Source organism: Actinoplanes sp. URMC 104, from assembly GCF_051386375.1.
Taxonomy (GTDB): domain Bacteria; phylum Actinomycetota; class Actinomycetes; order Mycobacteriales; family Micromonosporaceae; genus Actinoplanes.
In genome coordinates, this window is record NZ_JBPQTO010000012.1 from 165,296 (window position 1) to 222,966 (window position 57,671).

Consider the following 57,671-nt stretch of genomic DNA (forward strand, 5'->3'; position numbering starts at 1 on the left):
GCTGACCCACCACGGCGCGGTCCGCGCGCACCTGCTCGCCGGCCAGCTGGTCAACGCGCTGTCCGCGCCCTACCTGGCCGGCGGCACGGTCGCGCACCTGTCGGCGTGGGCCGGGCTGGCCGACGTGACGGGCGACACCGACGAGGTCGTCCGCCGGGCCGCGCTGGCGCTGCGCTCGGTGCGCTCCGGGCCGCCCGGCGGCGTGGAGTGGTACGAGGCCGAGATGGAGACCCGCCTGCTGCGCCGCTCCACGCTGGAGCAGGACCTGCCCGGGGCCGTCGACCGCGGCGACATCGACCTGCGCTACCAGCCGATCGTCGAGCTGGACGGGCGGCGCCCGGTGGGCATCGAAGCGCTGCCCGAGTGGCGTCACCCCACGCTGGGCCCGGTGCCGGCCGCCGAGCTGCTGCCGCTGGCCGAGGACCTGGGCCTGCTGGCCCGCATCGAGCACCAGGTGCTGCACCGCTCGTGCCGGCTGCTGCGCGACTGGCGGCGCATGCACCCGTCGCTGTGGCTGGCGGTCGACGTGCGCCCGCGCGAGCTGGTCGACCCGCAGTTCCAGGCGAGCCTGCACACCGCCCTGGAGGATCACGACCTGCCGCACGCGGCGCTGGTCATCGAGATCGCCGAGCGACACCTCTCCGACGGACGGGATGAGGCGCACCAGCCGGCGACGGCCGACGTGGCCGCGCAGCTCGGCCGCCTGCGGGCCCAGGGCGTACGCACGGCGGTGGACAACTTCGGCACCGGGCCCACCTCGCTGGGCCGGCTGCGGATCCTCCCCATCGACCTGTTGAAGATCGACCGTGAGGTGTTCGAGCAGCCCGCGGTCGTCGACATCGCGGTGGCGCTGGGCCGGCGGCTCGGGCTCGAGGTGATCGCGCACGGGCTCGAGGACGCCGCCGACCTGGACGCCGCCCGTACCGCCGGGTACCGTCTCGGCCAGGGCGACCTGCTCGGCGCCGCGGTGCCCGCGGAGCGTCTCGAGGCGCTGCTCGAGCAGCATCAGGGCACGCCGCGGGGCCGCGCCGGAGAAGCATAGGGATGTGATACTTCCGACTTCGCGGTCGTCGCCTCCTCGCCGACGGCTAATGTTGCGTACGCAAATAGTCTGTCTGGCGAGGAAAGGGAGCCGCGTCGTGAGCGAGCCGAACCTGCTGGTGATCATCGGCAGCACGAGGCCGGGCCGGATCGGGCCGACGATCGCCGAGTGGTTCGTCGACGCGGCCAAGGCGCACGGCGGGTTCCAGGTGACCGTCGCGGACCTGGCCGAGCTGAACCTGCCGCTGTTCGACGAGCCGCACCACCCGCGGCTGCGCAACTACCAGCACGAGCACACCAAGCGCTGGAGCGAGCTGGTCGACGCCGCCGACGCCATCGTGTTCGTGATCCCGGAGTACAACTACGGCCTCGGCGCGGCCTTCAAGAACGCGCTCGACTACCTGCACGCGGAGTGGGCCTACAAGCCGGCCAGCGTGGTCAGCTACGGCGGCGTCTCGGCCGGCACCCGGTCGGCGCTCGCGCTGCAGGGGGCCGCGTACGCCCTGCGCCTGTTCATGATCCCCGCCGCGGTGAACATCCCGTTCGTGCACAGCCTGATCCACGACGGGCAGTTCCAGCCCACCGACGTCACCACCGGCGCCGCCACCGCCATGCTGGACGAACTCGCCCGCGTCGCCCCCGCCCTGCAGCCGCTCCGCTGACGTTCACCCGAACGGAGGAGGACGGACCGTCCTGCCGGCGGGTAACCATGGGCCGATGGGATCCGGGGACCTTGAGTACGTGGCCGCACGCGAGCCGGGAGAGGTGATCGCCGCCCTCGCCGACGGGCAGACCGCGGTGCTCGCCGGCGGGCAGAGCCTCGTGCCGGAGCTGACCAGCGGCGAGGCGACCCCGCGCCGGGTCGTGGACATCAACGCGGTGGCGGAGTTCGGCCTGCTGACCGAGGCCGACGGGATGCTGCGGGTCGGCCCGCTCGTGCGGCACCGCGCCTTCGAGTCCGGCGCGGTCACCGGCGCGCTGGGCGACCTGCTGCGCACCGTCGTCCGCTACATCGGGCACCCGCCCGTCCGCGCCCGCGGCACGATGCTGGGCAGCCTGGCGTACGCCCACCCGGCCGCGGAGTGGACGGTCGCCGCCACCGTGCTCGGCGCGCAGCTCGACCTGCTCGGCCCCGGCGGCGTGCGCACGGTCCCGGCCGAGCAGTTCTTCACCGGGCCGTACTCCACCGTCCGCCGCCCCGACGAGCTGCTGGCCGAGGTGCGCGTGCCGATCCTGCCCGACGGCACCGGCGCCGGTTTCGCCGAGCAGCGCCACGCCAAGTTCGCCGAGGCCGCCGCGATGGCCGCCGTCACCGTCACCGACGGCACCGTCAGCGCCGCCGCGATCGGGCTGGTCAACGCCGGCCCCTGCCCCGTGCGCGCCCGCGCCGCCGAGAACGCGCTCGTCGGCACCACCTTCTCCGACGCCGCCGTCACCAGCGCCGCGGAGGCCGCCGCCACCGTGGACACCGCCTCCCCCGAGCGGCGCCGCGCCTTCGAGCGGCTCACCCGCCGGGCCCTCACCCAGGCCCGGGAGGGACTGACCCCATGCGAGTGAGCCTCACCGTCGGCCGCTCCCGCCACGACCTCGACGTCGAGCCGGCCCGCACCCTGGGCGCCGTCCTGCGCGACGACTGCGGCCTGCACACTGTGCGCCTCGACTGTGCCGACGGCACGTGCGCCGGGTGCAGCGTGCTGCTCGACGGGGAACTCACCCGGGCGTGCCTGATGCTGGCCGTCCAGTGCGACGGTTCCCAGGTCGACGGCCTCAAGCGCCCTCACTCCCCCGGCGTCGCCTCCCCCTAGCCTGGCGCAGCCGCCGGTTTCGGAGTGCAGCCGCCGCCCCGGGCGCCCCGCCACTTTCCTTGTGGCCGCCGCCTTCCCGAGCGGCGCTGCTCCCCAGCGCCCGCCGCTTCCCGTGCTGCCGCTGCTCCCCGGCGCCCGCCGCTTCCCGTGCTGCAGCTGCTCCCCGGCGCAGCCGCCGCTGCTCGCACCCCGGCCGCCTAGTCTGGCGCAGCCGCCGTCTCCCTCTCAGCGCAGCGCCTTCCTTAGCGCAGCCGCCTTCTCGGCCCAAGGGCCACCCAGCACGGCTCGGCCCGCCCGTCATCCCTCGCCTCGACCCGACATAGCCACCGCCCAGCCGACGCAGCCACCGCCCAGCCCGGCCGGTTCTTCCCTCGGCACGACCCGACACAACCACCGCTCAGCCGGCGCACCTACCGCCCAGCCCGGCCCCAGTCGTCGCCGCCTCGAGCATCCGCCGTTTTTCCCCGCGGTGCAGCCACCGCCTCCCCCACCCACCCGGGTAAGGCGGCCACCATACGCCCGGCGGCCGACAAGTTCGGCCCGTCGTCCACAGGCCCGCACAACGGCCCTCCGCGTTGTCCACAGGCGGCGCCACCCCGGGCGTTCCTGCGGCACCATCGAGGCATGAACCTTCTCTCCGCCCGGCTCGGCCACTGGACCGGCGACGGCACCGGCGTCACCGTCGTCCTGCCGCCGCCCGGCACGGTGGCGTCCGGCGAGATCCGGGGCGGCGCGCCCGCCACCCGCGAGTTCGCCCTGCTCGACCCGCTGCGGCTGGTCGGCACCGTCGACGCGGTGGTGCTGTCCGGCGGCTCCGCGTTCGGCCTGGCCGCGGGCGACGGCGTCACGCAGGTGCTCCGCTCGCGCGGCCGGGGCTTCCCCACTTCGGCCGGCCCCGTGCCGATCGTCGTGGGCATGTCCATCTTCGACGCCTCGGTCGCCGAGCCGCCGCCGTTCGCCGAGGCCGGCCGTTCCGCCGTGCTGGCCGCTCTGACGGGGCCGGAGCCCTTGGAGACGGGCCGGGTGGGCGCCGGCACGGGCGCCGTCACCGGCACGTGGCGCGGACGCCGCGACCCGGGTGGCTTCGGCGCGGCGACCGGCCGGGCCGGCGCGGCCTCGGTGACCGCCCTGGTGGTGGTCAACGCCTGGGGCGACGTGCTCGCCCCGGACGGCCGCCCGGTCTTCGCCCCCGACGCCCCCGCCGCGGCGCCGGCGCCCGCCCCGTTCCCGGCCGCCAACACGACGGTCGGGGTGGTGCTCACCGACGCCCGGCTCGACAAGATGGGCTGCCACCTGCTCGCCCAGAGCGGCCACACGGGCTTCGCCCGCGCCCTGCATCCGGCGCACAGCCGCTTCGACGGCGACGCGGTCGTGGCCCTGGCGACCGGTGAGGCCGACGGCGACCTCGACCACCTGCGTGCCGTCACCGCGGACGTGATGGCCACCGCCATCCGCTCGGCCGTGGCCGGTCGGCAACGAGACGCTCCGGGAGTCGAGGGGGCCTAACCGATGCGGCGGAGGGTGCGGCGGCCCGCGAGGTAGGCGACCCCGGCCAGGACGACGGCGGCCGTGAGGGCCGTGGTCAGCATGGTCAGCACGTGCGGCCGGCCGGGCAGCGGGATGGCGGGCGGGTCGAGGCCGGCCAGCGGCAGCGCCCAGCCGGTCAGCCACCAGCCCAGCACGGCGACGGCGACGCCGGACGGGACGGCGACGAGGACCAGGACGGGGTACGTCCACAGGGTGGCCTGGCGGACGGCGGCGCGGGTCAGCCCCTGGCCGCGCAGCGCGGAGAGGTCCTCGACGCGACGGTCGCGGTCGACGGCGGCGGCCAGCAGGAGCGCGCCCGCGGCCAGGGCCGTGGCGAGGACGGCGACCAGGGCGTAGAACCACAGGGCGATGGCGGGGCCTTGCCGGTCGAGGCGGGCGCGGACCTGGGTGGCCCGCACGTCGGCGGTGATGGTCAAGCCGCGGGCGGTCAGCCGGGGGACGATGTCGGCGGGGGCCTTGTCGTTGAGCCACACCATGCCGTTGGAGCTCACGGCGCCGTCGGTGGCGAGGCGGTCGGCGTAGTCGAGGTCGGCGAGCACGGCGGGCGAGCCGGCGCCGGGCACGGCGGGCACCCGCAGACGGACGTCGACCGGCAGCTCGCGGGCGTCGAGGCCGTCCACGGACCTGAGCGCGGTGATGCCGGCGACCGCGACGGGCAGCGGGAGCGGCGCGGACGCTGGCTGCACGAACATCCCGGACGGCAGGCCGTTGAGCGACACGACGTCGATGCGCAGCCCGTCCGAGGAGGTCGCGACGGCGCCCCCTTCGCTGGCGCGCCACGGCGTGTCGGCGGCGAGCCCGTGCACGGTCAGGACGCCGGACACGTCGAGCGTGCCGACGCCGGCGGTGATGCGCATCGAGTTGAGCGTGCAGCCGCGGGCGCAGGCGGGCACGGTCTGCTCGTACGTCTGGCGGCCGTTGTGCAGGACGCCCATCGGGACCACCTCGTCGGGGCCGCCGGTGCGCGGCGACAGCACGACAGTGAGCGCGGCGGCCCTGCCCGGCTTGAAGTCCGCGGTTGTGATGTCCAATGTGAAGTTCTGCCCGTCCACGTCGACCGGTGGCGGCGCGGCGGGCCGGAGCGGAGCGGCGGCCGGGGGCTGGAACGCGACGGCGGCGAGCCGGGTGGTGTCGACGGCGAGGACCGGTGCGGCGCCGGGGTCCCTGGGCAGGCGCATCGCGGCCATCGCGAAGGTTCCGGACGGGTCGACGGCGCGCACGGCGGCGAGCAGGTTCTGCCGGCCGGTGGGGCCGACGTGCAGCACGCGCGGGGCGCCGGTGCCGACGCCGGCCTGGTCGGCGCGCCCGCGGGCGGCGACGTCGATCGCCGCGGCCGCGTAGCCGGCGACCGCCACGGCGGCGGTGAGCAGCGCGAACAGGCGTACGGCTCCGGGCCGCCGGGACAGCTGGAAGCCGGCGAGGGCCACCCCGAGCCGGCCGCGCCGCAGCGCGCGCCGGCCCAGCACGGTGGCCAGCGGCACCAGCAGCCGCGCCGCCACCAGCGAGCCGGCCAGCAGCACCAGGGCGGCGGCCGCAGTCCCGACGCCGCGCAGCGCCGAGGACAGCTGCGCCACCGCGACGCCGGCCAGGATCACCACGACGGCCTCGACGGCGAGGACGCGGGCGCCGGTCCGCACGGCGGGAGCGCGGCGCAGCAGCTCGGCGACCGGGGTGGCGATCTGCCGCCGCTCCGCGATCAGGGCGGTCAGCACGGCCGCGGCTGCGGCGATCGGCGCCCAGCGCAGCGAATCCACGCCGGGGTCGGCTCCGACGCCGGGGAAGCGCACGGCCGCGATCGCGTTGACCAGCAGCTGGCCGGCGAGGCAGCCCGCGACCGCGCCGACCAGGATGGCGACGACGTTCTCGCCGGTGGCCAGCCACCAGCGCTGCCCCCACCGGGCGCCGCGCAGCGCCACCACGGCGAGCTCGGGGCGGCGGCCCTCGGTGCCGTAGCCGACGGCCAGGAAGATGGTCAGGCAGGCGAGCAGCACCAGCGCCACGGCCAGCACGGGGACGATCCGGCGGCCGGCGGCGCGACCGGAGTCGATGCGCTCGAGCAGCCCGGGCAGCTCGCTGCGCAGCTCCACGCCGGCGCCCAGCGAGGTGACGGCCGCCTGCAGCTCGGCGAGCCCGGCGCGTACGGCGGGAAGCTTGTCGACGGCCAGCGCGCCCGGACCGGGGTACGCGTCCAGACCGGACTCGACGCTGCCGTGGTTCATGGCGTGCACCGTGGCGTTGGTGACGAACACCGGGTCGCCTCCGCCCGTGGGGGGCGGCGACGAGAAGTAGTCGTGCGTTCCCCAATAGACGTCCGTGGGATCGGGCACGCGGTAGAGGCCCGCCACGAGCAGCCGCTTGGGCACGCCGTCCGGGACGAAGCGCGGCGGTTCCCCGCGAGGAGCCAGCCGTACGGCGAAGGCCAGCCGGATCGAGTCGCCCGGCGCCAGCCGCAGCCGCCGGGCGGTCGTCTCCGCCAGGATGACGTCGGACTCGCCGATCAGACAGCGCCCGGCGGTCACCACCACGTGGTCGCAGACGTCCTGGCGCTGCACCAGCCGGGTGGCGTACGCGTCGGTCGGTTCCAGGCCCAGCACCGGGTACTCGGTCGAGAAGACGTAGTCGAAGCCGGGCAGCCCGAGCAGCACCGAGCCGTTGCGTTCCAGGTCGGGCCCGGACGGGCCGGCGGAGCGCTGGTCCGCCTCGGACGCCCGGACGCCGAGCGCCAGCTCGCGCGGGGCGGCCGTCTCGACCTGCCCGGCCGCCACCGCCCGGTCTGCCGCGCGCAGGTAGGCGGGCGCGGCCACCGCGGCCGCGACGGCGAGCAGGGCCAGCAACGCCACGATCAGCGCCTGACCGCGCCGGGCCCACGCCATCGCGAGCACCAGGCTGATCACGAGAGCTCCCCGCGAAGCCGCCGCACCGACAGCCACGCCGTCACGCCGAGCACCGCCGCGGCGATCCCGGCGGCGGCCGCAAGCGCGGCGGGGCCGAGCGCGCCGGGCGGCGGAATCACCCGCCAGCCGTCCGGGAACGGTGGGGCGGTGACCGCCGCGACCGGCCGGGTCACCACCGCGGCGACGAGCCCACCGGCCAGGCCGGCCAGCGCCACCGCGCCCGCGCCCGCATACGCGGTGCCCAGCGCGATGCGGCGGGGCAGCCCCTGGGCGCGCAGGGCCCGCAGGTGCTCGAGCTGCGGCTCGCGGTCGACGGCGGCGGCCAGCGCGATCAGCGCGGCGGCGATCAGCGCGGCCACGGCGACGGCGAACAGCGTGAACCGGGTCGTGACGACCGAGCCTTCGGCGGCCAGGATGGCGCTGCGGCCGGCGGTGGTCCGGTCGGCGAGCACGGGCAGGCCGATCGCGTCGACCACCGCGGCGGGGGCGTCGCCGGTCAGCCAGACCTGGAGGCTGCCGCCCTGGTCGCTGTCCCCGGCGACGCGGCGGGCCGCGTCGAGGTCGATGAGCACGCCGGGGCCGCCGATCGCGGGCAGCACCGAGGCGGTGGCGGCCACGCGGACGGGGGTGGCGGGGTCGCCGAGGCGCCCGATCGCGGAGTCGTCGAACGCCCAGGTCGACGGGGGCGGACCGGCCAGCACGACCGGCAGCGGCAGCGGGGAGTCGACGACCGCGACCTTGGTGGCGCCGCCCGGCGCGGTGCCGAGCGTGAGGCCGCCGGCGCGCGCCGCGATGCGGACGGCGGGGCTGGCGAAGTCGCCGCGCCAGAGCCGGACGTCGCCGAGCCGCGCGGCGTCGAGCACGGTGCCGGACGGCTGGCTCAGCGAGCGGATGGTGATGCCGCCGGCGTCGGAGCCCTGCGGGCTGAACAGCTCCCAGCCGACCAGGCGGCAGCCGGGCGCCACCGCGCAGGCCGGCACGGCGACCGTGGCGGTGCTCGCGCCCGGGCGCAGGTCGCGGAAGTCCACCCGTACGCCCCGGCCGGTGCCCTCGTGCTGCAGGACCGCGCCGAGCAGCGTGCCCGTGCGCCGCTCGCTGGTCACCGCGACGGTCAGCCGGTCGCCGGTGATCAGCGGCGGCGCGGCCGGGGCCCGGGCGCCGGTCAGCGCGTCCACCGGCCCGTACTCGGAGCGCCAGGTGGCCACGGCCGCGAGCCGGCTGCTGTCCACGGCCAGCACCGGCGGGCTCCCGCCGGTGTCCACGACGGCCGCCATCGCGTACCGGCCGGTGGGGTCGGCCCGGCGGACCGCGTGCAGCAGCTCGGTGCGCGACGCGGCGGCGACCGTCAGCACCCGCGGGGCGCCCAGCTCGACCTGCGCGCGCACGACCCGGTCGGCGCGCGCGGCCGCGTTCGTGCCCAGCGTCAGCGCGAGCATCGCGACCGTCACCGCCACCAGGGCGAACACCCGGTCGGTGCCGGGCTGCCGCGACACCCGTACGGCGGTCAGCCCCAGCCGGATCCGGCCCGCCCGCAACGCCACCGCGCCCACCCGGTCGGCGACCCGCCGCAGCAGGCGGGCGAGCAGCAGCCCGACCGCGAGCGCGACCAGCGCGGGCGCCACCACCCCGAGCCCGCCGCCCCCGGAGCGCGCCTGGAAGGCCGCGCCGGCCGCGAGCGCGATCAGCGCCAGGTCGACCACGCCGGCCCGCCAGTCGCGCCGCGACGACGGCACCCGGCGCAGCAGCACCGCCACCGGGGCGCGCTGCTGCACCGCGTCGACCGCCACAAGCACGACGAGCGCGACCGCCAGCACGACGAGCACCAGCCCCAGCGACAGCAGCAGGGCCGGCCACCACTCCGCCCGTACGGGCGTGCCGCCCGCCAGCGGCCACGCGAGCAGCACCCCCGCCGCCCAGCCCGCCGCCCCGCCGACGACCAACGGCAGCAGGTGCTGGCCGACCGCCAGGCGCAGCACGCCCCGCGCCGTGCTGCCGCGCAGCTTGAGCAGGGCCGCGTCGGTGCGCCGCTCCCGTCCGGTGAGCCGTCCCGCCAGCCCGACCGCGAACCAGCCCAGCACGGCCACCTGACCCAGCGCCACCGCGACGCCGCGGGCCACGGCGAGGCGTTCCGCGCGCACCCGGTCGACCAGCGCGCCGGTGGGCGCGACCAGGTCGAGCTGGGCCGCCGCGAACTTCGGCGCCGCCGCGTTGACCACGCTGTTGAGGTCGTAGCCGCCGTCGCCGCGCAGCAGCGGCAGCGGCACCACGACGTCCCACGCGTACGCCTGGCGGATCAGCGACGGCTGCGCGAACGTATCCAGCGAGGTGAAGAACGGGTCGAGCGAGCCCCGCGAGCGGAACAGCTCGTCGCTCCACCAGGGCCCGTCCGGGTCGATCGGCTCGTAGAGCGCCGACACGCGGAACGGCAGCATCGTGTCCGACGTGGCCGACCGTACGCGGAACGTGTCGCCCACCTTCAGCTTGAGCCGGCGGGCCGCCTCCACGCTGAGCGCCGCCTGATCCGCGGCCGCAGGGCACGCGCCGGTGAGCTTCGCGTGGTCACAGAACCCGTCCCGGTACGCCGCGGGCAGGCCCGAGGTCACGCTCTCGCGTCCGGGATCGGTGTACGTCATGTCGGCGACCACGCCCAGCACCGGCTCGGCGCCCGGCAGCGGCAGCAGGCCCCGGACGGTCGCCGCGTAGGCGTCCAGGGCGCCGCGCGGGTCGCTCGTGCCCTCGGCGGAGCGGTGCACCGCGATGACGCGCTGCTCGACCGGGGCGGAGGAGACCTGGGCGCCCGCGGACCGCGACGCGACGGTCAGCCCGTACCAGGCGGCACATCCGGCGGCGGCAGCGAGCAGGGCAGCGAGCAGCGCGACCAGCAGCGCCGGACCCGAACGCCGCCGCACGGCGTCCAAGGCTATGAAGTACATCCGCTCCCGCTCCCCCGATGCGTGATGCAGACACTCTCGTACCGCCGGACGGTTTTGCCAAGCCTCGATTAGGTTGAGAACATGAGCGTACGTTTCGGGGTGTTCGTGCCCCAGGGCTGGAAGATGGACCTCGTCGAGATCGCCGACCCGGTCGAGCAGTACGAGGCGATGACCCAGGTCGCGCGGGTGGCCGACGCCGGCCCGTGGGACGCGATCTGGCTCTACGACCACTTCCACACCGTGCCCGAGCCGACGTTGAACACGACCTTCGAGTGCTGGACGGCCACCTCGACGCTGGCCCGCGACACCAGCCGGGTGCGCATCGGCCAGATGGTCGGCTGCAACGGCTACCGGCAACCCTCGCTGTACGCCAAGATCGCGTCAACCGTCGACGTGGCGTCGAACGGCCGGCTGATCGCCGGGCTGGGCGCGGGGTGGTACGAGCACGAGTGGAAGGCGTACGGCTTCGAGTGGACCGACGTGCCCACCCGCATGCGCGAGTTCCGCGAGGCCGTCGAGATCATCCACCGGATGTGGACCGAGGACCGCCCGGTCTTCACCGGCAAGCACTACTCGATCGACGCCCCGATCAACCAGCCGCGGCGCCGCCCGCAGTTCTGGCTCGGCGGCGGCGGCGAGAAGGTCACGCTCAAGCTGGTCGCGCAGTACGCCGACGGCTGCAACGTCGGCGGCGGCGACCCCGAGCTGGTGCGCCACAAGCTCGGCGTGCTGCGCGAGCACTGCGACCGTCTGGGCCGCGACTACGCCGCCATCACCAAGTCCACGACGATCGAGCTCGACCTGGCCGAGTCCACCGCCGACACGATCGCCCGCGTCGGGCGCCTCGCCGAGGCCGGCGCCGACTACGTGCTCTTCTACATCCCGCGGGTCGCCTACGACCACTCCCACCTGCAGCGCCTCGCCGAGGACCTCGTCCCGCAGTTCGCCTGAGTCACCCCTGGCCGCGGCGGCGCCACGGCCAGGGCCTCATCGCCTGATCCTCCGCCGCGGCCCGCGGCGCCGGTCCCTGCGGGCCGCTCGCGCGCTCACCACAATGGAGGCACCTGCCGCCACAGCGGTGAGGAGCGCCCCTGCGAACTCGAGAACGGCCGTTCCGTCCTGCAGCCAGAGAGAAGCCATCGAAAGCCTCCTGATCAATTGCCGTCGGCGTCTCTTCTCAGGCTGCACAACGGGTCTCGCCCGCAGCACCAAACGTGAATGAATCTGAACGCTGCTCATGTAGTACTGAAAGCGCCACCAGAACTACATTCAGCTATGGCCTCTCGCACACCTCAGGGTTCGCCCGACGAGCGAGCCTTCGCGCACCGGCTTCGCGTGTGGCGCCTGGACTGTGGCAATCCCTCCTACCAGGAGCTCGAGCGCCTCATGAAGCACCGGTACTCCGCGGCGACCATCCACAACCGCCTGCGGACCGGACGCAACCTCGACCGCAGGTTCGTGCGCATGGTCGTGGAGGCCTGCCACCGGTACGCCGAGCGGCCCGGCGAACCGGACCTGGAGCCGTTGTACCGCCACCTCGACATCGTCCTGGGCGAGCAGGTGCAGCCTCAGTGGGTGGGGCCGCACGTCTCCCTGGCCGCTGCCTTCCAGACCCGGTGGGTCGATGCCCGCCTGCACGACGCCCTCCGTCCCGGGCGGACCGTCGTGATCAGCGGGAACGGCGGCGTCGGCAAGACGCAGCTGGCGGCCGAGATCGCCCATGCGAACTGGGCGGACCAGCGGGCCGACCTCGTCGTGTGGGTGTCGGCAACCTCCCGCGACAACATCGTGCGCCGTTACGCCGAGGCGGCACAGGCCCTCGGGACGGACGGCGACCGCCCCATCGACGCCGCCGCGGAACGGTTCCTGGCCTGGCTGGCGGAGCCGCACTCGCGCCAGTGGCTGGTCGTGCTCGACGACGTGGCCGACCCCGCCGACCTGCACGACCTCTGGCCGCCGCCGGGCAGCGGCATCACGGTCGTGACCACTCGCCGGCGCGACGCCGCCCTGGCCGGGCCGCACCGCACGATGATCGGGATGGACGTCTTCGACCCGGCCGAGTCGTCGGCCTACCTCGCCGAGCGACTCGGACGCCGGCTCGACGGCGCGGAACAGCTGTGCCGGGAGCTCGGCCACCTTCCGCTCGCCCTGGCGCAGGCCGCGGCGTACATGATCGATCGCCGTCTCGACTGCGCCCGCTACCTCGACCGGTTCCGCACGCGCCGGCTGGCGGATCTCGAGGCCGGGTCGAACGTGCGCCCGGACGGTTACGCCGCGGCGCTGTCGACGACGTGGCGGCTCTCCATCGAGACTGCTGACAGCCACGATCCGGCCGGGACGGCCGGTACGTTGCTGGGCCTGGCGGCCTGGCTCGATCCCAACGGCATACCCACCGAGCTCTTCCGCTCCCCGCCGGTGCTCGCTCTGCTCGCGCGACGGCGGGGACGCCCCACCACCCCGGACGACGCCTCCGACGGCTTGGCGAACCTGGAACGGCTCAGCCTGTGCCGCTTCGACGACGACGGCTCCACCGTACGGGTGCATCAGCTCGAGCAGCGTGTCGTGCGCGAGGCCGGCGGCGGGCAGGGCGACGAGCTGGCCGTCTGCGCGGCCGATGCGCTCCTGGCCGTCTGGCCCGAAGTCGAACGTGACGGGGCCTTCGTCAACATGCTGCGCAACAACACGGAAGTCCTCGTGCGGCGAGCCCGGGCGGCGCTCGTCCGCACCGACGTGCACCAGGTGCTGTTCCGGGCCGGCAACAGCCTTCCCCGCAGCGGGTTACGAACCAATGCGCTCGCCTACTGGCAGAAGCTGCTGCCCGTCGCGGAGTCGCGTCTCGGCCCCGAGCACCCGGACACGCTCACCGTCCGGAACAACCTGGCATGGGCCCACGGCCGCATCGGTGATGCGGAGCGCGCTTTCACCGGCCTGAAGGAACTGCTGCCCGTACGCATCCGCGTGCTCGGCCCCGAACACGTCAACACACTCGCGACGCGGCACGGCATGGCCGTCTGGCTGGCGAAGGCCGGCAACGTCGAGGAGGCCGCCCGGGAGCTGCGGGTGCTCATCACGGATTACGAGAACACGCTCGGCTACGACCACCGCGACACGCTGAACACCCGGCTGGGGCTCATCGACATCCGCGCCGGCGTCGAGTCGCCGGGGTCCGTCCTGGCGGACTTCGTGAGCCTGGTCGACGACTACCGCCGCCTGCTCGGCCCCGATCACCCCGAGACGCTCGAGGCGGAATTGCTGCTCGCGTCGCACTATGCCGCGGCAGGCAAGGCCGACGCGGCGGTCGAGCAATCGAGCCGGCTGGTGCACTGCTTCGAGACGGTCCTCGGCCGCGACCATGTGGACACGCTGCGGGCGCGGTTCCGCGTGGCCGGCTTCCACTCGGCGGCCGGCCGCCTCGATCAGGCCCTGCGGGAGATGCGCGAGCTGCTCGACCACGTCCAGCGGCTGCTGAACGACGGGCACACCGAGGTGGCGGAGATCCGCCGCCTCATCGACACGTGGTCGCCGTGAGCGCGGCCCCCGGGTCACTGGACCTTGGTGATCAGCCGGCGGTAGTCGGTGCCGGAGGTGACGGCGAGGGCCCAGCCCGTCGAGGTGGAGACGAGCCGGGACGTGGTGATGGTGCCCTCGCCGCGCGGGCAGGGCTGGCCCTTGGCGGGGGCCACCGAGGTGCCGGAGATGCCGAAGCGGGGGCCGGTGATCCAGAAGCCGGTGAGCTTGCCCGCGTAGCCCGCCGCCGAGCCGCGGCCCTTGTCGGTGACGGCGGCGTCGAAGAGCTCGAAACGGCCGAACTCCCGGTGGTGCAGGACCGGGAAGGCGGGCCCGCCGCAGGCGACCGAGTAGGTGTCCTCGGTCCAGAAGTCGTGGTCGAACACCAGGCCGTCCGCGCGCTGCCGCAGCGTCGCGTCGGTCCAGCCGAACGCCTTGAGCACGTCGCCGCGGCCCACGAAGCCCTTCTTGGTCACCGGGTCGTAGGTGACCGCCGCGGCGGCCGGACCGGCGGGGGCGAGGCCGGCCACGAGGGCGGCGCCGACCGCGACGAGCCGGATGAGCGTGTGCATGTGTGACTCCTGACCTGCGGTTTCTCGTACAACCAACGATCATCACCGGTCGAGGACGTGCGCGAGCGGGAAACGGCCGACCCGGGCCGGGCGAAACGGTCAGAGCGCGTCGAAGAACGCCGACTTCTGCCGCTCGTACTCGGCCGGATCGTCGCGGTGGCGCAGCTTGAGCGCGTTGTAGGCGTCGACGAGCCGGGGGTCGGCGGCCATCCGCTGCCAGGTGCGGGTGAAGCGGACGTCGTGCTCCGAGCCGGCCGGGGTGACGGCGACGCCGGTCGGCAGGGCCGCCTCGACCGCGAACGTGGCCAGCGTCGGCTGCCAGATCTCGGGGTGCACGACCTCGTAGACGTCGCGCAGCGCGGTGACGACCGGCTCGAAATCCGCGGGCGGCACGCGCAGGTGCAGGTCGACGTCGCCCTTGGTCAGCGCGCGCGGCAGCGAGCTGCCGCCGACCAGCACGAGCTCGTGCGCGCCGGGAAGCAGCGCGTCCAGCCGCTCCCGCTCGTGGCGCAGGATGGCGTGGGCGGCGGGCAGGAAGCGGGCGCCGGGGCGCAGGTCGGCCATCGCTCACCCTAGCCCGTCCACACCCCTTGTCAGCTACGGAATCAGTGGGAGGATGGCTCCCAAACAGAGGAACCCTGCGTCTGGAGACCGTGTGACCGCCAAGACCGTGCTGCACAACTTCATCGGCGGCGAGCCGGCCGCGCCCGCCGAGGGGCGATACGAGGACCTGATCGACCCGGCCACCGGCGAGGTGTTCGCCTCCGCCCCGGTGTCCGGCAAGCCCGACGTCGACAACGCGATGCAGGCCGCGTCGTCGGCGTTCGAGAAGTGGCGCAACACCACCCCGAGCGAGCGTCAGCAGGCGCTGCTCAAGTTCGCCGACGCGGTCGAGGCGCGGGCCGACGAGCTGGTCCGGGCCGAGTCGCAGAACACGGGCAAGCCGCTGGGGCTGACCGCCAGCGAGGAGCTGCCGCCGGCGGTCGACCAGCTGCGGTTCTTCGCGGGCGCCGCCCGGGTGCTCGAGGGCCGCTCCGCCGGGCAGTACCTGGCGGGTTACGAGAGCTACGTGCGGCGCGAGCCGGTCGGCGTGTGCGCGCAGGTGACGCCGTGGAACTACCCGCTGATGATGGCGGTGTGGAAGCTGGCGCCGGCGATCGCGGCCGGCAACACGGTCGTGCTCAAGCCGTCGGACACCACCCCGGTCACCACGGTCATGCTCGCCGAGATCGCCGCCGAGTTCCTGCCGCCGGGCGTGCTCAACGTCGTCGTCGGCGACCGCGACACCGGCCGGCAGCTGGTCACCCACAAGACCCCGCAGATGGTGTCGATCACCGGTTCGGTGCGCGCCGGCATGGAGGTCGCGCAGGCCGCCTCCGCCGACCTCAAGCGCACCCACCTCGAGCTGGGCGGCAAGGCGCCGGTCGTGGTCTTCGACGACGCCGACATCGAGGCCGCGGCCGAGGCCATCGCGATCGGCGGCTACTTCAACGCCGGGCAGGACTGCACCGCCGCCACCCGCGTGCTGGCGTCGCCGCGCGTCTACTCCGACTTCGTGGACGCGCTGGCCGAGCAGGCCAAGGGCACCCGCACCGGCGCGGCCGACGACGAGGACGTGCTGTACGGCCCGCTGAACAACGCGCGTCAGTTCGAGCGGGTCGCGGGCTTCGTCGACCGGCTGCCCGACCACGCCAAGCTGAACGCCGGCGGCGCCCGGTTCGGCGACAAGGGCTACTTCTACGCGCCCACGGTCGTCTCCGGTCTCAAGCAGACCGACGAGGCGGTGCAGGACGAGATCTTCGGTCCGGTCATCACCGTGCAGCAGTTCACCGACGAGGACGAGGCGGTCGCCTGGGCCAACGGCGTCGAGTACGGCCTGGCGTCCTCGGTGTGGACCAGGGACCACGCCCGCGCCATGCGCATGACCCAGCGCCTGGACTTCGGCTGCGTGTGGGTCAACTGCCACATCCCGCTGGTCGCCGAGATGCCGCACGGCGGTTTCAAGCACTCCGGCCACGGCAAGGACCTGTCCATGTACGGCTTCGAGGACTACACCCGCGTCAAGCACGTCATGCACAGCCTGGGCTGACCCGGCGCCGGGGCCCGTCCACACCGGACGGGCCCCGGGACCGCGGCCCTGACCCCGGAACGTCTGCCGGTACGTGTCCGGCGGCACGCCGACCGCGCGAACCGCCTCGACCAGTTCGACCGGCGGGTCCCGGTCGAAGTCCGCCGGTCCCGGCACGATCACGGTGCCGGCGCCGGCGAGCCGGTCCAGGCCGCAGTCCGGTTCCAGCAGGAACCGGCCGAGCCGGATGGCGTGCGTGATCTACGCCGTCAGCGCGCCGGCGCAGAGCTGAGGCCGCGACGCGGGGCGCCGCTCGTTCACTGCTCGCGCAGCTCCCACGGGCTGCCGTACTCGACGAGCTTGTCGAGGAACGGCACGGGGTCGAACGCCTCGGGGCCGAGCACGCCCGCGCCGGTCCAGGTGCCGGCGGCGAGCAGTTCGAGGGCGACGATCGGGTTGACCGCGGTCTGCCACACGACGGCCTGGGCGCCGTACTCGCGCATCGACCACTCGTTGTCGACGAGGTGGTAGAGGTAGACCTCGCGCGGGTTGCCGTCCTTGCCGACGCCCTTGACCCACGTGCCGGCGCAGGTCTTGCCGGTCATCCGGTCGCCGAGCGTGGCGGGGTCGGGCAGCACGGCCGCGACCACGTCCCGCGGCGAGACGTCGACGCCCTTGACGCGTACGGGATCGGTCCTGTCCAGCCCCAGCTTGCGCAGCGTCTTGAGCACGTCGACGAACTCGGCGCCCAGCCCGTACTTGAAGGTGACCTTGCCGGCCTCCACCCAGCGCGGGATCAGCAGCACCTCCTCGTGCTCGACGTGCACGCACTCCACCGGCCCGATGCCGCCGGGGAAGTCGAACACCTCGGGCTCGGCGAACGGCTCGGTGGTGTACCAGCCGCGCCCGCGCTCCCATACGACCGGCGGGTTGAGGCACTCCTCGATGGTCGTCCACACCGAGAACGACGGCGCGAAGTCGAAGCCGTCGACGACCAGGTTCGACCCGTCCCGTACGCCGATCTCGTCGATCGACGTGAACAGGTGCTCGGCGGCGTAGCGGGCGAAGATGTCCGACAGCCCGGGCTCGACGCCGATGCCCACCAGCGCGAGCCGGCCCTGCTCCTCCCAGGACGGCGCGGCGGCGAACTGCTCGTCGCCCAGCTTCACGCCGGTCTGCCGGTAGGGGTCGGTGGGGTGCGGCCGCGACAGCGACATGGCCATGTCGAGGTAGTGCGCCCCGGCCCGGTGCGCGCCTTCGAAGACCGGCATGACGAACCGCGGGTCGACGGCGTTGAAGACGTGCGTGATCCCGTGCTCGCGGCACAGGTCAGCGACGGCGCCGGCGTCGGACGCGTCGACCTGCGCGGCGGCGAACCGGGGATCGGAGGTGGCGGCGACGGCCTTCTCGGCGCGCGCCAGGTCGTAGTCGGCGAGGACGAACAGCTCGAAGAAGTCGCGGCGGGCCGCGATGACAGCGGCGGCGGAACCGACACCGCCCGCGCCGACGGCGAGGACGCGCATGGTCACCGTACCTTTCGGATATATAGGACGCTCGATCACTGAAACCGTGCCTCAAGAGCCTCGGTGCCACGGAAATGCTTGTCAAGAGCGATCAACTCTGCGATAAACGCAGGACGGCCGGATCACGCAGCCGCCCGCTCGAGAAACGGAATCCGTTGACAGGCACAAACCGGACGAGTGATCCGATTGCCGCGCACCCGCCTGCCGGGAAGAATCGCGGCGTGACGGCGGACCTGGCACTGGACGACATCAACAAGCAGATCATCGAGCACCTGCAGCGCGACGGGCGGATGTCGTACGCGACACTCGCCAAGACGATCGGGCTGTCCGAGGCGGCCGTTCGCCAGCGCGTGCAGCGCCTGCTCGACGGCGGTCTCATGCAGATCGTGGCGGTCACCGACCCGCTGACGCTCGGCTTCGCACGGCAGGCGATGGTCGGCCTCAAGGTCAGCGGCGACCTGCGCGCGATCGCCGACGAGATCGCCGCGATCCCCGAGGTGGACTACGTGGTGATCTGCGCCGGCGGCTTCGACCTGCTCGTCGAGCTGGTCTGCACCGACGACGCGCACCTGCTCGACCTGCTCAACGAGAAGGTCCGGACCGTCGAGGGCGTGCTCGCCTGCGAGACGTTCATGTATCTCAAGCTGGCGAAACAGACGTACGCGTGGGGAACCCGATGATCCCGTCCTACTGGCTCAGCACACTCGGCCCCGTGACGCCGCGGCCGCCGCTGCCCGGCGACCGGTCCTACGACGTCGCGATCGCCGGAGGCGGCTACACCGGACTGTGGACGGCCTACTACCTCTCGCACGTCGCGCCGCACCTGTCGGTCGCGGTGCTGGAGGCCGACTACTGCGGGTACGGCGCCTCGGGGCGCAACGGCGGGTGGGCGTCCGGCCTGTTCCCGGTCGGCGAGGCCAAACTCGCGCGCCGCTACGGCGCCGCACAGGCGAGCGCGATGCATGCTGCGTTGGCCGACGCCGTGGACGAGGTGGGCCGAGCCGCGGCCGCCGAGGGCATCGACTGCCACTACGCCAAGGGCGGGACGATCTCGCTCGCCCGCTCCCCCGCCCAGCTGCGCCGCGCCCGCAAGTCGGCCGGATTCGTCGACGCGGTGCGGGCGCGGGCGATCTGCAACGCCACCGACGTGCTCGGCGGCGTCTACAGTCCCGACTGCGCGGCGCTGCACCCCGCCCGGCTCGTCCGCGGGCTCGCCGACGTCGTGGCCGCGCGCGGCGCCGACATCTTCGAGGGCACCCGGGTCACCGCCCTGTCGCCCGGCCGGGTCGTCACGGACCACGGCACGGTCACCGCCGGCACGGTCGTGCGCGCGCTGGAGGGCTACACCGCTCGGCTGGCCGGGCACCGCCGCGCGCTCGCCCCCGTGTACTCGCTGATGATCGCCACCGAGCCGCTGCCCGCGTCGTTCTGGGACCGGGTGGGCCTGGCCCGCCGCGAGACGTTCACCGACGAGCGTCACATGATCATCTATGGTCAGCGCACGGCCGACGACCGGCTCGCGTTCGGCGGCCGGGGCGCCCCCTACCACTTCGGCTCGCGCATCGAGCCGTCGTACGACCGGGTGCCCGAGGTCTTCGACAGCCTGCGCCACACGCTGACCGACATGTTCGGCATCCGGCCCGAGATCGCGTACCGCTGGGGTGGCCCGCTGGGCATCCCGCGCGACTGGATGCCGTCGGTCGGCCTCCAGGAGGGGTACGCGTGGGCCGGCGGCTACGTCGGCGACGGTGTGGCGGCCGCCAACCTGGCCGGACGCACCCTGGCCGACCTGATCGCGGGCCGCCGGACCGAGCGGACCGGCCTGCCGTGGGTCGGTCACCGCTCGCGCCGCTGGGAGCCCGAGCCGATCCGCTGGCTGGGCATCAACGCCGCCCTGCGCGCGACCACCCTGCGCGACGCCCTCGAAAAGCACCCGGCCCCGGCCCGCTGAGACTCCCGGCCCGCGCGCGACGGCCCACACCCGTGGATCCGCGCCCGTCCGCCCGCGCCGTGTCGCCCCGCGGGCTGCCTCAGAACAGCGTCGCGGGCTCGACCGGCTCCGGCTCGGGCAGCGGCAGCAGCCCGGGGACCAGCGCGGCGACCTCTCCGTGGAAGCGGCGGGCGAGCGCGGGCGCGTCGGCGTTGTCCGGGGTGTGCACGAAGACGGTCGGCGAGCGGCCCTCGCGCAGCCAGCCGGCGACCACGGGCAGCCAGCGCTGCCAGCCCGCGACGGTGGCGGCCGGGTCGTCGCGGCCCAGGTAGCGCACGATCGGGTGGCCGGTGAGCGCCTCGGGGCGCACGGGCAGCCGGGGCTTCTTCGTCCAGGCGTCGCGTTCCATGTCGCTGACCGGCGGAGTCGCGAACAGCACGCTCGTGTCGAACGGGACCCGCTCGGCGCCGACGCCGGTCAGCACCCGTTCGAGCGGCAGCGGGTCGTCGGCGAACCCGGGGTGGCGCACCTCGACCGCGAGGCGGTGACCCGCGGGCAGCCGGCGCAGGAAGCCGTCGAGCGCGGGCAGGTCGGACGGCGCGAAGGACGCCGGCAGCTGCACCCACAGCGCGTGCACGCGAGGCCCGAGCGGCTCGATCGCATGCAGGAACCCGCGCAGCGCCTCGTCGCCGCCCGCGAGCCGGCGCTCGTGGGTGACCAGCCGCGGCAGCTTGAGCACGAACCGGAAGTCCGCCGGCGTCTGCCCCGCCCACCCGGCCACGGTCTCGCGCGACGGCGTGGCGTAGAAGGTGGTGTTACCCTCGACCGCGTTGCACCAGCCCGCGTACGCGCGCAGCTTGTCCTGCCCGGGGGCGACCACCTTGCCCTGCCACGCCTTGTGCGTCCACATGGCACAGCCCACGTGCAGCCGCATCGCCGGTTCCGCCGTCACCGGCGCAACGTACCGCACGCCGCGCCGGACCTCGCGCCCGGCGGTCCGGCCCGGGGAGGCCGGCGGGCGGCCTCCCCGGGCGGCCGTCAGGTGCGCAGCCCCCAGCCGTACGGGAACAGCGGCCGGTAGTCGCGGTCGCCGACGTTGATCGGCACCTGGGCGACCGACGCGGGCCACGACACGGGCAGGCGGCCGGTGAACGGCCTGCGGCCGAACAGCACGTCGGCGACGCCGGCGCCCTCGCTGCCGGGCAGCCACGAGGCGACCAGCGCGTCGATCTTGCCGAGCTGGTCGGTGATCACCTGCGGGCGGCCGGAGACCAGCAGCACCACGCACTTGGCCACCGCGTCGCAGACCTTGTCGACGACCGCGCGGTCGCCGGGCTGCAGGGTCAGCGACTTGGGCTCCTTCTGCGGCTCGGTCCCGTACGGCCAGGCCGGGCCGCCGACGTCGCCGTAACCCTCGGCGTACGGGGTCTCGCCCACCACGACCACGCCGACGTCGGAACCGGCGACCGGCGCGGACGCGTCCGCGCTGAAGGTCACCCGCGCCCGGGGCGCGACCGAGCGGATGCCCTCGAGGATCGTCGTGCCGGGGATCGCGTCGCCGGAACGGCCCTGCCAGTCGATCGTCCAGCCGCCGGCCTGGTTGCCGATGTCGTCGGCGTTGCGGCCGGCGACGTACACCTTGGCGTCGGGGCGCAGCGGCAGCAGGCCACGGGCGTTCTTCAGCAGCACCTGCGAGCGCGCCACGGCCTCGCGGGCCAGCCGGCGGTGCGCGGCGCTGCCCACCTCGCCGATGCGGTCGGCCGAGGCGTACGGGTGCTCGAAGAGCCCGAGGCGGAACTTGGCCCGCAGGATGCGGCGCACGGCGTCGTCGATCCTGGCCATGCTCACCCGGCCGGCCGTGACCTCGGCGCGCAGGTGCTGCTGGAACAGCGGCGAGGTGTTCGGCTCCATGAACATGTCGACGCCGGCGTTCACGGCCACCCGCACCTGGCCGGCGGTGGGCTGCGGCGCGCCAGCGGGGGCGGCCGGGTCGGGGATCTGGTGGATGCCCTCCCAGTCGCTGATCACGAAGCCGTCGAAGCCGAGCTTGCCCTTCAGCGTGCCGGTGAGCAGCTCGCGGTGAGCGTGCATCTTGAGCGGGTTGCCGACGCCGTCCTCGGTCCAGTCCACGCTGGAGAACGACGGCATGACCGTGCCCACGTGGTGGCGGCGGACCGCGGCGACGTACGGGGGCAGGTCGATGCGGGCGAAGTCGGCCCGGCTGGTGACGGTGATGCCCTGGTCGATGGTGAAGTCGCCGGAGCCGGTGCCGTACTCGGTGTCGCCGTCGCCGGCGTAGTGCTTCGCGGTGGCCAGCACGCCGCCGCGCTGCAGGCCGTCGATCGCGGTGCTCAGCCGCACGACCAGGCCGGTGTCCTCGCCGAAGCTCTCGTAGCTGCGGCCCCAGCGCTCGTCGCGGGTCACGCACACGCACGGCGCGAAGTCCCACGGGATGCCGGTGGCGCGCACCTCCTCGGCGGTCGCCCGGTAGACCCGCTCGACCAGCCGCGGGTCGCGCGACGCGCCCAGGCCGATGTTGTGCGGGAAGACCGTCGCGCCGTAGACGTTGCCGTGCCCGTGCACCGCGTCCACCCCGTAGATCATCGGGATCTTCAGCGGCGTGCGCAGCGCGTACGACTGGAAGGTGTTGACCATCTCGACCCAGGCCGCGGGCGTGTTGCCGGGCGGCACGGACCCGCCGCCGGACAGCACCGAGCCCAGCCGCAGCGAGCTGATCAGCGACGGGTCACCGGTGACGAAGGCGCGTTCGGCCTGGGTCATCTGACCGATCTTGTCGTCGAGGGTCATCCGGGCGAGCAGATCGGCGACCCGCTTCTCGACGGGCACCTTCGGGTTCAGGTACGCCGGTGACGCGGCAGCCTGCGCCGCGGCGCTCGCCGGCACCACCCCGAGGCCGAGCACGCAGGCCACCAGGCCGGCGATCTTCGAATGTGGACGCACGTCGCACCTCCTGGCGAGGGAGTACTTCGCTCGTCCTGTGATGCTGCGACGCGCCACGAGATCGTCTCCATGCGCGCCGCGCAAGCTCCGCCCGCGCGCGTCAAGCGACATATCCACAGATCGCGATCAGACGCGTACGTGTCCCGCGGCCGACAGGTGCTTGATCAGCGCGGCGACGGCGTCGCGTCCGGCCGGTTCGCGGCTCCCGTCCCCGGCGCTCCGGAGTGTGCACGGGCCGCCACGGGCTCCCCCGCGGCGGCCCGATGCCGTGCGTCAGAGCCGGTTGGAGGCCTCGGTCAGCACCGACCGCAGGATCTGCTCGATCTCGGCGAACTGGGCCTCGCCCGCGATCAGCGGCGGCGCGAGCTGGATGACCGGGTCGCCGCGGTCGTCGGCGCGGCAGTACAGGCCCGCCTCGAACAGCGCCGAGGACAGGAAGCCGCGCAGCAGCCGCTCGGACTCGTCCTCGTCGAACGTCTCCTTGGTGGCCTTGTCCTTGACCAGTTCGAGGCCGAAGAAGTAGCCGTCGCCGCGCACGTCGCCGACGATCGGCAGGTCGGTGAGCCGCTCGAGGTAGGACCGGAACAGGTCGCTGTTCTCGCGGACGTGGCCGTTGAGGTTCTCGCGCTCCATGATGTCCAGGTTCGCGAGCGCCACCGCGGAGCCGACCGGGTGGCCGCCGTACGTGATGCCGTGCGCGAACCAGTTGGTGCCCTCCAGGAACGGCTCGGCCAGCCGCTCGGAGGCGATCATCGCGCCGAGCGGGACGTAGCCGCTGGTAAGGCCCTTCGCGACGGTGATGATGTCGGGCGTGTAGCCGTACTTGAGGCCGCCGAAGTACTCGCCGAGCCGGCCGAAGCCGCAGATCACGTCGTCGGACACCAGCAGCACGTCGTACCGGTCGCAGATCTCGCGGACCCGCTGGAAGTATCCGGGCGGCGGCGGGAAGCAGCCGCCGGCGTTCTGCACCGGCTCGAGGAAGACCGCGGCCACCGTGTCGGGACCCTCGAACTCGATGGCCTCGGCGATGCGGTCGGCGGCCCACACGCCGAACTCCTCGGGCGACATGCGCTCGTCGGGGCGGCGGTAGTAGTTGGTGTTCGGCACCCGGAACGTCGAGGGCACGAGCGGCTCGAAGTCCTGCTTGAGCGCGGGGATGCCGGTGATCGACAGGGCGCCCATCGAGGTGCCGTGGTAGGCGATCGAGCGGGACAGCACCTTGGTCTTGGTGGGCTTGCCGGTCCGCTTGAAGTACGAGCGGGCCAGCTTCCACGCCGACTCGACGGCCTCGGAGCCGCCGGTGGTGAAGAAGACCCGGTTGAGGTCGCCGGGCGTCAGGTCGGCGAGCCGGGCGGCCAGCTCGACGGCCTTCGGGTGCGCGTACGACCAGATCGGGAAGTACGCCAGCTCACCGGCCTGCTTGGCGGCGGCCTCGGCGAGCTCCTGCCGGCCGTGGCCGGTCTGCACGACGAACAGCGCGGACAGGCCGTCCAGGTAGCGGCGGCCGTGGGAGTCCCAGACGTAGCAGCCGTCGCCCCGCACGATCATCGGCACGTCCGCGTCCTTGTAGGAGGACAGCCGGGTGAAGTGCATCCACAGGTGGTCGCGGGCGGCGCCGGACAGCTTCTCGTAGTCGGGTGACTGGAGGTCGCTCAAGGGGGGCTCCTGGTTCATTGAACGGTCGCGAAGGCTTGTTCGAGGAGGGTGAGGCCGCGGTCGAGCTCCTCGTCCGAGATGATCAGCGGCGGCAGCAGGCGGATCACGTTGCCGTAGGTGCCGCACGTCAGCAGCAGCAGGCCCAGCTCGTGCGCGGCCTTGGCGACCGCGGCGGTGGCCACGGCGTCCGGCGCGGGGCCCGCGGGTCCGACCTCGCCGGGTATCACGACCTCGACGGCGAGCATCGCGCCGCGGCCGCGGACCTCCGCGATCGACGGGTGCTTGGCCGCGAGCGCCTCGAGCCGGGGGCGCGCGACCGCCTCGATGCGGCGGGCGGCCGCGGCGAGGTCGAGCTCACGCATCGTCTCGATGGAGGCGAGCGCGGCGGCGCAGGCGATCGGGTTTCCGCCGTACGTGCCGCCGAGCCCGCCCGGGTGCACGGCGTCCATGATCTCGGCCCGCCCGGTGACCGCGGCCAGCGGCAGCCCGCCCGCGATGCCCTTGGCCGTCGTGATGAGGTCGGGCTCGACGCCCTCGTGCTCGCTGGCGAACCACGATCCCGTACGGCAGAAGCCCGTCTGGATCTCGTCGGCGATGAACACCGCACCGGCCGCCTTGGCCCACGCCGCGAGAGCGGGCAGGAAACCCTCGGCCGGTACGACGAAGCCGCCCTCGCCCTGGATCGGCTCGATGAGCACGGCGGCGACGTTGCTCGCGCCGACCGTCTTCTCGATCTGCCCGATGGCGTACGCCGCCGCCCGCGCGCCGTCGCGGCCGTCGCGCAGCGGATAGGACATCGGCACGCGGTAGATCTCGCCCGCGAACGGCCCGAAGCCCTGCTTGTACGGCATCACCTTGGCGGTCAGCGCCATCGTCAGGTTGGTGCGGCCGTGGTAGGCGTGGTCGAACACCACGACCGCCTGCCGCCCGGTGGCGTGCCGCGCGACCTTCACCGCGTTCTCGACCGCCTCCGCGCCCGAGTTGAACAGCGCGGACCGCTTCTCGAAGTCGCCCGGCGTCAGCGCGGCGAGCTCCTCACAGACCGCCACGTACTGCTCGTACGGCGCGATCATGAAGCAGGTGTGGGTGAACCGCTCGACCTGCGCCTTGACCGCCTCGACGACCCTGGGCGCCGCGTTGCCGACGTTCGTGACCGCGATGCCGGCCGCGAAGTCGATCCACTCCCGGCCGTCCACATCGGTCATCGTGCCGCCGCCGGCGGTGCTCACGTACGACGGAACCATGCTGCTCACCCCGCGGGCGACAGCCGCGGCGCGGCGCTGGTGCAACTCGGCCGACGTCGGCATAACTCAACTCCTTCAAGCTTCAGGCCCCGATCATTTCACTGATTCCGCAGCTCGCGCCAGCCCTGACAACGAAATCCGTGCCACTGCACCTCGTCTACGCCGACCACTTACTATCCGTCACGCGGTCGGCGCGCATGCGATTACGCAGCGTCGGCCAGACGGCGTCAGCGGGTCGCGCGAGTCGGACCGGGCGGAGCTTTCACACTCCGGAAATGCCTGTCTCGCCATTCACCGCGCCATCGGCGCCGAGCGACCCCGATGTCATCCGGATTCCTCGAGGCCCGACAAACGGCGAGCTTCGCTGAACAGACGGGCAACGCTTGGCTTCATGGCGTACTGCGCCGGCGCTCCACTCCACCAGTAGAAGGGGTATCGCCGGCCGGATCGCTCATGCGGCCGATACATCCCGTTGATCGCGCCTGCAATGGAACGCGCTCCGGAGAATGCGCCGCCGGACTCCTCGCAGATCTGGTGGGTGGTGAGGACGCGGCCAGGATTGTCGATGAGGAGGTCGAGCAGCACCTTCGCCTTGGAACTCGAGCGACGGTAGAAGGCCTCGGCGGCACTCAGATCTGCCCCAGCGTTCCACTCCGGGCGGAACCGGTGGCCGTCGTTGCCGCTGTGATGCTTCCAGATGGGGTGGTCATCCGGCAGAGAAGGCGCCGGAGGCGGATCGGCAACGACAGGCTTCTGTCCGGTACTCGGCGTCCGATTCGCGTCCGAAGGCGTCACCGACGCTCGTCCGGCGGTTAGCCGCCGAATGAAGTCGGGCCCGGGCATTTGGCCGGTTCTGACATCTTCATAGTGCAGGTGGCACACCAGCAGGGGCAACGCAGTGCCACGAAGCAGGACCGGCAGAATGTCGACATGGTGGGCAGCCGCAAAGTGAATCTCGCGCTCCACCCAAGCCGAATCTGACGAATCCGGCGAAACCACCAGCACTAAGGCCCTCGCAGTCCGGATTCTGTGTTCGATCACCCGGACGAAACGTTCGCCTGAACCTATTTCGTAGTCGAACCACACCTCGACGCCCTCGCCGGTCAGGTAGGTCGCCAGCTTGTCGACATACGAGCGGTCGACCCGGCTGTAGCTGATGAAGACATGGTCTCCCACGCTCAGACTCTACGTTGGAGCGGCATCTGTCACGAGGGGAATACCCGGTTCGGGCCGGAGTGTTCCGCCCGTTGTGATCGACACGTCGGCGACCGTAGTGGTCATCGGCGGCGGGCAGGCCGGGCTGTCCGCCGCGTACCACCTGATGCGCCGCGGCTTCGTGAGCGCGCTGTCGCCGCACGGCGCCACGGATCGGACGTTCGTCGTGCTCGACGCGGAACAGGCGCCGGGCGGGGCGTGGCTGCACCGCTGGGAGTCGCTGCGGATGGCGACCGTGAACGGCATCTTCGACCTGCCCGGCCTGCCGAAGCCCCCGCTCGACCCCGCGGAACCCAGCCGTACGGCCGTTCCGCGCTATTTCGCGGCTTTCGAGGACGCCTTCCGGCCGCCCATCCTGCGGCCGGTACGGGTCACCTCCGTCCGGCGGGCGGACGCCGACCCGCGCGGCGAGCTCCTCGTCGAGTCGACCGGCGGGCGCTGGGCCACGCGCGCCGTCATCAACGCGACCGGCACGTGGACCAACCCCGTACGGCCGCGGTATCCCGGCATCGACACGTTCGCCGGCCTGCAGCTGCACACGCACGATTACGTGTCGGCCGACGCGTTCGCGGGTCTGCGGGTCGCCGTCGTGGGCGGCGGGATCTCGGCGGTGCAGGCGCTCGAGGAGCTGGCGCCGGTGGCGGCGACCTACTGGTACACGCGCCGCGAGCCGGTCTTCCGCACGGACGGCTTCGAGCCCGAGGTGGCCGGCCGCGAAACGATCGCCAAGGTCGTCGCGGACGTCGAGGCGGGCCGCCCCACGGGCAGCGTCGTCTCGTACACCGGGCTGCCGTGGCGGCCGCACCTGCCCGAGCGCCGCCCGATGTTCACCGCGGTCGAGCCCCATGCCGTACGGGAGGCCGACGGCTCACGCACGACCGTGGACGCGATCCTGTGGGCGACCGGCTTCAAGGCCGCCCTCACCCACCTGGACCCGCTGGCCCTGCGCACCCCGTCCGGCGGCATCCGCCTGACCGGCACCCAGGTGGCCGGCGAGCCCCGCGTGCACCTGATCGGTTTCGGGCCGTCCCAGTCCACCGTGGGCGCCAACCGCGCCGGCCGGGCCGCCGTCGCCGCCCTCTCAGCCATGCTGCAGACCCAGGCAGAAATCGCGCCGGCAGGTGTCGGATCTGCCGGCGGCCGTTCGTAGCGTGGGCAGGACGGACATCGGGTCCGAACGACCGGAGGAGCGGACATGCCCGAGTACCTCATCTACTTCAACCAGCAGTGGGTGGGTGACCACACCGAGGAGTGGTTCCGCGAGCGCGGTCCTCTCGCCGGGGCGGTCGTCGAGGAGATCAAGGCCGCCGGGGCCTTCGTCTTCGCCGGTGGCCTGGAGGAGGAGGACGGCCCGGTCTTCAGCGCGGACGCGACGAGCGGCGAGACGGTTTTCACCGACGGCCCCTATGTCGAGAGCAAGGAGTTCCTGGGCGGCCTGACCATCGTGGACGTGCCGGACGAGCGGCCGCCCGGATGTGGGCCGGCCGGATCGCGGAGGCTTGCGGCTGGCCGCAGGAGGTCCGCCGGTTCAAGCCGCGACGCGTCCTGCCGGAGTGAGGTCTTCACTCGTCGGCTGAGGCTTGAGCCGAGGCGTGCCCGCTCGTGAGGGGGCGGCCGGAGAGGTGCCGCCCCCATCGCCGGCGACGGAAGCGCGCCGGTCAGGAGTCGAAGCCCAGCCCCACCTTGTCGAGGGTGCGCAGCCACAGGTTGCGGCGGCCCTCGTTGCGGTCGGCGCGGGCGATCGACCACCGCGTCAGCTGGATGACCCCGGAGCGCACGGGCTCGGGCGGGAAGGGCACGGGCTTGCTGCGCACCATCTTGAGCGACGTGCGCTCGGTGCGCTCGCCCGCCAGCAGGTCGAGCATCACGTTCGCGCCGAAGCGGGTGGCGCCGACGCCCAGGCCGGTGTAGCCGACGGCGTACGCGACGCGGCCGCGGTGGGCGGTGCCGAAGAAGCTGCTGAAGCGGCTGCACGTGTCGATCACGCCGCCCCACTTGTGCGTGAAGCGCACGTCGGCGAGCTGCGGGAACGTGGCGGCGAAGTGCTCGGCCAGGACGGTGAAGGTTGCTTCGCGCTGGTCCCGCGCGGGGTCGATGCGGCCGCCGTTGTAGTAGACGGCGTCGTAGCCGCCCCACAGGATGCGGTTGTCGGCGGTGAGCCGGTAGTAGTGGAACTGGTTGCCCGCGTCGCCGATGCCCTGGCGGTTGCGCCACCCGACGGAGGCCAGCTGGGCGTCGGTGAGCGGCTCGGTCATCAGCACGTAGTCGTACACCGGCACCACGAAGTGCCCGAGGCGGCGCAGCAGCCTGCCGTGGGCGCCGGTGGCCAGGGCGACCCGGCCGGCGTCGACGCGGCCGCGGCTCGTGTGCAGCCGCATCCCGGCGCCGGCCGGGGCCAGGGAGACCACGGGCGAATGGTCGTAGAAGCGCACACCCAGCGACTGGCACGCCGCCCGCAGGCCCCACACGAGGCGAGCGGGGTCGACCATCGCGCAGCCGTCGCGGTCCCAGATGCCGCCGAGATACGTGGGCGAGTCCACCTCGGCGCGAAGCTCGTCGCGGTCGAGGAAGCGCCGGCCCGCGGAGTCACGGCCGGGGCCGGCGGCGTCACGGACGAGCTCGCGCAGCTGCCACTGCGCGGTGGCCACCTGCAACTCGCCCGTACGGGAGAAGTCGCAGTCGATGCCGTAGCGCGCGACCGTCGCCTCGATCTGGTCGAGGTTCTCCCGGCCGAGCCGCTCCAGCACGTCCATCTCGGACGGGAAGCGGCTCATGCCGTTGTCGTGGCCGTGGGTGAGCGACGCGGCGCAGAACCCGCCGTTGCGGCCGGACGCCGCCCAGCCGGCGGTCCCGGCCTCGATCACCACCACGTCGCGGCCGGGGTCGCGCTCCTTGGCCAGCAGCGCGGTCCACAGCCCGCTGTACCCGGCGCCGACCACGGCCAGGTCGCACGTGTCGGCCCCGTCGAGCGGGTCGGCGGGGGCCGGAGCCCCCGCCTGGGTGAGCCAGTACGGCTCCGGCGACGCGTCCTGCAACGGGGACGGCATCAGTCCCGCTTGCGGGAGGAGCGCGACCGGACGTTCGCGACGACGGCGAACAGCACGCCGACCGCGAAGATGAGCGTGCCCATGACGTTGACCTGCGGCGGGATGCCGACGCGGGTGGCGCCCCAGATCCACAGCGGGAACGTCTTGGTGGTGCCCGCCGTGAACGCGGTGACGATGAAGTCGTCGATGGACAGCGCGAACGCCAGCAGCACGCCGGAGAAGACCGCGGGCAGGATGATCGGGAACGTGACCTTCCAGAACGTGGTCCACGGGCTCGCGCCCAGGTCGGCCGCGGCCTCCTCGATCGAGCGGTCGAGGGTGATCACCCGGGCCCGCACGACGACGGCGACGAACGAGATCGAGAACATCACGTGCGCGATCGTGATCGTCACCGGGCCGAGGCCGGCGCCCGCCGAGACGAACAGGCTGAGCAGCGACGCACCCATGATCAGCTCGGGCGAGGACATCGTCGCGAACATGATCAGGTTGAGCGTGCCGGACCCGCGGAACCGGTAGCGGCCCAGCGCGTAGCCGATGCCCGTGCCCAGCGCCCCGGAGAGCAGGCTGGCCACGATCGCGATGAGGATCGAGGTGATCAGCGCGTTCGTCAGGTCCGGGTACTCGAAAAGCCGCCCGTACCACTTGAAGGTGAAGCCGTCCCAGGTCTGGTTGTAGCGGCCCGGCGTGTCGTTGAACCCGAAGAGGATCATGACCGCGATCGGCACGATCAGCCAGCCGATGACGACCCAGGTGTACGCGTGGAGCACGCCCCCGCCGGTGATGCGCCGGCGGGGCTTGACCGGCAGCGTCTCCTCGGCCGGAGCGGTCCGCTGCCGCGGCAGGGTCGGGGCCGTCATCGCGCCGCCACCTTCATGACGTCCTCGGTGCCGAGCATCCGGGCGTACGTGAACACGCCGATCAGCAGCACGAACATCAGCACGAACGAGAGCGCCGAGGCCGTCGGATAGTCGGAGTTGTCGAGGAACTGCGCCTGGATGACCTGACCGATCATCGTGGTCTCCGAGCTGCCCAGCACCTCGGAGTTGACGTAGTCGGAGCTGGCCGGCACGAACGTCATGAGCACGCCGGCGAACACGCCGGGCAGGGCCAGCGGGAAGATCACCTTGCGGAACGCGGTGGCCGGGTCGGCGTACAGGTCCCGCGCCGCCTCGACCACCCGCGGGTCGATGCGCTCCAGCGCCACGTAGATCGGCAGCACCATGAACGGCAGGAAGTTGTAGACCAGCCCGGCGATCACCGCGAACGGCGTGCCGAGGATGTGGAACGACTGCCCGATCACCCCGGCGTCGCGCAACGGCGACAGCAGCGGCCCCTCGTCGGTGAGGATCTGCTTCCACGAGATCGTCCGCAGCACGAACGAGACGAAGAACGGCAGCAGCACCAGGAACAGGTACGTGGGCTTGCGCCGGCCGCCGTAGAAGGCGATCCAGTACGCCACCGGGAACGCCAGCACGATCAGCACGACCGTCGCGATGGCGCCGTAGATCAGCGACCGGACGATCTGCGTCTGGTACGCCGAGATGGCGTCCGTGTAGGTCTGCCAGTGCCCGGTGAAACGGTAGCCGTGGACGATGTCGCCCTCCTGGAGGGAGAGCGACAGCATCGCGAACATCGGCACCGCGAAGAAGATCAGCAGCCAGATCCCGCCGGGAAGAACGAGCAGGTACGGGGCGAGCTGTCGTTTGACGCGATTCATGTCATCCCAGCACGATAGGTTCGAAGGTCTTCTGGAATTGCTGCTGCTCGCTCGTGGCCTCGAACGCTACGTAGTAGTGCAGCTTGGCGTACTCCTCGGCGGTGGGGAACACGAGCTTGGAGTCCGCCACGTCGAGCAGCGCGTCCTTGTCGTCGCCGGTCAGCTTTGCCGCATCCTTGCGGATCTGCGGCTGCGCGCCCGGCACCGGGCAGACGTAGTTGATGTACTCGGCCAGCGACGCGGCGTTCTCGATCTCGTAGAAGAAGTCCATGAGCATCAGCGCGTCGACCGGGTTCTGCGCGGTGACCGGGATCGTCATGTTGTCGGTCCAGATCGTGCCGCCCTCCTCGGGGATGATGAACTTGAAGTTCGTCCCGTCGGAGATGTTCTTCTGGAAGACGTCGCCCGACCACGCCTGGGTCAGCCACACCTCGCCGCTGCCCAGCGCGTCGATGTAGCTCTGGTCGTAGTAGTTGCGGACGATGCCGGCGTCCTTCTGCTTCTTGAGGTTGTCGGCCGCCTTCTGCCAGTCGTCCTGGGTGGACTTGGCGGGGTCGGCGCCGACCGACAGCAGGCCGAAGTTGCCGAGCTCCTGGATGTCGGAGAACATGCCGACCTTGCCCTTGAACTTCGGGTTCCACAGGTCCTTGAGGCCGGTGATCGGGCCGGTCTTGCTCTCGTCGTACGCGATGCCGGTCATGCCGGAGGCCCACGGGATGCTGTACGCGTTGCCCGGGTCGAACGCCTCCTTCTTGTAGGCGGCGCCGGCGTTCTTGGCGAAGTTGGGCAGCTTCGAGTGGTCGAGCGGGGCCAGGAAGCCCGAGTCGCGGAACTGCGTGAACTGGAAGCTGTTGGTGATGACCATCAGGTCGTACCCGATGGACTGGCCCGCCGACAGCTGCGGCTGCACCTTGGCGAACCACGGGCCCATCTCCTGGATGACCTCGTCGTAGTCGACCGTGATGCCGGTGCGCTTGGTGAACTTCTTGAGCTCGGGCTGCTTCGGGTCCATGTAGAGCGGCCAGCCGGCGAACTTCATCTTGCCGTTCTTGACCTTGCCGTTCCAGAACTTCGCCACGGCGTCGGGCTCGGCGCTGGCGGGAGCCTGCGTGCCCTGGCCCTGCACGCCGCACGCGGCCAGCGCGGCGCCCAGGCCGGCCAGGCCGGAGAGCCGGAGCGCGTCGCGACGGCCGAAGCGGCGCTGGGTCAGGCCGCGGAGCAGGGAGGGGTCGGACATGTTCGACGCGGACATTCAGACTCCGATCACGTATGAGTGCTGGGGGGCCCAGGTGAGGTAGACACGATCGCCGCGATCCGCAAGATCATCGGCGTTCGATGCATTTTGATCGAAGACAGTGAAGTCGGCACCGGCCGCGGTGGCAACGGTGTAATTCGTTGAAGTTCCGTGATAAACAACCTCGGTCACTGTGCCGGAAAGCACACTTCCCCCGGTCGCCGTCACCGGCGGCACCCCGCGGTGCAGGTCGATCTTCTCCGGACGGATCGACACCTCCAGCTTGTCGCCGGGGCGCACCGAGCCCGGCACCGGCACCACGACCCGGTCCTGCGCGGTGTAGCTGAGCAGCCCCAGCCCGCCCTCGACGCGCTCGACCTCCCCGTCGACCAGATTGGACGTTCCGATGAAGCCGGCCACGAACCGGGTGGCGGGCCGCTCGTAGATCTCGCGCGGCGAGCCGAGTTGCTCGATCACGCCGGCGTTCATCACCGCGATCCGGTCGGACATCGTGAGCGCCTCGCCCTGGTCGTGGGTGACGTAGACGAAGGTGATGCCGACCTCGCGCTGGATGCGCTTGAGCTCGATCTGCATCTGCTGGCGCAGCTTGAGGTCGAGCGCGCCGAGCGGCTCGTCGAGCAGCAGCGCGCGCGGCCGGTTGACCAGCGCCCGGGCCAGCGCCACCCGCTGCTGCTGACCGCCGGACATCTCCTTGGGCGAGCGCTTCTCCATGCCGGTCAGCGACACGATCTCGAGGATCTCGCCCACCCGCCGGCCGATCTCGCTCTTGCCGACCTTCTTGCGCTCGAGTCCGAACGCGACGTTCTGGAACGTGTTGAGGTGCGGGAACAGCGCGTACGACTGGAACACCATGTTCACGTCGCGCTTGTTGGCCGCCACGCCCGTGACGTCCTTGCCGTCGAGGTACACCTTGCCGGCCGTCGGCTCCTCGAAGCCCGCGATCATGCGCATCGTCGTGGTCTTGCCGCAGCCCGAGGGACCCAGCAGCGAGAAGAACTCCCCCTGGCCGATCGCCAGGTCGGTCCGCTTGACGGCGGGCACCGTCTCGCCGTGCGACAGGTAGTTCTTGTTCACGCCGACGAACTCGATCGCCGGGTGGTCGCCGGCCGGCGCCGCGGTCCGGGCGCGTACGGCGCTGTGCTGGGGGGTCGTCATGGCGTTCCTTCGCGGTGGGGCAACAGGGGTGGGCGGGTGGGGGCTCAGCCGAGGTAGCTCATCACGTGCTTGATCCGGGTGTACTCCTCGAACCCGTACATCGAAAGATCCTTGCCGTAGCCGGAGTGGCCGAAGCCCCCGTGCGGCATCTCCGAGACGAACGGGAGATGAGTGTTGATCCAGACGGCGCCGAAGTCCAGCCGCCGCGACACCCGCATCGCGCGGCCGTGGTTCTGCGTCCAGACGCTGGCGCTCAGTCCGAACCGGACGTCGTTGGCCCAGCGGACCGCCGTGTCCTCGTCGTCGAAGCGCTGCACGGTGATGACCGGCCCGAAGATCTCGTCCTGGATCATCTCGTCGCGCTGCTCGAGCCCGGCAACGACGGTCGGCTCGAGGAAGAAGCCGCGCTCGCCGATCCGCTTGCCGCCGGTTACGACGCTCGCGTGGTCCGGCGCCCGGTCGAGGAAGCCCTGCACCCGGGCGAGCTGGGCGGCATTGTTGACCGGGCCGAAGAACGCCTCGGTGTCCGAGGGCGCCCCGACCCTGGTGCCGCGGGCCGCCTCGGCGAGCGCGTCGGTGAAGTCCGCGGCGATCCGGCCGTGCACCAGCACCCGGGTGGCCGCGGTGCAGTCCTGGCCGGCGTTGAAGTAGCCCGCCCCGGCGATCGCCCGGGCGGTGGCCTCGACGTCGGCGTCGTCGAACACGATGACCGGCGCCTTGCCGCCCAGCTCGAGGTGGGCGCGCTTGAGGTCGGCGGCGGCCGAGATCGCGACCTCGGTGCCGGCCCGCGTCGACCCGGTGATCGAGACGAGCTGCGGCGCCGGGTGGGCCACCACGGCGCGGCCGGTGTCGCGGTCGCCGCAGACCACGTTGAGCACGCCGGGCGGCAGGAACTCGGCGGCGATCTCGGCGAGCAGCAGGCTGGTGACCGGGGTGGTGTCCGAGGGCTTGAGCACCACGGCGTTGCCGGCGGCGATCGCGGGAGCGAACTTCCAGACCGCCATGACCATCGGGTAGTTCCACGGCGTGATCTGCGCGCACACGCCGATCGGCTCGCGCCGCACGTACGACGTGTGGTCGCGCAGGTACTCCCCCGCGGACTTGCCCTCGAGCACGCGCGCGGCGCCCGCGAAGAAGCGCAGCTCGTCGAGCAGCGGACCGAGCTCCTCGGCGTGGGTGGCCGCGACCGGCTTGCCGGTGTTGCGGCACTCGGCCTCGACGATCTCACCGGCGCGCGCCTCGACCGCGTCGGCGATGCGCAGCAGCGCCCGCTGCCGCTCGGCCGGGGTCGCGTCCCGCCAGACCTCGAACCCGGCCGCCGCCGCGGTCATCGCCGCGTGCACGTCCCGCTCGGACGAGACGGGGGCGAGCGCGTACGCCTCCCCCGTGCTCGGGTCGATCACCTCCGAGGTGATCTCGTCCTCCGTGCCGGTGTGCTCGCCACCGACGAAGTTGCGCAGGACGGGCAGCGCAGCGCTCACGAAACATGACCTCCCGCGGGCTTGTGACAGCTCCCACACGATCGACTGCGGAACATTGACACACGCGCCCGAGCGAAGACAAGGGAATCCGAAACTAATTTCCACAACCGAAACGGATTCGGCGTCGAGCGGGCTCTCGTGCGACGCAATCCCGCGTCGGACCTCATCTCGTGGTGGGGAAGCCGAGGTCGACGCCGGACGTGCCCGGGTCGGGCCAGCGCGAGGTGACGACCTTCGATCGGGTGAAGAAGTGGATGCCGTCCGGCCCGTACATGTGGGTGTCGCCGAACAGCGAGGCCTTCCAGCCGCCGAACGAGTAATAGGCGACCGGCACCGGGATCGGCACGTTGACGCCGACCATGCCCGCGTTCACGTCGAACTGGAACTGCCGGGCGGCCCCGCCGTCGCGCGTGAAGATGGCGGTCCCGTTGCCGTACTCGTTGTCGTTGATGAGGGCCAGGGCTTCCGCGTACGTCTGCGCGCGCACCACGCAGAGCACGGGCCCGAAGATCTCGTCGGTGTAGACGTCCATGTCCGGGGTGACGTTGTCGAGCAGCGTGACACCCAGGAAGTAGCCGTCGCGCGGCAGCTCCGCCTCGCGGCCGTCGGCGACCACCGTGGCGCCGCCGGCCTTGCCGCGCTCGACGTAGTCCGCCACGCGGTCGCGGTGCTGGGCGCTGATCAGCGGGCCCATCTGCGAGTCGGGGTCGGTGCCGCGGCCGATCCGCAGCTTGGGCAGCCGGGCGGCGATCGCGTCGACGAGCGGCTCCGCCACGTCGCCCACGGCCACCACTACCGAGACGGCCATGCAGCGCTCGCCCGCCGAGCCGTACGCGGCGCTCACCGCGGCGTCGGCGGCGGCGTCGATCTCCGCGTCGGGCAGCACCACCATGTGGTTCTTGGCGCCGCCGAGGGCCTGCACGCGCTTGCCGTGGGCCGTGCCGGTCTCGTAGATGTACTTGGCCACCGGCGTCGAGCCGACGAAGCTGACCGCGGCGATGTCCTCGTTCGTCAACAGAGCGTCCACGGCTTCCTTGTCGCCGTTGACGACCGTGAACACGCCGTCGGGCAGGCCGGCCTCGCGCCACAGCCGCGCCAGGAACAGCGCCGCGGACGGGTCCTTCTCGCTGGGCTTGAGCACGAACGCATTGCCGGCCGCGATCGCCGTGGTGCACATCCAGAGCGGCACCATCGCCGGGAAGTTGAACGGCGTGATGCCGGCGACCACGCCGAGCGGCTGGCGGATCGAGTAGACGTCCACACCGGTCGCGGCCTGCTCCGAGAACGAGCCCTTCATCAGGTGCGGGATGCCGGTCGCGAACTCCGCGTTCTCCAGCCCGCGGGCCACCTCGCCGGCCGCGTCGGAGAGCACCTTGCCGTGCTCGCTCGTGACGATCGCGGCGAGGTCCTCGCCGCGGGCGGCGAGCAGCTCGCGGAACTTGAACAGCACCGCGGCGCGCTTGGACAGCGACGCGGACCGCCACGCCGTCGCCGCCCGGCGGGCGAGCGTGACCGCCTCGGCGACCTCGGCGGCGGAGGCGAGCGCGACCTCGGCGGTCTGCTCGCCGGTCGCGGGGTTGAAGACGGGGCCGACCCGGCCCGACGTGCCGGCGCGCTCCGCGCCGCCGATCCAGTGCGGGATGTGATCCATGGTCGGCAGATTACGTACCAGAGCGAGGCCGAACAATGCTTGAAACGTACTGTCACAAAGTGCTTCCCTGACCGAAATCGGCCGCGCTGGCCCAGGGGTTGACGCCCGTCATCTAGTCGGACGACAATCGTCGCGTGACGAGACCGTGGAGCGAGGCCGACAACTTTGCGCGGGGCGAGCTGGACCACCGGATCGAGCTGGTCGACGGCCATCTGTGGCCCGCGCCGACACCCACCATGCCGCACCAGGACGTGTCGCACGTGCTGCTCCACTCGCTGCGCGCCTCCGCGCGGCGGGCGGGCCTGCGGGCGTACGAGGGGGTGGTCCTGCGCCTGGACCCCGGCCGGCTGATCGTGCCCGACCTGGTGGTCGCCCGCGTGGACCGGCTGGCCACCCACGCCGACGCCGCCGACACCGTGCTCGTCGGCGAGATCACCTCCCCCGGCAACCCGTTCGCGGGCACCCCCGACCGGATCGCCCTGTGCGCCGCCGCCCGGATCCCCTGGCTGCTGCTGGCCCAGCCCGAGTCCGCCGACCACGAGGCCCTCACGCTGCGCCTGTTCCAGCTCGCCGCCGGCCACTACCTCGAGTACGCGGCCGCCGCCCCCGGCCACACCCTGACCTCCTCCGACCCTTTCCCGTTCCGCGTCCGCACCGGCGACCTGGTCGCGTTCTGAGCAGGGTCGGGATCCGGGCCTGCTCCATTGACGCACGACCATTGACTCACGACTAGTGGACATGGGACCATGGACAGCGTGAGCGCGTGCGACACTTTGCCCATGACGGAGGCTCATCTCGACCACCTCGGGCCCTGGACCGAGGAGGAGTACCTCGCGCTCGACGAGACCACGAATCGGATCGAGTTGATTGACGGGGGACTCTGGGTGAGCCCGGGACCGAATGTGCCCCATCAGGGCATCTCGCAGATGCTGTTCCTGGCGCTCAGGAAAGCGGCGCGCGAAGCCGGTCTCAAGACCTTCGAGGCGATCAACGTCAAGGCCGGACCGAGCCGCATCCTGATTCCCGACCTGGCCGTCGTCGGCCTCGCCGTCCGCAACGAGACGGTCGTGGCCGCCGCCGACGTCACCCTGGTCGCCGAGATCGTCTGGCCCAGCAGCAGAGCGATGGACAAGGTGCAGAAGAAGGCGCTGTACGCCGAGGCCGGAATCGGCTGGTACCTCCTGCTCGAGCCGGCCCTGCCCGACTACGACGAGGTCACGCTGCAGCTGTTCCGGCTGCGCGACGGCCGCTACGTCGAGGCGGCTCTCGCCAAGCACGGCGAGACGCTGACCAGCGACGAGCCCTTTCCGATCGCGGTGGACACCGGCGAGCTCGTCGCGTTCTGAGCGTCACCGCAGGACGGTGCCGGGGGCCAGGTCGACGCGGACCGAGGCGGGGTCGTCGTGGATGACGATGACGGTGGCGCCGTTGTCGCGGCGCCAGCCGGCGGGCAGCAGGAACCAGCGGCCGTTGCCGTAGGTGAGCTGACGCAGGCCGTTGTAGCGGAACCGGTATGCGCTGTCCGGCCCGGCCAGCCGGGTCGACCCCACGTACGGGCCGATGAGCTGCAGGTCCTTCGCGCTGTAGACGACTGCCTGCGGATCGAGCGGCAGCCGCTGCTCGAACAGCCGGGCGTCCTCGGCGCCGCGGTCGTGCGCCAGCACGGAGACGGCCCAGAACAGCCCCACGACCGCGACGCAGACGACCAGGCCCAGCCGGACCAGCGACGCCGAGCCGGCCGACCGCAGCCCGACCTCGAGCAGCACACCCGCGACGACCAGGCAGAGGGCCGCGGCGATGCGCGGCAGGCTCAGATACAGGCCGGTGACCGCGAACGCCGCGACCACCGCGCTCAGGCCGAGCACCAGCAGCCGGGCCCGGGCGCGCCACGTCGCGGAGACCCGCTGGAGGCGGCTGCGCAGATACGGGTACGCGGCCAGGAGCCCGACGGCGGCGACGAGCCCGACCGCGGTGGGGCGGAACACCGTGTCGGCCGTGCCGATGAGGAAGTCGAACGGCGTCACGCCGAGCACCGACAGGTCGACCCCGAAATAGCCGTAGTACGACTGGGCGCGCGCCCGGCCGAAGTAGTAGAGCAGGCCCGTGACGGCGCTCAACGGGCCGAGGATCGACAGGACGTCCGTCGCCGCCTTCCAGCCCCGGGCGTCGGGCGCCTCGGCCGCCGCCGTCATGGTCCCGGAATGTTGCGCACCGGTTCCTCCGGAATGAGCGGCACCTCCTGCTGCTCGGGCTGTTCCTCGCCGGGCTGCTCCTCGGGCGGCGCGGACTCCGGCTGGGGCTCGGCGGGCTGCGATCCGGCGGGCTGTGATTCGACGGGCTGTGATTCGACGGGCGGCGGTCCGGCGGTCTCCGACTCGCCGGGCGGCGGCTCCCCGGGCTGCGACTCACCGGGCGGAGCCGGCACGGACGGGTCCGACCTCCGGTTGTCCCCGCCCACGAAGGTGTCGGCGGGCACCTGCACACCGTCGCAGAGCGGGCTCTCCACGGTCGCGCAGAAGTCGCCGCCGACGGCGGTGTCCCCGACGCTGACGATCGTCTGGCCCGGGTTCTGCGGATCCGGCTCGGACTGCAGGCACAGCCGCTCGCACTCGTCCGGCTCGACCGCCTCGTCCAGCCGCGGCAGCGCCCGGGAACAGCCGTCCCCGGGGTTCAGGGGGTTGCGCTGCCCGAGGCAGTCGTCGAGCTGCCGCAGCTGGTCCTCGGTCATCTCGTACGCCACCCGGTCGGTCGCCGGGTCGAAGGCCGGAGCCGGTCCCGTGACGGTCGCGCCCGAGCCCGGCCGGTCACAACCGGCGGCCAGTACGGCCACGGCCATAAGCACGACGATCCACGCCCGGCGGAACATCGTTCCAGCCCACACCCGTACCGGCGGGGGCGCGAGCGGATCAACGACAGATCGCGGGTCAGTCCGCCGGTCGGAAACTGTCGAAGACCAGCTGCAGGTCGGGGCGGTAGCGCGCCCAGTCGGCGTCGCGGGTCTGCCAGTAGAAGCCGTACGCCTGGGTGTCCGACGTGACGACGCCGCGGTTGTTCACGTGCTGGCGCACCCCGTTGCGGGTGAACGTGAACTCCCAGTCGGCGGCCTTCTCGAAGTAGTCGACCTCGCGGATGCCGATCTCGCGGTAGCGCGGGAAGTCGCCCTTGCTCACCCGGTAGTCGGCCTTGCCGCGCCAGTCCTGCACCGGGTTCGGGTGCGGCTTGTCGGTCTGGTCGATGCCGAGCACCCGGGAGCCGCTGCGGAAGTACACGATCGACCCCTCCTGCGACCGGGTCCAGCCCTCCGGGACATAGACGGCGAAGCCCGTGCGGTCACGGTAGTCGCGCCAGCCGTCCGGCAGGGCGGGCAGCCGCGGTCCGGCCGCCGCGGGTGTCGTGGGCGGCGCGGCGGGCGAGGACGTCCGGGTGGAGGGCGCCGACGAGGGCGTGGTGGACGGGCTCGCCGCCGAGGTGCCCGCGGCCGACGTGGGCGTGGCGGGCGCCGAAGCGGGCGCCTGCCCGGCCCGGGTCGTCGCGCCGCCGTCGTCGTCGGAGCGGAACGAGGTCACGCCCCACACCACGGCCGCCAGCAGCACCACGACGACGGCCGCGGTCGCCAAGGCCCACCGCTTGCGCGACGAGTCGGCGGGCGGCGGGCCGGGCAGCGGCGACACCGACGCAGGGAGCGGCGTCCTCTGCGCCGGCACGTGCGGTGCCGGGCGCGCGGCTTCGGCGACGCTTCCGGGTACGGAGGTGGCGGGTGTCGCTTGCCCGACGGGTGAGGACGCGGTCCGGCCGGGCAGGGGCGCGGGAGGGGCCGGTTGGCCAGACGCGGCAGAGGGCTGCGCCGGCTCGGGGCGTACGGGAGAAGGCGGCGCCGGGGCGTGGGGTGCGGCGGACGGCTGCGGCGGCTCGGAGCGTACGGGAGAAGGCGGCGCCGGGGCGTGGGGTGTGGCGGACGGGTGGGCCGGCTCGGGGCGTGCGGGAGTGCGTGGCAGGGGGATGTCGTCGGTCGTGGTGGCGTTCTCGCGGGCGGGGACCAGCGCGTGGCCGTACGCGCCGGAGGCCGCCCGGCGCAGCAGGTGCTCGGCCTCGGCGGCGTCGGCACGCCGGGCCGGGTCCTTGCGCAGCAGCGCGGTCAGCACGGGCTCCAGCGGGCCGGCCTGCCGCGGCGGGTCGGGCTCGTCGGCGGCGAGCGCGGTCAGGGTGGCCAGGGCGTTCGACCGGCGGAACGGCGACCGGCCCTCGACCGCCGCATAGAGGGTGGCGCCCAGCGACCACAGGTCCGAGGCCATCCCGGAGCTGCCGTCGCGGGCCCGCTCGGGCGACATGTACTCGGGCGAGCCCAGCAGCGCGTCGGACGTGCTGATCAGGCTGTCACCCTCGATCGTGGCGATGCCGAAGTCGGTGAGCAGCACCCGCCCGTCGTCGGCGAGCAGCACGTTGGCCGGCTTGACGTCGCGGTGGTCGACACCGGCGCCGTGCGCGGCGCGCAGGGCGGCCAGCAGGTCGAGGCCGATCCGCGCGACGCGGCGCGGGTCGAGCGGCCCGTCGGTGCGCAGCACCTCCTGCAGCGAGCGCGACGGCACGTACGCCATGACGATCCACGCCCGGCCGTCCACGTCGAGCACGTCGAAGACCTGTACCACGTTCGGGTGACCGAGCCGGGCGGCGGCGCGCGCCTCGCGCAGCGTCCGGCGGTGGGCCGCCTGCCGTTCGTGCTCGGGCAGGTCGTCCGGCAGCAGCACCTCCTTGACCGCGACGTCGCGCTGCAGCACCTCGTCGCGGGCCCGCCAGACCCGGCCCATCCCGCCGGTGCCCAGGGTCTCCCCGAGGCGGTACCGGTCGGCGATGAGAGGCATGTGAGGGCCCTTACCCCGGCTGCGCCGATATCAGACGTGTGCACGTGCCCTTATCGGCCGGGGAATGTGCAATACTTCCGGAACTCCGAGACGAAAGTTTCGGCGCACAGCTGGGGCGAACGAGGAGAGACAATGGCCGTGACCGGAAGACGCGTCACCATCGCGACCATTGCGGAGGCTGCCGGCGTCTCGGTGCCGACGGTGTCCCGGGTGCTCAACGGGCGTACGGACGTCTCGCCCGAGACCCGTGACCGCATCGAGCACCTTCTGCGCGAGCACGACTACCGGCCTCGTAACTCTCGGCAGCCGCTGCGCGCGGGGCTGGTGGACCTCGTCTTCCACGATCTGGACAGCCCGTGGGCGGTCGAGCTGATCCGTGGTGTCGAGGAGGTCACCCACGCTGCGGGCGTCGGCACAGTGATCTCCGCTGTGCACCGGCGCACCGCGTCGACCCGCCAGTGGCTGCAGAACCTGCGCTCGCGCCAGTCCGACGGCGTGGTGCTGGTGATCTCCGACGGGGCCGGCCCGGTCTACACCGAGCTGCACCGGCTCAACGTGCCGATGGTCATCATCGACCCCGCGGGCGGCGCCGCGGCCGACGTGCCCACGATCGGCGCGACCAACTGGTCGGGCGGGCGCAGCGCGACGGAATACCTGATCTCGCTGGGCCACGAGCGGATCGGGCTGGTCGAGGGCCCCCGCAACCTGCTGTGCAGCCGCGCCCGGCTCGACGGCTACCGCGCGGCGCTCGAGTCGGCCGGCCTGCGCGTCGACCGCAAGCTGATCGAGCCCGGCGACTTCCGCCACGAGGGCGGCTTCGCGGCCGGCCAGCGACTGCTCGACCGCGACGACCCGCCCACCGCCATCTTCGCGTCGAGCGACCAGATGGCGCTCGGCGTCTACGAGGCGGCCCGGCTCAAGGGCTTCCGCGTGCCCGACGACGTGAGCGTGGTGGGCTTCGACGACCTGCCCGAGGCCCGCTGGTCCTCGCCGCCGCTCACCACCGTACGGCAGCCCCTGGCCGACATGGGCGGGCTCGCCGCCCGCACCGTCCTGCGCCTCTCGCGCGGCGAGCGCATCGAGACCCCCCGGGTGGAGCTCGCGACCGAGCTCGTCGTCCGCGAGAGCACCGCGCGCCTCAAGTCCGCGTAGGTTCTGTCCGCGGACCACGGCCGTCGGGGACGGCGCGGAGCCGGCCGACCTTGCCGGCCCTGGTGGCCGGTGCACGCCGGTGTCTGCGGCGGTTGAAGCCACGCCCGACCTGGTTACGACGGCGACAGCCGGCCGGGGTCGAACGCCGGCGGCCGGCCACCGCGGCTGCCGCTGCGTTCAGGTTGGCGATCTGGTCGTGGGGTGGCGGGATCGTCGCGCGGATTGCCAAGCATGATCCGCGGGGCGGACCAGGGCCCTCACCGGGTCCACGCAGGGCCTCACGCCCGAGTAGCGATCGTCCGGTGTGGCACGCGATCCGAGCAGTCGAAGACGGGCCGCTGCTGCTGACGTGGCCCATCCGCGGCGGGCGATGCATCAACGCATGCCGCAGATTCCTGCCCGAACGCTTCGGGCGATGCGGCCGGCACGCTGATCACGCCGGTCAGGCCACCAGCCGGACGGTACCCGGCGGACACGATCCGCGGGACAAGAGCCCAGCGGCGTGCCGATGAGCTGAGACCACGGTGGAGTTGACGCGGGAGCAGATCCGGGTGACGCAAGAAGTCGAACGGCGAGGACCCGTGGCGGGGCCTCGCCGTTCGATCGGTGGTGTTACTTGCTGAAGCCTGCCGTCAGGCCGCTCAGCAGCTGGCGACGGCCCACGGCGTAGAGGATGACGATCGGCAGCGTCGTCAGGGTGACCGAGGCGGCGATGGCCGGCACGTTCACGCCGAACTGGCCCGAGAAATCGAACAGCGCCAGCGGGACCGTCCGGTTGTCGGGGCTCTGGGTGAGCACCAGCGGGAGCAGGAAGCCGTTCCAGATGCCCAGCGCGTTGTAGATCGTCACGGTGACCATCGCGGGGCGGGTCAGCGGGAACGCCAGGCGCCACATGGTGCCCCACTCGGTGGCGCCGTCCATCCGCATCGACTCGAAGAGCTCCTTCGGCACGTCGCGGATGAAGTTGCTCAGCACCAGCACCGACAGCGGGATGGCGAACGCGATCGACGGCATGATGATCGCGGCCAGGGTGTCGTACATCTGGAGGCGAATGATGATCAGGTAGACCGGGATGATCACCGCCTGCAGCGGGATCGCCAGGCCCATCACGAACACCGAATTCATGAGCCGCAGGATCCGGCTGGTGCCGCCGCCCCGGACGATCGCGTACGCCGCCATGAAGCTGATCAGGACGGCGGGGACCACCGCGCCGGCCGTGACGATCACGCTGTTGAGGAAGTAGCGGGCGATGTCCGACTCGATGACCGTCTTGTAGTTGGCGAACGAGAAGTCGCTGGGCGGCGCGAGCGGGTTGGTGATGAAGTACGAGTCCTGGGTCTTGAAGCTCGTGATGACGATCCAGTAGATCGGCAGCATCACGACGAACAGCCACAGCCAGCTCAGGCTGCCGCCGATCCAGTTGAACCCGGCGAAGCGGCTGCGCTTGCGGGTGCCGCCGGGGGTGCCCGTCACGGTCGGCGACGCGCTGTGCTTGGTCAAAGTCGCCACCTCAGGCTCCTTCCAGCTGGCTCTCGTCGCCCCGGCCGCCGAGCCGGCGCAGCAGCAGCGACAGCCCGAGTCCGACCAGGACCAGGATCACGGCGATGGCGCTTGCCGGTCCCATCAGGTTGGCCTGGAAGCCCTGCTGGTACATCAGCAGCGCCAGGGCCCGGGTGGCGTCGCCGGGGCCGCCGGCGGTGAGCACGTAGATCAGGTCGAAGAACGTCAGCGAGCCGACCACCATCAGCGTCGACGACGTGATGATCGTGTACTTGAGCTGGGGCAGCGTGATCGACAGGAACTGCCGGATCCGGCCGGCGCCGTCGATCTGCGAGGCCTCGTACATGCTGGTCGGGATCTGCCGGACCGCGCCTTGGTAGATCAGCGTGTGGAACGGGATGAACTGCCACGACACGATGAAGATCAGCACACCCATGGCGAGCGAGCCCTTGCCCAGCCAGTCCTGGTTGAGCGCCTCGACGCCCAGGCCGCTGCCGAGGCCGAAGCTCGGGTCGAGCAGCGCCTTGTAGGTGATGGCGATGGCGGCCGAGCTGAGCAGCAGGGGGATGAAGAACAGCACCGCGAGGAACTCGCGGTAGCGCCGGCTGGTGGCCAGGAAGACGCCGAGCAGGATGGACATCGGCGTCTGCACGGCCCAGGACAACGCCATGATCAGGAAGGTGACCCAGAGCGCGTGCGGCAGGCCCGGGTCCTGCAGCGTGGCCTTCCAGCTGTCCAGACCGGACGGCACGATCTCGCCGATGCCGTTCCAGGTGGTGAAGCTGAGCGCGAGCACGCCGAGCAGCGGGACGATGCCGAAGAAGACGAACCAGACGAACGCCGGAAGAGCCATCCAGACGACGGAACCGCTCCGCCCGCCGCTGGACCTGGTGGGCTCCTTCGTCCGTACGACGGGCGGAGCGATTGTCGTCACTTGCCGATGACTCCGTTCATGGCGTCAACCCACTGCTGCGGGGTGACCTGCAGCTGGAACAGCTTGGCGATGTTGTTCAGCAGCGTCTCGGCCGCGGTGGGGCTCAGCGCCTGGTCCCAGGACTGTGCGAACGTCTTGGCGCCGTTCGCGATCGCGGCCATGTCCTTGAGGAACTGGGCGTCGGCGCCCTGGAACAGGCTATCGCTGTTCTTCAGCACCGGCACGCCGCCGGACTTGACCCAGCCCTCCTTCTCCTGGTCGTCGACCAGGGTGGTGGACATGAACTTCTTGGCGATCTCCTTGGCCTCCGGGGTGGCCTTCGACGAGATCGACAGGTACTGGCCGGGGTTGCCGACCGTGTTGCTCGGGTCGCCCTTGCCGCCCTCGACGGGCGGGAAGTTCATCCAGCCCAGGCCGCCCTCCTTGACGAAGTTGCCGCCCTGGGCGGCCTGAATGCCGTACGACCAGGAGCCGTGCAGCATCATCGCGGCCTTGCCCGTGTAGAGCAGCGCCTGGTCGGCGTTCGAGTCGGCCGCCGTCGACGAGAAGCCCTTCTGGAAGCCGTTCGCCTTCACCAGATCCTGGATCTTGGTGAGCATGTCGATGACGGCCGGGTCGCTCCAGGCACCCTTCTCGCCGGCGAAGACGCGGTCGAAGACCTCGGAGCCGGCGGTGCGGTCGAGCAGGAACTCGAGCCACATCATGTTCGTCCAGCGGGACTGCCCGGCCAGCGAGAACGGGGCGATCTTCTGGTCGTTGAACTTGGGGACCAGCGCCATGATCTCGCCCCACGACTTCGGAGGCTGGACGCCGACCTTGTCGAAGACCTTCTTGTTGTAGAACAGCACGATCGGCTGCACGGTCTCGACCGGCATCGCGTAGATCTTGCCGTTGACCGTGGCGGCGCCGAAGGACGACGGGAGGATCTTGTCCTTGACCGCCGCGTTCTGCGCGAAGAAGTCGGTCAGGTCCTCGACCTGGTTGGCCGTGACGTACTCCTTGAGGCCGCCACCGCCCCAGCCCCAGATCATCGTCGGGGCCTGGTTCGCGCCCAGCGCCGTCTTGATCTTCTGCTTGTACGCGTCGTTCTGGTAGTAGAACTCCTGGATCTTGCTGCCGGAGTTCGCGTCGTTCCAGCGCTTGATCGCGGCCTTGCGGACCGGCTCGCCGGGCGGGCCGCTCAGCGACCAGTAGCTGGCCGAGCCGCCGCCACCGCCGCCGGTGTTGCCGCCACCGCCGCTGCTGTTCTCAGGGCCGGAGCTGCCGCAGGCGGCCAGCGCCGCGGCGCCGGCCGCACCCGCGGCGAGGCCGAGGAAGTTCCGCCGGGACATCGGGTTATGGGTCACGCTGATCTCCGTACTCGAGTGCCGCCCTGCCGGGCGGCTAGAGGATCGCCGTGGTGGGTGGTCGTCCGAGTCACAGTGGCTGCAACTTTCGCTCGACAACCGCAAATTAACACGAGGTTTCGTTAACGTAGGGTTTCAGCTTGATCATGTCAAGGGTCTTGCTGTGGTCGCGCTCCCAAAGCGAGAGTGGGAGCGGTCGCGGCCTGCTCGCGAGCCCTGCATAAGATCGTCCGGCACCGAGAGAAACACCTGTACAAACACTGAAAGTTTCGGAACCACCTGAGGAACCACTGAGGAGTTGCGCCGTGACCACAGAACCGGCACACAGGCCCTGGCAGGACCCGGCGCTGCCCGTCGCCGAGCGCGTCGACGCGCTGCTCGCCGCGATGACCCTCGAGGAGAAGGTCGGCCAGCTCGGCAGCCGCTGGGTCGGCAACGACATGCAGGACGACGAGCAGGTGGACCCCGAGGAAACCCTCAACGTCGCCCCCATGCAGGACGTTTTCGCCGCTTCCGGCACGATACCGCTGGAGGAGGCCAGCCGGAACGGCCTGGGGCACCTCACCCGGGTCTTCGGTAGCTATCCGTTATCACCGGCCGAGGGCGCCGCCGAGGTCGTGCGCCAGCAGCACATCGTCCTCGCCAACTCGCGCCTGGGCATCCCCGCGATCGTCCATGAGGAGTGCCTGACCGGCTTCACCACATTCGGCGCAACGGTCTATCCCGCCGCGATCGCCTGGGGCGCCACCTTCGACCCCGACCTGGTCGAGCGGATGGCCGCCGCGATCGGCCGCGACATGGCCGCCGTCGGCGTGCACCAGGGCCTGTCCCCCGTGCTCGACGTGGTGCGCGACTACCGCTGGGGCCGGGTCGAGGAGACGATCGGCGAGGACCCGTACCTGGTGGCCCTGCTCGGCGCGGGCTACGTGCGCGGCCTGCAGAGCGCCGGCGTGATCGCGACGCTCAAGCACTTCGCCGGCTACTCCGCCTCGCGCGGCGCCCGCAACCACGGCCCGGTGCCGATGGGCCGGCGGGAGCTGCTCGACGTCATCCTGCCGACGTTCGAGACCGCGATCCGCGAGGCCGGCGCCGGCTCGGTCATGAACTCGTACTCCGACATCGACGGCCTGCCCGCGGTCGCCGACCCGTGGCTGTTCACCGAGCTGCTGCGCGAGCGGTGGGGTTTCACCGGCACGGTGGTCTCCGACTACTGGGCCGTGCCGTTCCTGGCCACCACCCACCACGTCGCCGAGGACATGACCGACGCGGGCGTGCAGTCGCTGACCGCCGGCATCGACGTCGAGCTGCCCGACACGCTGGGCTTCGGCACCGACCTGATCGGGCGGGTGCCCGAGGAGCTGATCGACCGGGCGGTCCGCCGCCTGCTCACCCAGAAGGTCGAGCTCGGGCTGCTCGACGCGGGCTGGACGCCCGAGGGCTCGGTGGCCGCGGCCGCGGACGCCGAGCTTGACTCGCCCGGCAACCGCGCGCTCGCCCGCGAGCTGGCCGAGCGTTCGATCGTGCTGCTCGATGAGGGCACGGCGCTGCCGCTGGCGCCCGGGACCGCCCGGATCGCCGTGGTCGGCCCCGCGGCGCACGACCCCCGTACGTTCATGGGCTGCTACGCCTTCCCCAACCACGTGCTGCCGCGATACCCGGACGCGGGGCTGGGCATCGAGGTGCCGACCGCCGTCGACGCGCTCAAGTCTGCCCTTTCGGACACCGAGGTCGTGTACGAACAGGGCTGCGCCGTCATCGGCGACGACCGGTCGGGTTTCGCCGCCGCCGTCGAGGCCGCCCGCGGCGCCGATGTCACCGTGGCGATGGTCGGCGACCTGGCGGGGCTGTTCGGCCACGGCACCTCGGGCGAGGGCTGCGACGCCGAGGACCTGAGCCTGCCCGGCGTGCAGGCCGAGCTGATCGAGGAGCTGCTCGCCACCGGCAAGCCCGTCGTCGTGGTCGTGGTCTCCGGTCGGCCGTACGCCCTGGGGCGCATCGCCGGACGGGCCGCCGGCCTGGTGCAGGCGTTCATGCCGGGCGAGGAGGGCGGCGCGGCGATCGCGGGCGTGCTCACCGGCCGGGTCAACCCCGGCGCCAAGCTGCCCGTGCAGATCCCCCGGCACGCCGGCGGGCAGCCCGGCACGTACCTGCAGCCGTCGCTGGGCGCCGAGAACACGGGCGTCAGCAACCTCGACCCGGTGCCGCTGTTCCCGTTCGGGCACGGCCGGTCCTACACCACGTTCGAGGTCGACGAGCTGCGGATCAGCGCCGCGGAGGTGCCGACCGACGGCGAGTTCACGGTCACCGTGCGGGTGCGCAACACCGGCTCGCGCGCCGGCGACGAGGTCGTGCAGCTCTACCTCAAGGACCTGGTCGCCCAGGTGACCCGCCCGGTGAAGCAGCTGACCGGCTTCGTCCGGGTGCCGCTCGAGCCCGGCGAGGCCAGGGACGTGACGTTCACCGTGCACGCCGACCGTACGGCCTTCACCGGGCGCGACCTCTCGCGCGTGGTGGAGCCGGGCGAGCTCGACGTGCTGGTCGGCACGTCGGCGACGGACCTGCCGTGCACCGGCCGGGTCCGCCTGACCGGCTCACTGCGCGTGGTGGCCGACCGCGACCGCCGGCTGGTCACGCCGGTCACCGTCGAAAAGGTCTAGCCGGGCCAGCTCGGTGCGGGAGCGGACGCCGAGCCGCGCGAACACGTTGCGCAGGTGGTGGTCGATCGTGCGGGGGCTCAGGTGCAGCTGCTGGGCCACCTCGCGGTTGGTGGCGCCCTCGGCGACCAGCCCGGCGATCCGCTCCTGCTGGGCGGTGAGCGGGACGCGGCCGACCGGGCCGATCCGCTCGCCGGCCGCGCGCAGCTCGCGGGCCGCCTGCTCGGCCCACGGTCCGGCGTCGAAGCGGTGGAACGTCTCGGCGGCCCGCCGCAGGTGCTCGCGCGCCTCGGCGGGCCGCCGGCGCCGCCGCAGGTGCCGGCCGTAGAGCAGTTCGGTGTGCGCCAGCGCGAACCCGGCGTCCTCGTCGCGCTCGTGCCAGCCCAGCGCCTCGCGGAAGTAGTCGTCGGCGCCGCTCGCGTCGGTGAGCGCCCGGCAGCGGCTGCGCAGCGCGAGCCAGCCCGGCTGCCCGGTGCGCCCGGCCCAGCGGTCGAACACCTCCCCACCGCCTCCCGTCGCCTCGACCAGATGCGGCGCGATCGCGACCCGCAGCGTCATCGATCCCGTACGGGCGACGCGCGCCAGCCGTCCGGCGGCCTGCTCCGGGTGCCCGGCCACCAGGTCCAGCAGGGCCTCGGCCCACTGGCCCAGGGCGTTGTCGCCGGCGCGTTGCCGGCTGGTCGCCGCGTCGCCGGTGAACGCCGCGAGCAGGCCGAGCAGGCTCAGGTGGGCCTCGGCGAGCTCGGGACGTCCGGCCCCGCGGGCGACCGCCGCGCCGTCGAGCGCGGCTTCCACCGCCGCGTCGTGCCGTCCCGCGGCCAGTTCGGCGTACGCGAGGGTCTCGAGCGCCTCGGGCACGAGCCGGGCGTTCCCGGCCGCTCGCGCGAACGTGACGGCCTGCCGCGCCAGCCGGGCGGCGCGCCGGTCCCGGCCGAGCAGGATGCCGGTGTTCGCGGCCCGCAGCAGCGCGACCGGGTCGGTGGTCTGCCCGGCGAGCCGCAGCACCTCGCGCAGGCGGCCGAAGGCGGCCTCGTCGTCGCCGGTGAACAGGTCGGCCACGCCGGCGACCTGGTGCACCGCCATCTCGGTGGCCGGGCGGCCGCCGGCGCACCGGGCCACCGCCTGCCGGGCGAGCACCGGATAGCGGCCCGGCTCCCCCGCCCGGCCGCACGCCTCCCCGGCGACGAGCAGCGCGTCCAGAGCTCCGCCGGGGTCGACCGGCAGCAGCTCGGCCGCGACGTCGAGCAGCGTGTCGCGGGCCTCGGCGGGCGCGCCGCGCACGTGCATCTCGGCGACGAGCGCGCGGGCGCGGGCCCGCACCACGGCGTTGCCCGGCCCCTCGCTCGCGCGCCGCAGCAAGGGCCTCGCCTCCCGGGGCCGTCCCGCCGCCAGCGCCGACCGGGCGGCCGCCAGCAGCGCGCGGGAGGGGTTGCTGCCCAGCTCGGCGGCGTGCCGCTGCGCCGCGAAGGCCAGCCGGGCCGGCGCGCCCTCGGCCGCGTCGAGCAGTTCGTGCGCCAGCAGGTCGTCGGCTCCCGGTGCCACGGCCGCGCGGTGCAGCAGGGCCCGCAGCCGCCGCCCGCGCGCCGCGTACGCCCGGGCCAGCGCGTGGTGCGCGTCGTGCCGCTGCGCGATCGGCGCCTCCCCGAGGACGACCAGCCGCATCACGGCGGGGGTGAACCGCAGGCCGCCCGCGGAGACCTCGACGAGGCCCGCGCGCTCGGCCGGCGCCAGATCCGCCAGCGTCGGCCCGGCTCTTCCGGGCGCTGGTAGATGGGCGACGTCGGCGTCGGGGAGGCCGGTCGCGGCGAGGCCGGCGGCCGCGAGCAGGTCGGCGACGTCGGCGTGGCCCGTGGCAGCCAGGTCGGCGGCGGCGAGAAGGAGCAGGTGGCGGGTGGCGGCCGGAAGAGCGGCCAGGGCCGTACGACCCTGCCGGCGCAGCCCGCTGTCCGGCGTCAGCGTCGTGGGTGGCGGGGCGAAGCCGCGCCGCTGCTCCGGCGTGAGCGAGGCGGCCAGGTCGGCCAGCGCGCCCGGATGCCCGGCGGCGAGCTCGACCAGCGCGGTCGCGACGTCCGGGGCGAGGTCGCGCACCAGGCGGTGGGCCGCCTCCTCGCTCAGGGGCGGCAGGCGCCGCGTCGGCAGGCCGGCGTACGCCTCGGCGCTCGCCCGGACGCCTGCGAGCAGCGCGACCGGCAGGCCGCCGAGGCGGCGCGCGACGAGCCGGACCTGCTGCCCCGACGGCGCGTCGAGCAGGTCGGCGTCGTCCACCAGGCAGAGCACCGGCCGGGCCCGCGTGGCCAGCCGCAGCAGGGCGAGCACGCTCACTCCGAGCAGCAGCGGCCCGGCGGCGGGGGCCCGCCCGGCGATCACGTCCGTCAGCGGCTCGCGCTGGTGCGCCGGAAGCTCCGCCACGAGCGGCCCGAGCGGTTCGATCAGGCGCTGCAGCCCGCCGTGGTCCCAGCCGGCCTCCTCGACGTGGCCCGCGGCCGCGAGCACCGTCCAGCCGGGACCGGCGAGCGTCGCGGCGGCGTGCAGCAGCGTCGTGCGGCCCTCCCCCGGCCCGGCCGCGAGGGCCAGCGCGCCGCCCCGCCCGGCCGCCGCGGCGTCGAGCAGCGTCCGGATCGCCGCGAGCTCGGCCTCGCGGCCGGCAACTTCATGCACTGCCGGTGCATTAAGCATGTCGTGAGTCTTTCCGCGCAGGCCACCCCGGGGAAGGCATCGACCCCCGACTTTTCGGCAGCTGAAATTTCGGCGATGTTAACGGCCCATGGCGCAAGGCCGGTGGTTTCACCGATGCGTACCGGACGGAACCGCGCAAACACTGACCGCCATCAATCCTCCTAGTTCGGGAGCGTGTCAGGTGCAGCAGGTACGCAACCCCCGCCGGCCCGGCCGGCTCGTGCTCGCGATGGTCGCCGCGGCGGTGCTCGCGACCGGCCTCGGCGCGGCGCCGGCACAGGCCGCCGCCAACCCGTACGAGCGGGGCCCCGCCCCCACGACCGCCGCGCTCGACGCGAGCCGCGGCCCCTACTCGGTGGCGACGCAGAGCGTGTCGTCGCTGGTCACCGGCTTCGGCGGCGGCACGATCTACTACCCGACCACCACCAGCGACGGCACGTTCGGCGCGGTCGCCATCTCCCCCGGCTTCACCGCCACCTGGTCGAGCCTGTCCTGGCTGGGCCCGCGCATCGCGTCGCACGGCTTCGTGGTGATCGGCATCGAGACCAACACGCTGCTCGACCAGCCCGCCTCGCGCGGCGACCAGCTGCTGGCGGCGCTGGACTACCTGACCCGGACCAGCTCGGTGCGCTCGCGCATCGACGCCTCCCGCCTCGCGGTGGCGGGCCACTCGATGGGCGGCGGCGGCAGCCTCGAGGCCGCCCAGGACCGCCCGTCGCTGCAGGCCGCCGTGCCGCTGGCGCCGTGGAACACCCAGAAGAGCTGGTCGAGTCTGCGCGTGCCCACGCTGATCGTCGGGGGCGAGAGCGACACGGTCGCCCCGGTGTCGTCGCACTCGATCCCGTTCTACACGACCATCCCGTCCGCGACCGAGAAGGCGTACCTGGAGCTCAACAACGCCTCGCACTTCTTCCCGCAGTCGGTCAACACCTACACCGCCCGCCTCGCGGTGTCCTGGCTCAAGCGCTTCGTCGACAACGACACCCGCTACGACCAGTTCATCTGCCCGGGCCCGTCCAGCGTGTCCGTCTCGGACTACCGCAGCACCTGTCCGCTGTCGTAGACGGCGACGCGCAGGCAGCCGGCCGGCGGGCGGACCCCCGCCGGCCGGCCCCGTGCGGTTATCCTCCCGCGGATGAGCGTCAAACGTGGGCGGCCGCCGGGCATGATGGACGTGGCCCGGCTGGCCGGGGTGTCGCACCAGACGGTGTCGCGGGTGCTCAACGAGCATCCGAACGTCAGCGAGCCCACCCGGCTCAAGGTGCGGGCGGCCATCGCCGAGCTCGGCTACCGGCCCGACCGGGCGGCCCGCGCGCTGGTCACCGGCACGTCCAAGGTGATCGGCGTGGTGGCGCAGAACTCGTCGCTGTACGGGCCGGCCTCGATGCTGACCGCGTTCGAGGAGGCGGCGCAGGCCACCGGGTTCGCGGTCAACGTGGGCAGCGTGCGCAACCTCGACGAGCGGTCGATCGCCGACGCCGTGGAGCGGCACCTCGACCAGCGGGTGGCCGGGCTCGTCGTGATCGCGCCCGTCGCCGAGGCCGCGCCGGCCCTGGCCAAGCTGCCGGGGGACGTGCCGCTGGTGACCATCGACGGGGACCCGGACAGCTCCGCCACGCTGGTCACGGTCGACCAGGTCGCCGGGGCCCGGGCGGCCACCGAGCACCTGCTCGAGGCGGGGCACCGGTCGGTATGGCACATCTCGGGCCCGGCCGACTGGTTCGACGCGGCGGGCCGGGTACGGGGCTGGGAGGCGGCGCTGCGCGAGGCCGGACGGGAGATACCGCCGCTGCTCACCGGTGACTGGAGCGCCGCGTCCGGATACCGCAACGGGCAGCTGCTGGCCCGGCTGCCCGAGGCGACCGCGGTGTTCGCCGCCAACGACCACATCGCGCTCGGGCTGCTGCGGGCGCTCAACGAGCACGGCCGCCGGGTGCCCGCGGACGTCAGCATCGTGGGCTTCGACGACGTTCCCGAGGCGGGCTTCTACAACCCGCCGCTGACCACGATCCGGCCCGACTTCGACGCGGTCGCGACTGCCGCGCTGGAGCTGCTGCTCGCCCAGATCGAAGCCGGGACCACCGAGGCCGTACGGCGGACCATCGCGCCGGCCCTCGTGGCGAGGGAAAGCGTCGGACCCCCGGCGTAGTCTTCCTCGCGTGCCTCTTCTGCTCGTCCTCGACGGCAACAGCCTGCTGCACCGCGCCTACCACGCCGGCGCGGGCGACGGCTGGGTCGACGACGACGGCAACCCGATCTGGGCGCTGCGCGGCTTCCTCGGCTATCTGGCCCGGGCCGCCGCCCACCTGCGCCCCGATGCGGTGGTGGTCGGCTTCGACTGCCCCGAGGAGTCGGCCCGCCGCAGCGACTACCCGGCCTACAAGGCGCACCGCCCCGACAAGGCGGAGGACCTGACGGCCCAGCTGCTGGCCGCCCCCGCGCTGCTGCGCGACGCCGGGGTCTGCACGGTCGTCCCGCGGGCCTACGAGGCCGACGACGTGCTGGCCAGCGTCGCCGCCACCGCCCGCGCCCAGGGCTGGCAGTCGGTGCTGATGACCAGCGACCGGGACGCGTTCGCGCTGATCGACGAGCACACCTCGGTGCTGCGGGTGCGCAACGGCGGCTTCGACGAGGCGGTGCTGGTCGACGCCGCCGGCCTGCCCGCGCTCTACGGCGTCCACCCCTGGCAATACCGCGACTTCGCCGCGCTGCGCGGCGACCCGTCCGACAACCTCCACGGTGTCCGCCGCTTCGGCGCCACCACCGCCGCCAAGCTGCTCGCCGCGTTCGGCACGGTCGAGGCGGCGTGGGAGGCCGGCCTCGCCGTGGTCCGTGACGCGGTGGGCGCCCACGCCGCCACCTGCTTCACGGCGCCCGACGCCCGCGAGGTGGTCGAGCGCAACCGCCGCCTGATGAGCATGCGCCACGATCTGCCCATCCCCGACCTGTCGACCGCCCGCCTGCCGCTCGACCGCCTCGTGCTGCGGCAGGCCCTGCGAGCCCGCGGCATCAACCTCGGCCCGTCGCTGTGGGCGCTCAACGGCGGCGCTCCGCCCACCGCCGCCGACGCCGACCTCACGCCCGAGTTCCGCCCGTGGGTGTTCCGCGGCAGCCTCGCCGCCCGCCGCGAGCCGACGCCGGGCCAGATGGCGCTGTTCTGATCGCCGCCCCCGGCCGGGCGACCCGGTAGGGTGACGGCATGGGTTGCGCCTGCATGCAGATCCGCCTCACCGCCTAGCGGCGGTGACGCGGTTGTCGTGACGCACCGCCGGATCAGCGTCCTGCCGGCAGCCTTTCGCGTGTCCTCCCGAGCTGCCGGATCCTCCCTCGTGATCCGGAGAGCAGACCTGTGTCGCACCCCTTTCTCCCCTCATCGCGCCCCGCGGCGTCGCCGGTGGTCGCCGTCTCCGACCGGGTGGCGCTGTCGCTGCGCGCGCTGGGCACCGCCGGGCAGGCGTGGCTGGCCGGGCTTCCCGATCTGGTCGCCGGGCTGGCGGACGACTGGTCGATCACCGTCGGCGCCCCGCTGGACGGCGGGCGGACCGCTTACGTCGCCGAGGCGACGACCCGCGGCGGCACGCCCGTGGTGCTCAAGGTGGCGATCCCGGCGGAGCCGGCCGGCGGCCCCACCCCGTACGACCGGGAACTGACCGCCCTGCGGCTCGCGGACGGCGACCCGTACGTCCGGCTGCTCCGGCACGACCGGCCCCGCCGGGCCCTGCTGCTCGAACGGCTGGGCGCCCCGACGGCCGCGCCCCGGCTCGGGGATCTCGTGCGCACCGCAGCCCGCGGCTGGCGCCCGGCCCCGGACGACGGCCGGCTGCCCACCGGGGCGCAGGCGGCCCGCTGGCACGCGACGTTCCTGGAGTCCATGTGGGAGCGGCTGGCCCGGCCGTGCTCGCAGGCGGCCGTGGAGCTGGCCGTCGGCTACGCCCGCTCGCGGGAGGCCGCCTTCGATCCCGCCCGGGCGGTGCTCGTGCACGGGGACGTGCAGGCCTCGAACGTCCTGCGGGGGGCCGACGGCCTGCGGGTGATCGACCCGATCGGGCTGCTCTCGGAGCCCGCCCACGACCTCGGCGTGATCCAGGCCCGCGGCGTGCCCGGCCGGCTCTCGGCGAGCGACCCGCGGCGGCTGCGCGCGGAGTTCGCCGACGGCTGCGAGCGGGCGGGCCTGCTCACCGGGGTCGACCCGCAGGCGATCCGGGAATGGGCGTACGTGGAACTGCTCTCCACCGGGCTGCACGTGCTGCACCTCGGCGACCACCGGGAGGCGCAGACGCTGCTCTCGGTCGCCGACGCGCTGGCCGCCAGGCCCCCCACGCTCTGGTTGATGGTCGGGCTCCCGGGCGCCGGAAAGACCACCCGTGCCGAGGAGCTCGCCGTGGCCCGCCACGCGCTGCGGCTCACCCCCGACGAGTGGATGATCGCCCTGTTCGACGGGTCGCAGCCCGACGGCAAGCGCGACCTGCTCGAGGGCCGGCTGATCGCCCTGGCGCTGCAGGCCCTGCGCCTGGGCACCAGCGTCGTGCTCGACTTCGGGCTCTGGAGCCGCGACGAGCGGTCGGCGCTGCGCAGCCTCGCGGCCTCCGCCGGGGCTTCCTGCGAGGTCGTCTATCTGCCCGTCGACGAGGACGTGCAGCGCGCCCGCATCGCTCGCCGCCAGGCGACCGCGCCGCACACCACGTTCCCGATGACCGTCGCGGACCTGCGCCGCTGGCGCGGCCAGTTCGAGCCGCCCGACGCCGCCGAGCTGCGCGGCTCGGTGATCCCCGATCCGCCGGCGGGCCGGCCCGGTTGGCACGAATGGGCCGCCGAGCGCTGGCCCTCGCTCGCCGCGACTCCACCACCGCCGACGTGATGCATCGAACTACCAGTTGCCTTCTGCTGTTCTGTTGCCAAGACTTTGCAACAGCACCCCGTACTCATATGCTGCGGTCAAGATCCGCACTGGGAGGCGTCATGGAGACGACGGCGATGCACATCGCCAACGGGATCGTGGACGGCCCGGTGTCGGCCGTCTTCGCGGTCCTCGCGGTCGCCGCGCTCGCGTACTGCGTCCGCAAGGCCCGCAACGACCTCGACGAGCGGCTGGCCCCCATGGCCGGGCTGGTCGCGGCCTTCATCTTCGCCGTGCAGATGCTGAACTTCCAGGTGCTGCCCGGCGTCTCCGGCCACCTGCTCGGCGGCACCCTCGCGGTCATTCTGGTCGGCCCGTGGGTGGGCGCGCTCTGCGTCTCCACCGTCCTGATCGTGCAATGCCTGCTGTTCGCCGACGGCGGCCTGACCGCGCTCGGCCTCAACATCACCAACATGGCGCTGCTCGGCACCGCCGCGGGCTACCTGCTGG

45 protein-coding genes (2 of these 45 running past the window's edge) are annotated in these 57,671 nt (G+C 72.9%); 21 read left to right on the top strand and 24 right to left on the bottom strand.

The annotated features are described in order from the left end of the window. The 5 genes from ACSNN8_RS39685 to ACSNN8_RS39705 form a co-directional block, all read left to right on the top strand. Nucleotides 1-1,042, top strand: partial view of an EAL domain-containing protein gene (locus ACSNN8_RS39685; protein ID WP_436655935.1) — the 3' portion only. Its footprint begins 725 nt before the window's first position; the window shows 1,042 of its 1,767 coding nt (coding positions 726-1,767); its start codon lies beyond the left edge, outside the window; it ends in the stop codon at nucleotides 1,040-1,042. A 97-nt stretch (nucleotides 1,043-1,139) separates the two neighbouring features. Next, nucleotides 1,140-1,703, top strand: coding sequence for an NADPH-dependent FMN reductase (locus ACSNN8_RS39690; protein ID WP_436655937.1), 564 nt, complete (start codon nucleotides 1,140-1,142; stop codon nucleotides 1,701-1,703). 79 nt (nucleotides 1,704-1,782) lie between these two features. After that, complete coding sequence (locus tag ACSNN8_RS39695) at nucleotides 1,783-2,598, top strand: FAD binding domain-containing protein (protein WP_436655939.1); 816 nt, start codon at nucleotides 1,783-1,785, stop codon at nucleotides 2,596-2,598. Continuing rightward, on the top strand, nucleotides 2,589-2,846 hold the full coding sequence (locus ACSNN8_RS39700) for a hypothetical protein (RefSeq protein WP_436655941.1): 258 nt from the start codon (nucleotides 2,589-2,591) through the stop codon (nucleotides 2,844-2,846). Before ACSNN8_RS39695 ends, ACSNN8_RS39700 begins: the two co-directional genes overlap by 10 nt. A gap of 624 nt (nucleotides 2,847-3,470) precedes the next feature. Then, complete coding sequence (locus ACSNN8_RS39705; protein ID WP_436655942.1) at nucleotides 3,471-4,352, top strand: P1 family peptidase; 882 nt, start codon at nucleotides 3,471-3,473, stop codon at nucleotides 4,350-4,352. Here the strand turns inward: ACSNN8_RS39705 and ACSNN8_RS39710 are convergent. Continuing rightward, nucleotides 4,349-7,288: an FtsX-like permease family protein gene (locus tag ACSNN8_RS39710; RefSeq protein WP_436655944.1), complete on the bottom strand. Its 2,940-nt coding sequence runs from the start codon at nucleotides 7,286-7,288 to the stop codon at nucleotides 4,349-4,351. The genes ACSNN8_RS39705 and ACSNN8_RS39710 overlap by 4 nt on opposite strands. After that, the gene (locus tag ACSNN8_RS39715; RefSeq protein ID WP_436655946.1) at nucleotides 7,285-10,197 is read right to left on the bottom strand and encodes an FtsX-like permease family protein; all 2,913 of its coding nucleotides are present in this window, start codon (nucleotides 10,195-10,197) and stop codon (nucleotides 7,285-7,287) included. Before ACSNN8_RS39715 ends, ACSNN8_RS39710 begins: the two co-directional genes overlap by 4 nt. Before the next feature lie 105 nt (nucleotides 10,198-10,302). Between ACSNN8_RS39715 and ACSNN8_RS39720 the strand changes: the two genes are divergently transcribed. Both ACSNN8_RS39720 and ACSNN8_RS39725 read left to right on the top strand, forming a co-directional pair. Beyond that, nucleotides 10,303-11,172, top strand: coding sequence for a TIGR03560 family F420-dependent LLM class oxidoreductase (locus tag ACSNN8_RS39720; RefSeq protein WP_436655948.1), 870 nt, complete (start codon nucleotides 10,303-10,305; stop codon nucleotides 11,170-11,172). 435 nt (nucleotides 11,173-11,607) lie between these two features. Beyond that, complete coding sequence (locus ACSNN8_RS39725) at nucleotides 11,608-13,749, top strand: tetratricopeptide repeat protein (protein WP_436655950.1); 2,142 nt, start codon at nucleotides 11,608-11,610, stop codon at nucleotides 13,747-13,749. A gap of 14 nt (nucleotides 13,750-13,763) precedes the next feature. Here ACSNN8_RS39725 and ACSNN8_RS39730 read toward each other — a convergent pair whose 3' ends face one another. Both ACSNN8_RS39730 and ACSNN8_RS39735 read right to left on the bottom strand, forming a co-directional pair. Then, complete coding sequence (locus ACSNN8_RS39730) at nucleotides 13,764-14,300, bottom strand: hypothetical protein (protein WP_436655952.1); 537 nt, start codon at nucleotides 14,298-14,300, stop codon at nucleotides 13,764-13,766. A 99-nt stretch (nucleotides 14,301-14,399) separates the two neighbouring features. Further along, on the bottom strand, nucleotides 14,400-14,864 hold the full coding sequence (locus ACSNN8_RS39735) for a GrpB family protein (RefSeq protein WP_436655954.1): 465 nt from the start codon (nucleotides 14,862-14,864) through the stop codon (nucleotides 14,400-14,402). Nucleotides 14,865-14,955: 91 nt separating this feature from the next. Here ACSNN8_RS39735 and ACSNN8_RS39740 point away from each other — a divergent pair, with 91 nt between their 5' ends. Further along, nucleotides 14,956-16,389 (top strand): gamma-aminobutyraldehyde dehydrogenase, encoded by a 1,434-nt coding sequence (locus ACSNN8_RS39740; protein WP_436655957.1) that lies wholly within the window; start codon nucleotides 14,956-14,958, stop codon nucleotides 16,387-16,389. A gap of 296 nt (nucleotides 16,390-16,685) precedes the next feature. On the opposite strand, the gene ACSNN8_RS39745 is transcribed toward ACSNN8_RS39740, so the two are convergent. Then, a complete protein-coding gene (locus tag ACSNN8_RS39745) occupies nucleotides 16,686-17,891 on the bottom strand; it encodes a saccharopine dehydrogenase family protein (protein ID WP_436655959.1) in 1,206 nt (401 codons plus the stop codon). 221 nt (nucleotides 17,892-18,112) lie between these two features. Between ACSNN8_RS39745 and ACSNN8_RS39750 the strand changes: the two genes are divergently transcribed. Both ACSNN8_RS39750 and ACSNN8_RS39755 read left to right on the top strand, forming a co-directional pair. Beyond that, a complete protein-coding gene (locus ACSNN8_RS39750) occupies nucleotides 18,113-18,571 on the top strand; it encodes an Lrp/AsnC family transcriptional regulator (protein ID WP_436655961.1) in 459 nt (152 codons plus the stop codon). Then, entirely contained in the window at nucleotides 18,568-19,842 is a 1,275-nt protein-coding gene (locus ACSNN8_RS39755; RefSeq protein WP_436656735.1) for an NAD(P)/FAD-dependent oxidoreductase, read from the top strand. The genes ACSNN8_RS39750 and ACSNN8_RS39755 overlap by 4 nt, the downstream gene beginning before the upstream one ends. Before the next feature lie 79 nt (nucleotides 19,843-19,921). Here the strand turns inward: ACSNN8_RS39755 and ACSNN8_RS39760 are convergent, their stop codons facing one another. From ACSNN8_RS39760 to ACSNN8_RS39780, 5 genes are all read right to left on the bottom strand, one after another. Continuing rightward, nucleotides 19,922-20,731 (bottom strand): DUF72 domain-containing protein, encoded by an 810-nt coding sequence (locus ACSNN8_RS39760; RefSeq protein ID WP_436656737.1) that lies wholly within the window; start codon nucleotides 20,729-20,731, stop codon nucleotides 19,922-19,924. A 128-nt stretch (nucleotides 20,732-20,859) separates the two neighbouring features. Further along, nucleotides 20,860-22,782 (bottom strand): glycoside hydrolase family 3 protein, encoded by a 1,923-nt coding sequence (locus ACSNN8_RS39765; RefSeq protein ID WP_436655963.1) that lies wholly within the window; start codon nucleotides 22,780-22,782, stop codon nucleotides 20,860-20,862. Nucleotides 22,783-23,055: 273 nt separating this feature from the next. Beyond that, a complete protein-coding gene (locus ACSNN8_RS39770) occupies nucleotides 23,056-24,438 on the bottom strand; it encodes an aspartate aminotransferase family protein (RefSeq protein ID WP_436655965.1) in 1,383 nt (460 codons plus the stop codon). Between the two features lie 14 nt (nucleotides 24,439-24,452). Beyond that, on the bottom strand, nucleotides 24,453-25,745 hold the full coding sequence (gene gabT, locus ACSNN8_RS39775) for a 4-aminobutyrate--2-oxoglutarate transaminase (protein ID WP_436655967.1): 1,293 nt from the start codon (nucleotides 25,743-25,745) through the stop codon (nucleotides 24,453-24,455). A 261-nt stretch (nucleotides 25,746-26,006) separates the two neighbouring features. Further along, a complete protein-coding gene (locus tag ACSNN8_RS39780; protein ID WP_436655969.1) occupies nucleotides 26,007-26,858 on the bottom strand; it encodes a DUF6416 domain-containing protein in 852 nt (283 codons plus the stop codon). A gap of 73 nt (nucleotides 26,859-26,931) precedes the next feature. On the opposite strand from ACSNN8_RS39780, the gene ACSNN8_RS39785 reads away from it, so the two are divergent. Both ACSNN8_RS39785 and ACSNN8_RS39790 read left to right on the top strand, forming a co-directional pair. Beyond that, nucleotides 26,932-28,047: an NAD(P)-binding domain-containing protein gene (locus ACSNN8_RS39785; protein ID WP_436655971.1), complete on the top strand. Its 1,116-nt coding sequence runs from the start codon at nucleotides 26,932-26,934 to the stop codon at nucleotides 28,045-28,047. Nucleotides 28,048-28,092: 45 nt separating this feature from the next. After that, nucleotides 28,093-28,503, top strand: a complete 411-nt coding sequence (locus ACSNN8_RS39790; protein ID WP_436655973.1) for a YciI family protein — start codon at nucleotides 28,093-28,095, stop codon at nucleotides 28,501-28,503. Between the two features lie 52 nt (nucleotides 28,504-28,555). On the opposite strand, the gene ACSNN8_RS39795 is transcribed toward ACSNN8_RS39790, so the two are convergent. The 7 genes from ACSNN8_RS39795 to ACSNN8_RS39825 form a co-directional block, all read right to left on the bottom strand. Then, nucleotides 28,556-29,944, bottom strand: a complete 1,389-nt coding sequence (locus ACSNN8_RS39795; RefSeq protein ID WP_436655975.1) for an NAD(P)/FAD-dependent oxidoreductase — start codon at nucleotides 29,942-29,944, stop codon at nucleotides 28,556-28,558. Next, nucleotides 29,944-30,801: an ABC transporter permease gene (locus ACSNN8_RS39800; protein ID WP_436655977.1), complete on the bottom strand. Its 858-nt coding sequence runs from the start codon at nucleotides 30,799-30,801 to the stop codon at nucleotides 29,944-29,946. Before ACSNN8_RS39800 ends, ACSNN8_RS39795 begins: the two co-directional genes overlap by 1 nt. Further along, nucleotides 30,798-31,661 carry an ABC transporter permease gene (locus tag ACSNN8_RS39805; protein ID WP_436655979.1) on the bottom strand — a complete coding sequence of 288 codons (864 nt, stop codon included), beginning with the start codon at nucleotides 31,659-31,661 and terminating at the stop codon, nucleotides 30,798-30,800. The genes ACSNN8_RS39800 and ACSNN8_RS39805 overlap by 4 nt, the downstream gene beginning before the upstream one ends. A 1-nt stretch (nucleotide 31,662) precedes the next feature. Then, on the bottom strand, nucleotides 31,663-32,913 hold the full coding sequence (locus tag ACSNN8_RS39810) for a polyamine ABC transporter substrate-binding protein (RefSeq protein ID WP_436655981.1): 1,251 nt from the start codon (nucleotides 32,911-32,913) through the stop codon (nucleotides 31,663-31,665). Further along, nucleotides 32,914-34,071, bottom strand: a complete 1,158-nt coding sequence (locus ACSNN8_RS39815; RefSeq protein WP_436655983.1) for an ABC transporter ATP-binding protein — start codon at nucleotides 34,069-34,071, stop codon at nucleotides 32,914-32,916. Between the two features lie 44 nt (nucleotides 34,072-34,115). Further along, on the bottom strand, nucleotides 34,116-35,552 hold the full coding sequence (locus ACSNN8_RS39820; protein WP_436655985.1) for an aminobutyraldehyde dehydrogenase: 1,437 nt from the start codon (nucleotides 35,550-35,552) through the stop codon (nucleotides 34,116-34,118). 163 nt (nucleotides 35,553-35,715) lie between these two features. Further along, the gene (locus tag ACSNN8_RS39825; RefSeq protein ID WP_436655987.1) at nucleotides 35,716-37,203 is read right to left on the bottom strand and encodes a CoA-acylating methylmalonate-semialdehyde dehydrogenase; all 1,488 of its coding nucleotides are present in this window, start codon (nucleotides 37,201-37,203) and stop codon (nucleotides 35,716-35,718) included. A gap of 134 nt (nucleotides 37,204-37,337) precedes the next feature. On the opposite strand from ACSNN8_RS39825, the gene ACSNN8_RS39830 reads away from it, so the two are divergent. Further along, nucleotides 37,338-37,880, top strand: coding sequence for a Uma2 family endonuclease (locus ACSNN8_RS39830; RefSeq protein ID WP_436655989.1), 543 nt, complete (start codon nucleotides 37,338-37,340; stop codon nucleotides 37,878-37,880). 102 nt (nucleotides 37,881-37,982) lie between these two features. Further along, nucleotides 37,983-38,549 (top strand): Uma2 family endonuclease, encoded by a 567-nt coding sequence (locus ACSNN8_RS39835; protein WP_436655991.1) that lies wholly within the window; start codon nucleotides 37,983-37,985, stop codon nucleotides 38,547-38,549. 3 nt (nucleotides 38,550-38,552) lie between these two features. Here the strand turns inward: ACSNN8_RS39835 and ACSNN8_RS39840 are convergent, their stop codons facing one another. The 3 genes from ACSNN8_RS39840 to ACSNN8_RS39850 form a co-directional block, all read right to left on the bottom strand. After that, nucleotides 38,553-39,395 carry a hypothetical protein gene (locus ACSNN8_RS39840; protein ID WP_436655993.1) on the bottom strand — a complete coding sequence of 281 codons (843 nt, stop codon included), beginning with the start codon at nucleotides 39,393-39,395 and terminating at the stop codon, nucleotides 38,553-38,555. Further along, on the bottom strand, nucleotides 39,392-40,039 hold the full coding sequence (locus tag ACSNN8_RS39845; protein ID WP_436655995.1) for a hypothetical protein: 648 nt from the start codon (nucleotides 40,037-40,039) through the stop codon (nucleotides 39,392-39,394). Before ACSNN8_RS39845 ends, ACSNN8_RS39840 begins: the two co-directional genes overlap by 4 nt. A gap of 88 nt (nucleotides 40,040-40,127) precedes the next feature. Beyond that, nucleotides 40,128-42,062, bottom strand: coding sequence for a protein kinase domain-containing protein (locus tag ACSNN8_RS39850; RefSeq protein WP_436655997.1), 1,935 nt, complete (start codon nucleotides 42,060-42,062; stop codon nucleotides 40,128-40,130). A gap of 138 nt (nucleotides 42,063-42,200) precedes the next feature. Between ACSNN8_RS39850 and ACSNN8_RS39855 the strand changes: the two genes are divergently transcribed. Beyond that, on the top strand, nucleotides 42,201-43,214 hold the full coding sequence (locus ACSNN8_RS39855) for a LacI family DNA-binding transcriptional regulator (protein WP_436655999.1): 1,014 nt from the start codon (nucleotides 42,201-42,203) through the stop codon (nucleotides 43,212-43,214). A gap of 612 nt (nucleotides 43,215-43,826) precedes the next feature. Here the strand turns inward: ACSNN8_RS39855 and ACSNN8_RS39860 are convergent. The 3 genes from ACSNN8_RS39860 to ACSNN8_RS39870 form a co-directional block, all read right to left on the bottom strand. Further along, nucleotides 43,827-44,723, bottom strand: coding sequence for a carbohydrate ABC transporter permease (locus ACSNN8_RS39860; RefSeq protein WP_436656001.1), 897 nt, complete (start codon nucleotides 44,721-44,723; stop codon nucleotides 43,827-43,829). Nucleotide 44,724: 1 nt separating this feature from the next. Beyond that, on the bottom strand, nucleotides 44,725-45,567 hold the full coding sequence (locus ACSNN8_RS39865) for a carbohydrate ABC transporter permease (protein ID WP_436656003.1): 843 nt from the start codon (nucleotides 45,565-45,567) through the stop codon (nucleotides 44,725-44,727). A gap of 77 nt (nucleotides 45,568-45,644) precedes the next feature. Beyond that, the gene (locus ACSNN8_RS39870) at nucleotides 45,645-46,994 is read right to left on the bottom strand and encodes an extracellular solute-binding protein (protein ID WP_436656005.1); all 1,350 of its coding nucleotides are present in this window, start codon (nucleotides 46,992-46,994) and stop codon (nucleotides 45,645-45,647) included. A gap of 305 nt (nucleotides 46,995-47,299) precedes the next feature. Here ACSNN8_RS39870 and ACSNN8_RS39875 point away from each other — a divergent pair, with 305 nt between their 5' ends. After that, nucleotides 47,300-49,651, top strand: coding sequence for a glycoside hydrolase family 3 N-terminal domain-containing protein (locus ACSNN8_RS39875; protein ID WP_436656007.1), 2,352 nt, complete (start codon nucleotides 47,300-47,302; stop codon nucleotides 49,649-49,651). On the opposite strand, the gene ACSNN8_RS39880 is transcribed toward ACSNN8_RS39875, so the two are convergent. Next, on the bottom strand, nucleotides 49,586-52,306 hold the full coding sequence (locus ACSNN8_RS39880) for a LuxR C-terminal-related transcriptional regulator (RefSeq protein ID WP_436656009.1): 2,721 nt from the start codon (nucleotides 52,304-52,306) through the stop codon (nucleotides 49,586-49,588). The genes ACSNN8_RS39875 and ACSNN8_RS39880 overlap by 66 nt on opposite strands. A gap of 247 nt (nucleotides 52,307-52,553) precedes the next feature. Here ACSNN8_RS39880 and ACSNN8_RS39885 point away from each other — a divergent pair, with 247 nt between their 5' ends. The 5 genes from ACSNN8_RS39885 to ACSNN8_RS39905 all read left to right on the top strand — a co-directional run. Continuing rightward, nucleotides 52,554-53,387, top strand: coding sequence for an alpha/beta hydrolase family protein (locus ACSNN8_RS39885; RefSeq protein WP_436656739.1), 834 nt, complete (start codon nucleotides 52,554-52,556; stop codon nucleotides 53,385-53,387). Between the two features lie 72 nt (nucleotides 53,388-53,459). Then, complete coding sequence (locus ACSNN8_RS39890; RefSeq protein ID WP_436656011.1) at nucleotides 53,460-54,473, top strand: LacI family DNA-binding transcriptional regulator; 1,014 nt, start codon at nucleotides 53,460-53,462, stop codon at nucleotides 54,471-54,473. A gap of 10 nt (nucleotides 54,474-54,483) precedes the next feature. Beyond that, nucleotides 54,484-55,485: a 5'-3' exonuclease gene (locus tag ACSNN8_RS39895; RefSeq protein ID WP_436656013.1), complete on the top strand. Its 1,002-nt coding sequence runs from the start codon at nucleotides 54,484-54,486 to the stop codon at nucleotides 55,483-55,485. Between the two features lie 233 nt (nucleotides 55,486-55,718). Further along, nucleotides 55,719-57,182 carry an AAA family ATPase gene (locus ACSNN8_RS39900; RefSeq protein ID WP_436656015.1) on the top strand — a complete coding sequence of 488 codons (1,464 nt, stop codon included), beginning with the start codon at nucleotides 55,719-55,721 and terminating at the stop codon, nucleotides 57,180-57,182. 101 nt (nucleotides 57,183-57,283) lie between these two features. Then, on the top strand, nucleotides 57,284-57,671 hold the 5' portion of the coding sequence (locus tag ACSNN8_RS39905) for an energy-coupling factor ABC transporter permease (RefSeq protein WP_436656017.1). The gene runs 314 nt beyond the window's last position; 388 of the gene's 702 nt are visible here — the first part of the coding sequence; it begins with the start codon at nucleotides 57,284-57,286; its stop codon lies beyond the right edge, outside the window.

Excerpts from the sequence above, each read along its gene's own strand:
- ACSNN8_RS39700 (WP_436655941.1), top strand. The coding sequence starts at position 2,589 with ATGCGAGTGAGCCTCACCGTCGGCCGCTCCCGCCACGACCTCGACGTC.
- ACSNN8_RS39705 (WP_436655942.1), top strand. The coding sequence starts at position 3,471 with ATGAACCTTCTCTCCGCCCGGCTCGGCCACTGGACCGGCGACGGCACC.
- ACSNN8_RS39720 (WP_436655948.1), top strand. The coding sequence starts at position 10,303 with ATGAGCGTACGTTTCGGGGTGTTCGTGCCCCAGGGCTGGAAGATGGAC.
- ACSNN8_RS39725 (WP_436655950.1), top strand. The coding sequence starts at position 11,608 with ATGAAGCACCGGTACTCCGCGGCGACCATCCACAACCGCCTGCGGACC.
- ACSNN8_RS39730 (WP_436655952.1), bottom strand. The coding sequence starts at position 14,300 with ATGCACACGCTCATCCGGCTCGTCGCGGTCGGCGCCGCCCTCGTGGCC.
- ACSNN8_RS39735 (WP_436655954.1), bottom strand. The coding sequence starts at position 14,864 with ATGGCCGACCTGCGCCCCGGCGCCCGCTTCCTGCCCGCCGCCCACGCC.
- ACSNN8_RS39745 (WP_436655959.1), bottom strand. The coding sequence starts at position 17,891 with ATGCGCGTCCTCGCCGTCGGCGCGGGCGGTGTCGGTTCCGCCGCCGCT.
- ACSNN8_RS39755 (WP_436656735.1), top strand. The coding sequence starts at position 18,568 with ATGATCCCGTCCTACTGGCTCAGCACACTCGGCCCCGTGACGCCGCGG.
- ACSNN8_RS39760 (WP_436656737.1), bottom strand. The coding sequence starts at position 20,731 with ATGTGGACGCACAAGGCGTGGCAGGGCAAGGTGGTCGCCCCCGGGCAG.
- gabT (WP_436655967.1), bottom strand. The coding sequence starts at position 25,745 with ATGCCGACGTCGGCCGAGTTGCACCAGCGCCGCGCCGCGGCTGTCGCC.
- ACSNN8_RS39790 (WP_436655973.1), top strand. The coding sequence starts at position 28,093 with ATGCCCGAGTACCTCATCTACTTCAACCAGCAGTGGGTGGGTGACCAC.
- ACSNN8_RS39795 (WP_436655975.1), bottom strand. The coding sequence starts at position 29,944 with ATGCCGTCCCCGTTGCAGGACGCGTCGCCGGAGCCGTACTGGCTCACC.
- ACSNN8_RS39800 (WP_436655977.1), bottom strand. The coding sequence starts at position 30,801 with ATGACGGCCCCGACCCTGCCGCGGCAGCGGACCGCTCCGGCCGAGGAG.
- ACSNN8_RS39805 (WP_436655979.1), bottom strand. The coding sequence starts at position 31,661 with ATGAATCGCGTCAAACGACAGCTCGCCCCGTACCTGCTCGTTCTTCCC.
- ACSNN8_RS39810 (WP_436655981.1), bottom strand. The coding sequence starts at position 32,913 with ATGTCCGCGTCGAACATGTCCGACCCCTCCCTGCTCCGCGGCCTGACC.
- ACSNN8_RS39815 (WP_436655983.1), bottom strand. The coding sequence starts at position 34,071 with ATGACGACCCCCCAGCACAGCGCCGTACGCGCCCGGACCGCGGCGCCG.
- ACSNN8_RS39825 (WP_436655987.1), bottom strand. The coding sequence starts at position 37,203 with ATGGATCACATCCCGCACTGGATCGGCGGCGCGGAGCGCGCCGGCACG.
- ACSNN8_RS39835 (WP_436655991.1), top strand. The coding sequence starts at position 37,983 with ATGACGGAGGCTCATCTCGACCACCTCGGGCCCTGGACCGAGGAGGAG.
- ACSNN8_RS39840 (WP_436655993.1), bottom strand. The coding sequence starts at position 39,395 with ATGACGGCGGCGGCCGAGGCGCCCGACGCCCGGGGCTGGAAGGCGGCG.
- ACSNN8_RS39845 (WP_436655995.1), bottom strand. The coding sequence starts at position 40,039 with ATGGCCGTGGCCGTACTGGCCGCCGGTTGTGACCGGCCGGGCTCGGGC.
- ACSNN8_RS39850 (WP_436655997.1), bottom strand. The coding sequence starts at position 42,062 with ATGCCTCTCATCGCCGACCGGTACCGCCTCGGGGAGACCCTGGGCACC.
- ACSNN8_RS39865 (WP_436656003.1), bottom strand. The coding sequence starts at position 45,567 with ATGGCTCTTCCGGCGTTCGTCTGGTTCGTCTTCTTCGGCATCGTCCCG.
- ACSNN8_RS39885 (WP_436656739.1), top strand. The coding sequence starts at position 52,554 with ATGGTCGCCGCGGCGGTGCTCGCGACCGGCCTCGGCGCGGCGCCGGCA.
- ACSNN8_RS39890 (WP_436656011.1), top strand. The coding sequence starts at position 53,460 with ATGAGCGTCAAACGTGGGCGGCCGCCGGGCATGATGGACGTGGCCCGG.